General features: G+C 46.3%; 40 protein-coding genes, 1 tRNA gene and 1 other RNA gene. 20 read left to right on the top strand and 22 right to left on the bottom strand.

The features are described 5' to 3' along the window. A partial coding sequence (locus AC2VDX_RS00775) for an IS1 family transposase (RefSeq protein ID WP_486928077.1) occupies window positions 1-98 on the top strand: 98 nt, incomplete at its 5' end. Window positions 99-168: 70 nt separating this feature from the next. Here AC2VDX_RS00775 and AC2VDX_RS00780 read toward each other — a convergent pair. From AC2VDX_RS00780 to rnpB, 3 genes are all read right to left on the bottom strand, one after another. Next, window positions 169-1,287 carry a Gfo/Idh/MocA family protein gene (locus tag AC2VDX_RS00780; RefSeq protein ID WP_378173172.1) on the bottom strand — a complete coding sequence of 373 codons (1,119 nt, stop codon included), beginning with the start codon at window positions 1,285-1,287 and terminating at the stop codon, window positions 169-171. Window positions 1,288-1,352: 65 nt separating this feature from the next. Further along, the gene (gene rnc, locus AC2VDX_RS00785) at window positions 1,353-2,060 is read right to left on the bottom strand and encodes a ribonuclease III (RefSeq protein WP_378173175.1); all 708 of its coding nucleotides are present in this window, start codon (window positions 2,058-2,060) and stop codon (window positions 1,353-1,355) included. A 612-nt stretch (window positions 2,061-2,672) separates the two neighbouring features. After that, window positions 2,673-3,079, bottom strand: an RNA gene (rnpB, locus tag AC2VDX_RS00790) — RNase P RNA component class A. Window positions 3,080-3,258: 179 nt separating this feature from the next. On the opposite strand from rnpB, the gene AC2VDX_RS00795 reads away from it, so the two are divergent. From AC2VDX_RS00795 to AC2VDX_RS00805, 3 genes are all read left to right on the top strand, one after another. Next, window positions 3,259-4,137 (top strand): 6-carboxytetrahydropterin synthase, encoded by an 879-nt coding sequence (locus AC2VDX_RS00795; protein ID WP_378173178.1) that lies wholly within the window; start codon window positions 3,259-3,261, stop codon window positions 4,135-4,137. Window positions 4,138-4,401: 264 nt separating this feature from the next. Continuing rightward, the gene (locus tag AC2VDX_RS00800; RefSeq protein ID WP_378173181.1) at window positions 4,402-5,460 is read left to right on the top strand and encodes a tetratricopeptide repeat protein; all 1,059 of its coding nucleotides are present in this window, start codon (window positions 4,402-4,404) and stop codon (window positions 5,458-5,460) included. Window positions 5,461-5,849: 389 nt separating this feature from the next. Next, the gene (locus AC2VDX_RS00805; protein ID WP_378173183.1) at window positions 5,850-6,284 is read left to right on the top strand and encodes a CAAD domain-containing protein; all 435 of its coding nucleotides are present in this window, start codon (window positions 5,850-5,852) and stop codon (window positions 6,282-6,284) included. A 239-nt stretch (window positions 6,285-6,523) separates the two neighbouring features. Here AC2VDX_RS00805 and AC2VDX_RS00810 read toward each other — a convergent pair whose 3' ends face one another. The 3 genes from AC2VDX_RS00810 to AC2VDX_RS00820 form a co-directional block, all read right to left on the bottom strand. After that, window positions 6,524-7,120 carry a pentapeptide repeat-containing protein gene (locus tag AC2VDX_RS00810; protein WP_378173186.1) on the bottom strand — a complete coding sequence of 199 codons (597 nt, stop codon included), beginning with the start codon at window positions 7,118-7,120 and terminating at the stop codon, window positions 6,524-6,526. 127 nt (window positions 7,121-7,247) lie between these two features. Beyond that, entirely contained in the window at window positions 7,248-8,084 is an 837-nt protein-coding gene (locus AC2VDX_RS00815) for a pentapeptide repeat-containing protein (RefSeq protein WP_378173189.1), read from the bottom strand. Continuing rightward, window positions 8,066-8,266, bottom strand: a complete 201-nt coding sequence (locus AC2VDX_RS00820; RefSeq protein ID WP_378173192.1) for a hypothetical protein — start codon at window positions 8,264-8,266, stop codon at window positions 8,066-8,068. Before AC2VDX_RS00820 ends, AC2VDX_RS00815 begins: the two co-directional genes overlap by 19 nt. A 617-nt stretch (window positions 8,267-8,883) precedes the next feature. On the opposite strand from AC2VDX_RS00820, the gene ilvD reads away from it, so the two are divergent. From ilvD to AC2VDX_RS00840, 4 genes are all read left to right on the top strand, one after another. Next, on the top strand, window positions 8,884-10,569 hold the full coding sequence (gene ilvD, locus AC2VDX_RS00825; protein ID WP_378173195.1) for a dihydroxy-acid dehydratase: 1,686 nt from the start codon (window positions 8,884-8,886) through the stop codon (window positions 10,567-10,569). A gap of 106 nt (window positions 10,570-10,675) precedes the next feature. After that, window positions 10,676-12,007, top strand: a complete 1,332-nt coding sequence (locus AC2VDX_RS00830) for a cytochrome P450 (RefSeq protein ID WP_378173198.1) — start codon at window positions 10,676-10,678, stop codon at window positions 12,005-12,007. Between the two features lie 109 nt (window positions 12,008-12,116). Then, window positions 12,117-12,599, top strand: coding sequence for a hypothetical protein (locus AC2VDX_RS00835; RefSeq protein WP_378173201.1), 483 nt, complete (start codon window positions 12,117-12,119; stop codon window positions 12,597-12,599). An 86-nt stretch (window positions 12,600-12,685) separates the two neighbouring features. Continuing rightward, a complete protein-coding gene (locus AC2VDX_RS00840; protein ID WP_378173203.1) occupies window positions 12,686-13,291 on the top strand; it encodes a transposase in 606 nt (201 codons plus the stop codon). Window positions 13,292-13,865: 574 nt separating this feature from the next. Here the strand turns inward: AC2VDX_RS00840 and groL are convergent. Then, window positions 13,866-15,503: a chaperonin GroEL gene (gene groL / locus AC2VDX_RS00845; protein WP_378173206.1), complete on the bottom strand. Its 1,638-nt coding sequence runs from the start codon at window positions 15,501-15,503 to the stop codon at window positions 13,866-13,868. Window positions 15,504-15,623: 120 nt separating this feature from the next. Then, a complete protein-coding gene (groES, locus tag AC2VDX_RS00850) occupies window positions 15,624-15,935 on the bottom strand; it encodes a co-chaperone GroES (protein ID WP_378173209.1) in 312 nt (103 codons plus the stop codon). Between the two features lie 305 nt (window positions 15,936-16,240). Here groES and AC2VDX_RS00855 point away from each other — a divergent pair, with 305 nt between their 5' ends. Both AC2VDX_RS00855 and AC2VDX_RS00860 read left to right on the top strand, forming a co-directional pair. Further along, the gene (locus tag AC2VDX_RS00855; RefSeq protein ID WP_378173212.1) at window positions 16,241-16,693 is read left to right on the top strand and encodes a (2Fe-2S) ferredoxin domain-containing protein; all 453 of its coding nucleotides are present in this window, start codon (window positions 16,241-16,243) and stop codon (window positions 16,691-16,693) included. Window positions 16,694-16,893: 200 nt separating this feature from the next. After that, window positions 16,894-17,541: a response regulator transcription factor gene (locus AC2VDX_RS00860; RefSeq protein ID WP_378173214.1), complete on the top strand. Its 648-nt coding sequence runs from the start codon at window positions 16,894-16,896 to the stop codon at window positions 17,539-17,541. A 72-nt stretch (window positions 17,542-17,613) separates the two neighbouring features. Here the strand turns inward: AC2VDX_RS00860 and AC2VDX_RS00865 are convergent, their stop codons facing one another. The 4 genes from AC2VDX_RS00865 to AC2VDX_RS00880 form a co-directional block, all read right to left on the bottom strand. Then, window positions 17,614-17,943 (bottom strand): NIL domain-containing protein, encoded by a 330-nt coding sequence (locus AC2VDX_RS00865; RefSeq protein ID WP_378173217.1) that lies wholly within the window; start codon window positions 17,941-17,943, stop codon window positions 17,614-17,616. Between the two features lie 15 nt (window positions 17,944-17,958). Then, window positions 17,959-18,840 carry a sulfate ABC transporter permease subunit CysW gene (cysW, locus tag AC2VDX_RS00870; protein ID WP_378173219.1) on the bottom strand — a complete coding sequence of 294 codons (882 nt, stop codon included), beginning with the start codon at window positions 18,838-18,840 and terminating at the stop codon, window positions 17,959-17,961. Further along, window positions 18,830-19,687 (bottom strand): sulfate ABC transporter permease subunit CysT, encoded by an 858-nt coding sequence (cysT, locus tag AC2VDX_RS00875; RefSeq protein ID WP_378173222.1) that lies wholly within the window; start codon window positions 19,685-19,687, stop codon window positions 18,830-18,832. Before cysT ends, cysW begins: the two co-directional genes overlap by 11 nt. A gap of 128 nt (window positions 19,688-19,815) precedes the next feature. Continuing rightward, the gene (locus tag AC2VDX_RS00880; protein WP_378173225.1) at window positions 19,816-20,955 is read right to left on the bottom strand and encodes a sulfate ABC transporter substrate-binding protein; all 1,140 of its coding nucleotides are present in this window, start codon (window positions 20,953-20,955) and stop codon (window positions 19,816-19,818) included. 262 nt (window positions 20,956-21,217) lie between these two features. Between AC2VDX_RS00880 and AC2VDX_RS00885 the strand changes: the two genes are divergently transcribed. Both AC2VDX_RS00885 and AC2VDX_RS00890 read left to right on the top strand, forming a co-directional pair. Further along, window positions 21,218-21,289: transfer RNA gene (locus AC2VDX_RS00885), tRNA-Thr, on the top strand. A 373-nt stretch (window positions 21,290-21,662) separates the two neighbouring features. After that, window positions 21,663-22,568, top strand: coding sequence for a DUF4394 domain-containing protein (locus AC2VDX_RS00890; RefSeq protein WP_378173227.1), 906 nt, complete (start codon window positions 21,663-21,665; stop codon window positions 22,566-22,568). Window positions 22,569-22,723: 155 nt separating this feature from the next. Here AC2VDX_RS00890 and AC2VDX_RS00895 read toward each other — a convergent pair whose 3' ends face one another. The 3 genes from AC2VDX_RS00895 to AC2VDX_RS00905 all read right to left on the bottom strand — a co-directional run bounded on the left by AC2VDX_RS00895 (window position 22,724) and on the right by AC2VDX_RS00905 (window position 25,254). Then, window positions 22,724-23,371: a type I restriction endonuclease gene (locus AC2VDX_RS00895; protein WP_378173230.1), complete on the bottom strand. Its 648-nt coding sequence runs from the start codon at window positions 23,369-23,371 to the stop codon at window positions 22,724-22,726. 3 nt (window positions 23,372-23,374) lie between these two features. Further along, window positions 23,375-24,766 (bottom strand): asparagine--tRNA ligase, encoded by a 1,392-nt coding sequence (gene asnS / locus AC2VDX_RS00900; protein ID WP_378173233.1) that lies wholly within the window; start codon window positions 24,764-24,766, stop codon window positions 23,375-23,377. A 110-nt stretch (window positions 24,767-24,876) separates the two neighbouring features. Next, entirely contained in the window at window positions 24,877-25,254 is a 378-nt protein-coding gene (locus AC2VDX_RS00905; protein WP_378173235.1) for a sll0565 family protein, read from the bottom strand. Window positions 25,255-25,290: 36 nt separating this feature from the next. On the opposite strand from AC2VDX_RS00905, the gene AC2VDX_RS00910 reads away from it, so the two are divergent. Continuing rightward, window positions 25,291-25,572: a DUF6439 family protein gene (locus AC2VDX_RS00910; RefSeq protein WP_190536186.1), complete on the top strand. Its 282-nt coding sequence runs from the start codon at window positions 25,291-25,293 to the stop codon at window positions 25,570-25,572. On the opposite strand, the gene AC2VDX_RS00915 is transcribed toward AC2VDX_RS00910, so the two are convergent. After that, a complete protein-coding gene (locus AC2VDX_RS00915; RefSeq protein WP_378173238.1) occupies window positions 25,569-26,018 on the bottom strand; it encodes an ATP-binding protein in 450 nt (149 codons plus the stop codon). The genes AC2VDX_RS00910 and AC2VDX_RS00915 overlap by 4 nt on opposite strands. A gap of 443 nt (window positions 26,019-26,461) precedes the next feature. Continuing rightward, complete coding sequence (rlmD, locus tag AC2VDX_RS00920) at window positions 26,462-27,889, bottom strand: 23S rRNA (uracil(1939)-C(5))-methyltransferase RlmD (protein WP_378173241.1); 1,428 nt, start codon at window positions 27,887-27,889, stop codon at window positions 26,462-26,464. 75 nt (window positions 27,890-27,964) lie between these two features. Between rlmD and AC2VDX_RS00925 the strand changes: the two genes are divergently transcribed. The 3 genes from AC2VDX_RS00925 (at window position 27,965) to AC2VDX_RS00935 (ending at window position 29,557) form a co-directional block, all read left to right on the top strand. Beyond that, on the top strand, window positions 27,965-28,450 hold the full coding sequence (locus AC2VDX_RS00925) for an allophycocyanin (RefSeq protein WP_378173244.1): 486 nt from the start codon (window positions 27,965-27,967) through the stop codon (window positions 28,448-28,450). 291 nt (window positions 28,451-28,741) lie between these two features. After that, window positions 28,742-28,909 (top strand): hypothetical protein, encoded by a 168-nt coding sequence (locus AC2VDX_RS00930; RefSeq protein ID WP_378173246.1) that lies wholly within the window; start codon window positions 28,742-28,744, stop codon window positions 28,907-28,909. A gap of 168 nt (window positions 28,910-29,077) precedes the next feature. After that, window positions 29,078-29,557, top strand: a complete 480-nt coding sequence (locus tag AC2VDX_RS00935; RefSeq protein ID WP_378173249.1) for a hypothetical protein — start codon at window positions 29,078-29,080, stop codon at window positions 29,555-29,557. 438 nt (window positions 29,558-29,995) lie between these two features. On the opposite strand, the gene AC2VDX_RS00940 is transcribed toward AC2VDX_RS00935, so the two are convergent. Beyond that, complete coding sequence (locus AC2VDX_RS00940) at window positions 29,996-30,736, bottom strand: hypothetical protein (RefSeq protein ID WP_486928076.1); 741 nt, start codon at window positions 30,734-30,736, stop codon at window positions 29,996-29,998. 578 nt (window positions 30,737-31,314) lie between these two features. On the opposite strand from AC2VDX_RS00940, the gene AC2VDX_RS00945 reads away from it, so the two are divergent. Both AC2VDX_RS00945 and AC2VDX_RS00950 read left to right on the top strand, forming a co-directional pair. Further along, window positions 31,315-32,301, top strand: coding sequence for an FkbM family methyltransferase (locus AC2VDX_RS00945; RefSeq protein WP_378173255.1), 987 nt, complete (start codon window positions 31,315-31,317; stop codon window positions 32,299-32,301). A 47-nt stretch (window positions 32,302-32,348) separates the two neighbouring features. Further along, a complete protein-coding gene (locus tag AC2VDX_RS00950; protein WP_378173257.1) occupies window positions 32,349-34,682 on the top strand; it encodes a methyltransferase domain-containing protein in 2,334 nt (777 codons plus the stop codon). Between the two features lie 27 nt (window positions 34,683-34,709). Here AC2VDX_RS00950 and AC2VDX_RS00955 read toward each other — a convergent pair whose 3' ends face one another. The 3 genes from AC2VDX_RS00955 to AC2VDX_RS00965 form a co-directional block, all read right to left on the bottom strand. Continuing rightward, a complete protein-coding gene (locus AC2VDX_RS00955) occupies window positions 34,710-36,944 on the bottom strand; it encodes an O-linked N-acetylglucosamine transferase, SPINDLY family protein (RefSeq protein ID WP_378173260.1) in 2,235 nt (744 codons plus the stop codon). Window positions 36,945-37,102: 158 nt separating this feature from the next. Then, entirely contained in the window at window positions 37,103-37,687 is a 585-nt protein-coding gene (locus AC2VDX_RS00960; protein WP_378173262.1) for a type IV pilin-like G/H family protein, read from the bottom strand. Window positions 37,688-37,809: 122 nt separating this feature from the next. Beyond that, the gene (locus AC2VDX_RS00965) at window positions 37,810-39,132 is read right to left on the bottom strand and encodes a class I SAM-dependent methyltransferase (RefSeq protein ID WP_378173265.1); all 1,323 of its coding nucleotides are present in this window, start codon (window positions 39,130-39,132) and stop codon (window positions 37,810-37,812) included. Window positions 39,133-39,331: 199 nt separating this feature from the next. Here AC2VDX_RS00965 and trxB point away from each other — a divergent pair, with 199 nt between their 5' ends. Continuing rightward, window positions 39,332-40,714: a thioredoxin-disulfide reductase gene (gene trxB, locus AC2VDX_RS00970; RefSeq protein ID WP_378173268.1), complete on the top strand. Its 1,383-nt coding sequence runs from the start codon at window positions 39,332-39,334 to the stop codon at window positions 40,712-40,714. Between the two features lie 559 nt (window positions 40,715-41,273). Next, the gene (locus AC2VDX_RS00975; RefSeq protein WP_378173270.1) at window positions 41,274-42,170 is read left to right on the top strand and encodes an ABC transporter permease; all 897 of its coding nucleotides are present in this window, start codon (window positions 41,274-41,276) and stop codon (window positions 42,168-42,170) included. A 98-nt stretch (window positions 42,171-42,268) separates the two neighbouring features. On the opposite strand, the gene AC2VDX_RS00980 is transcribed toward AC2VDX_RS00975, so the two are convergent. Beyond that, window positions 42,269-42,366: IS1 family transposase (locus AC2VDX_RS00980; protein WP_486928077.1), on the bottom strand; the 98-nt coding region annotated here is incomplete at its 5' end.

Consider the following 42,366-nt stretch of genomic DNA (forward strand, 5'->3'; position numbering starts at 1 on the left):
TCACTCGCAAGACGATTTGTTTTTCCAAGTCCATTTGGCTACATGATGTGGTGATTGGACTGTTCATCAATCGCTATGAGTTTGGCTTGTTAATTTAACTATCGAGCCACACGTCTAGAACATTACCCCCACACTATGTGGTGATGTTGCCTAAGTCCTATTCATGTTTCAGGAGTTTTGGGAGTCAATCATCTGGGGAACTGTAACCGTAAGTCCTCCCTGTTGTAAAGATTCGCTCAGACATCTAAGAATCTGTACCAGCTGGGCACCCACCCATCCGGAAGAAATCTCTGAAGATTGGTTCTGGCGGATACAGCCCAAAAAGCGATCGCAAACTCGCCCTAAAGGTTCGCCCGGTTCTATGCTCAATACTTCCCGGCTTTGATTGACTGGCGTATAAGGGCCAGCACTGGTGTTTTCAAAGCGTCCATGCTGAATGGTTAGCGGTGCCTCTGCTTGTAACTCATCAAAAATCAAAGTTCCCTCACTCCCCACGACGCACAGGCGACGCTGTTTATCAGGATTCAACCAGCACAGGTGAATAAAGGCTTGAAAGCCACTGGGATAGGTGAGTGTCGCCCAAACAAGGTCTCTTAAAGGATGAAGAATCAGGGATGAGGGATGAGTGTGAGAATTTACTTCATCTTTCATCTTTCCGGCTTCTTCCGGCAAAAAGACGGTACCGCCCGCTTGCACCTGAGTTGGCGTTGCCTGAAGCCAATTGTTGAAAATATTAATGTCGTGGATGGCTAAGTCCCAGAGTGCATCTACATCCTGGCGCACAGGACCTAAATGGGTACGGGCGGCGTAGCCATAGCGCAAATCTCCGAGAATTCCTGATTGGATTGCGGTTTTGCCTCGTTCAACCGCTGGGTGAAACAAATAGGTGTGGTCTACGAAGAGTTGCCGGTGCTGTTGTTCTGCTAATCGGCACAGTTCCAAGGATTCAGACGGATCGAGGGTTAGTGGTTTTTCTGCTAAGACGTGATAGCCTTGCCGGAGGGCGTCGGCGATCAGGGTGTAGTGGGTAGTGGCTGGGGTAGCGATCGCAACTGCCTCGACTTCCGGCATCTGTCGCACCTGGGACCATTCGGTTGTTAGAAGCACGCACTCATCTAGCTTAAACCGCTCTCGAAGTGCCTCTAATCGCTCAAGGTTAGGGTCTAATACCGCGACTAGACGGGATTGAGGATGCTCTAGAAAATTCCGCACTAGGTGTACACCCCAGCGCCCAGCCCCCAACACAGCAATTCCAGTTTTCATCGTCGTTTGTTGTTCGTTGTTCATTGAAGACTGGCTAATTATTCTTTGTCATTCGCAATTAGCCAGCCTTCAATTAGCCATAAACTAGGCTAATTCCTAATCGCTAAAAAAGCTTCCCTAGCAGCAGCTTGTTCGGCAGCTTTTTTAGAATGTCCCTTGCCTTGACCCAATCGACGCCCTTGCAGCCAAACCTCGGCGGTGAAACGCTCTGGATCGCCGTGAAGTCGTCTGGTTTCCTTGACGCGATATTCTGGCAGTATTTGGTAATGACCTTGCGTCCATTCTTGGAGGGCGTCCTTGTAGTTTTGGTAGGCTGGGTCAGTCCGAATTTCGGACGCCAGTTGTTTAAAGTGAGAATCTAGCCAGGGGCGCACCAGTTCCAATGTATGCGTACTCAAGTATAAGGCACCCAACACCGCTTCAAAGGCGTCTGCCAACCGCGAGGTAAGACCTGCTTTGTCACCAGCGGCACTATCAGAAATTAACAGGTAGCGATCCAGTCCATAACTATCTGCAATCCGCGCCAGAGTGCGATCGCTCACCAGTACCTTCCGAATTGCCGAAAATTCACCCACGGAACAATCAGGATAAACTTCCCATAAAAATTCAGACGCCGCCATCCGCACTACCGCATCCCCCAAAAACTCCAATTGCTCATAGTTCGCCGTTGTCGAAATTGTGGAGTGGGTGAGCGCTAAGTCGAGGAGCGACCACTGCACTGGTACCTGCTGTGGAAGCCCTAACTTTTGGATCAGATTTTGCAGCTGATGCTGGCGAGGAGGATAGCTGAGATTCATTGAAATGTGCTGGGCTTAGGGGAACCCCAATCATTTTTGCCACATCACTGAACAGCGCCTCGACCTGGGGCATCAGGGGTTCCATCAAACCATTTTGGCGCACATCCTCAACATAAATCAATCTACTCTCACCGATTGCTTTGCCGATAACGTTCATCGTTGCGCTCGTGTGAATACCTCGCAATTCTTGGTATTGGTTCGCAATCGAGCGGAACAATGATCTGTCCACTAAGCCACCCTGATTAACAAGAGTTCAAAATCGTGTAAATATCGCTTCTGGCAGACAGATTATCGTTAAATGTTACGGGTGGCTATCCGAAATTTCTTGAAGTCTTGACTTTTGTGACTGCATCAAGAGAAAAACGAGTTCATTATTAGATGAACTCGCTGCACTGAATTTATAAATTAGATTGATTTATCCTTAGCAAATGATTACTTTTCCGGCTGCTCATCCTTGCAGAGAATGCTTTGCTCGTACTCTTTTGCCGGGGAGACTTGATAAGCGATCGCTCAATTTACACAATTTTTTCAGACGCCAGTTGAAGAGGGTTTCTCCACCTAGACTTACCCTCGCCTCTCTAGCTCCTGTTAACAACACTTAAGCAAATTAAGGGAGAGAGTCGGTCATAAGCCGGGTTCTGTTCTCCACAGCAGCAGTGCCGCTGGGAGGGCGGTTATCTATCTGGGACGCCTGTTACCAGACGCCTCAAGCGGTTTTAAAACGGAACCGGAAAAAGACCAACCATGATTCCCTACCTTGCTCCCAACCGGGGTTTACCGAGCCAGCGCCTCTCGACGCTGCTGGTGCGCTCTTACCGCACCTTTGCACCCTTACCGGGACAATTAAAAATTATTCATTTTGCATTTTTAATTTTTAATTGTCCCGGCGGTATCTTTCTGTGGCACTATCCTCACGGTCGCCCGCACTGGGCGTTACCCAGCAAGTTTGGTCTTTCGGGAGCCCGGACTTTCCTCAGACTCGCACGAACGGCAAATCTGCAACCACCTGCGCCTACTCTCTCCCGTTCTTTAGTGTGGCATATTCAAGAGCCGAAGAATAGCTAATTCTAGCTTTTGAATTCTCACTTTGCCGATGCGGTTTTTCAGGAAAAATTCGAGACCCAAGCTGAAAATTAGATTATCCTAAATATAAGGTAATGATTTACGTAACTTAATAATTCTGCTGGTTACTGGACTTATGAGATGCATCATCAACCGCCGCGCTCAGTTTTCGGCGAGCCACCGTTATTGGCTGCCAGAACTGAGTCAAGCGGAGAATATACAAGCGTTTGGTCGCTGCACTCAGTCGCCTGGACACGGACACAACTACGTTTTGTTTGTCTCCCTTGCCGGGGATTTGGATGAGTATGGCATGGTGCAAAACTTGTCTGAAGTCAAACGGGTGATTAAACAGGAAGTGACCAGCCAGCTAGACTTCGGTTATCTAAACGATGTTTGGTCAGAATTTCAACAAACCCTGCCTACCACAGAAAACATCGCGCGGGTGATTTGGCAGCGTCTAGCACCGCACTTACCGCTGGTAAATATTCAATTATTTGAACATCCCGAACTCTGGGCCGACTATCAAGGAAACGGAATGGAAGCGTATCTGACGATTAGTACCCACTTTAGCGCCGCTCACAGACTGGCTCATCCTAACCTCAGTTACGAAGAGAACTGCGAGATTTATGGTAAATGCGCTCGTCCCAACGGTCACGGGCACAACTACCACTTGGAAGTGACAGTTCAAGGCGAAATTGATCCGCGCACGGGCATGATTGTGGATTTAGGAGCTTTAAACAAGGTAGTGGAAGATTATGTGCTTGAGCCGTTTGACCATACTTTTCTGAACAAGGATATCGCCTATTTTGCCCAAGTTGTTCCCACGGCTGAGAATATTGCCATTCATATCCGGAATCTTCTGCAAGAGCCTATCCGGGAACTGGGAGCAAAGTTGCATAAGGTAAAACTGGTTGAAAGTCCGAATAATTCGTGTGAAGTATACTGTACCGAAACAGCTTTAAATGCAGTGGGAATTCAAGATAGCGATCGCGCTCTAACGCCTGTATCTACTTGAAGTTTTAGCCGGGAGGCGTGAATTTTCAGAAAATGTCGGGAACAAACCCGCTATCGATTTTCGTCTACCGAGTCCCAAGCAGCGTTAGTCAAGTGGCAAGCAGGGGTAGCATTCCAACGCTTGGATCGATAACTTGTAAAATTTTTTGAAAAATTTGTTCAAAGCATAGAAGGTTAACAAGCCGATCCGGGAACACTAAAAAGAGACGACCTAGCCTCATACTGCAAGTCGGTGCTAAGCGAATCAAGGTGTTGAGAAAAATATATGGATCGCCGCGTTAACCATCACAACAGCCAGCAAAAGGGCGACCTACCTGAGGAGGAACGCATCACTGTTGTTCCTCCCACAGAGATTAGCGCTCATAGCCAACATCTGCCGACAACCGATAATTACACGAAGAGAGAAGCTGACCGACTGCTGGAGCAAGGTGCCCAGCAGCACCAAAACGGTCAATTTGAGGCGTCACGAATATCTTTTCAACAAGCACTCACGGTCTACTACGAACTTCAAGACCAGCGAGGAGCAGGAAGAACTCTTGGCAATTTGGGGCTAGTTTACTATGCCTTGGGAAATTTTGCCAAAGCGGTAGAGTATTCTGGGCAAAGTTTAGCGATCGCCCAAAGTATCAAAGACCAGCGATTGCAAAGTCAGGCGCTGGGAAATATCGGCAATGCCTACCGTCACTTAGGCAACCATGCCAAAGCCATTGAGTTTCAGCAACAAAGTCTGCTAGTCGTGCGGGAACTGAAAGACTTGAGTGCAGAAGTGGCGGCGCTGAACAATCTCGGACTGGCTTACAAGGCACTGGGAGACTACTCAGCAGCGATTGAGTACCAGCATCAGAGTTTGATAGTAGCGCGGGATCTCCAAGACCGTGAGGCAGAAGGTCAGATCCTGAGAAATTTGGGAAATGCTTGCTACGCTCTGGGAGATTACTCAGCAGCGATTGACTACTATAAGCAGCGTTTAGCACTCGTGCAGCAGACTGGAGACCACCGCATTGAGGTACAGATTCTCAGAAATCTGGGGAATGCTTGCTACGCAGTCGGGGACTACTCTGCGGCGATTGACTACGGAGAGCAACGCCTAGCGATCGCTTCGGCAACTGATGACCTCCGCTCCCAAGAGCAGGCACTTTCGCATTTAGGAGTGGCTTCCGAGGCATTGGGCAACTATGCTAAAGCAATTGAGTATTACGAGCAACGCTTGAGGATAGCGCGAATCCTCCAAGACAGTCGAGTAGAAGGGCAGGCTTTGGGAAGTCTCCGAGTGGCTTGCTATGCTTTGGGCGATTACGCCAAAGTGATGGAGTACGACCAGTAGCGTTTAATTAAAAATAAAAATAAAAAATTCATTAAGGCAATCTATGGATTGCCGAAAGCTTATTGAGCTTAATTACTCCCGAAAGGCTTGCTAATTATGTTTTTCAGCTTTTGTTTCTAATCTATATCCGTATAGCGTAGATTCAGCTAAAAACTTTTTTAATTTTTAATTTTTAATTTTCTCTAGCTACGTCCCGCTTTTGGGAGATGCATAGAGACCGTTCGCCCGATTATCACTAAGTCTTAACAGAAAAATGCTGGACTCAATCAAGTCGTCTTGGGGTGTCTGATAATATGGGCAAGAGGAATTCACCCCGCAATTGTACCCAGCTATCTTGCCTAAACGATACACAATTGTACTAAAACAACGATATGGAGGATATGGACACCATGCAAACTGACTATTCCGCCCCAGACACCGAAAAAACCCAGGTAGAGGTGAGAGTTGACGCGCCAGGGGAATTGGCAGCGCTACCCCCAGCCACGGAATCAACGGAAAAGTGGCAGCAAATTGGAGAACAAATTTCCGCATTTTTCGCAGAACTGCCAGATTACTTGGGTGAGTTCTTCTCGGAGTACCAGCGCCCGCTGACCACTGTGGGTCTAATATTAGCTGGCATCATCACCGTGAAGGTGACGCTGGCGGTTCTGGATGCGCTCAATGATATTCCCCTGCTAGCGCCTACCTTTGAACTGGTGGGAATTGGTTACTCAGCCTGGTTTGTTTACCGTTACTTACTCCGAGCCTCTAATCGTCAGGAGTTGTCCGAGGAGTTTAAAACTCTCAAAGGGCAAGTTGTTGGTGGGGATTCGATCAACCCGTAAGTTTCTCATTCTCCTGTTTTCGTGACATTCTGACTTAGGGGTAGCACTTCGTGCCTGCCCCTATTGGTTTTCATTTGTTTACCTTGTGAATGCTGGGTAGACAGTGCGTGCGCCCCTAACTTGATATTTTCAAGCGAGTCGAATCCAAAATGATATTTTGGATTTTAGATTATGGAAGACTTGCGGTGATTGCGTCTCTACCACTTGGTTTGGTAGTTAAATATACCAGCAATGAGGGATCATTCAAGCTCGCTGGGTGTAAAGTGTTCCACCGACAAGATTGCCCCGCTCAAGTCGGCTCCACTTAAATCGGCTCCGCTCAAGTCGGTTTCACTTAAGTCAGCTTGAGTCAAATTCGCCTTAATCAAGTCGGTTCTATTCAGATTTACGCCAATGAGTAGGGCGCTACTTAGGTTAGCTTCACACAAGATTGCATCGCTGAGGTTGGCATAGCTCAGATTTGCCCTTCTCATATCTGCGCCAGTCAGATTTGCCCCAGTTAAGTTAGCTCCAGTCAGCTCAGCTCCAATCGGTTCAGTCTTAACTAGCCTTGTACCAATCAGTCTGGCTTTATCAAAATTCGTCCCGATCAAGTCAGCACCCGTTAGGTCAGCACCCGTCAGGTCAGCACGACTCAAGTTTGCCCCACTCAGGTCAGCACCTGATAGGTTTACCCCCCGCAGGTTGGCTCCTGCCAGGTTAACTCCTTCCAGAATCGTCTCGCTGAAATCGACCTGACCCAGGTTGGCTCCTTCCAGGTTTGCCGCCTTCAAATCTAACTTCCGGAAATCGCGTTCTCCAGCGGCATATCGTTTTAAAACCTCATCCCCATCCATTTCTATTGCCTCTAAATTGCTTCCGGTTAGCGTGGACTTAGGAATTTTGGATTTTAGATTTATTTTCGATGAATTGCCAATCTAAAATCTTGCTAGCGATCGCGAAGCGCTCCAAAAAGTCAGTTCGCTACTCGTGCGTGGCTGCATTTGGCATAATGGCACCAGTCATATCGGCGTCACGGAAATTGACTCGATTTAGGTTAGCGTCAATTAGAACTGCTTCAATGAGAATCGCCCCAGTCAGGTTTGACCAGCAGAGTTTTGACCTGTACAAGTTAGCTCCTGTGAGATTAGCTCCTCGCAGAGTCGCCCAACTCACATTTGCTCCCCTCAGATTGGCCTTAATCAAGATGACATTTGTCAGATTGGTTCCGCTCATCTTGGCTCGACTCAAATCTGCTTGAGTGAGATTCGCTCCAATTGCACTGGCTCCATTTAAAATAGCGTTTGCTAAGTTGGCTTTCTCCAGGTTGGCTCCAATTAGGATGGCATTCGTTAAGTTAGCACCTTCCAGCACAGCTCCAATCAAGGTAGCATTCGTCAAGTTGCTTCGACTCAGGGGTGCATCAATCAGTTTGGCTCCCGTCAGATTGGCATCGCGGAGAATTGCCTCGCTCAAAAGAGCGTGACTCAGGTTAGCTCCGGCGAGGTTGGCTCCGCTGAGATTGGCAGCGCGCAAACTCGCTTCAGTCAGAATCGCTTCGCTCAGGTTGGCGTCAATCAGGCTAGCGCCGATCAGATTTGCCTCACTGAGGTTAGCGCGGAGAATCGCTCCATTTAGATTTGCCTCGCGTAGGTTCACTCCCATTAGGTATGCCCCAATTAGATTTGCTTCGCGCAGGTCTGCTCCCCGCAGGTTCGCTTCGCTGAGGTCAATTCCCATCAGGTCTGCTTTCCGCAGATTTACCTCTCGAAAATCTCGTTCACCTGCTGCGTAGAGCCGTTTCAGTTCATCAGCATCCATCTCAGACCTCCCTTCAGGGTACTGCCGCTACAGTCGTTAGGGATGGGGTTCAAACCCTCTTTTAGAGAGGCAAGAAAATAGCGATCGCAGTCTATGCCAAGAGCTGCCCAATGGTGGGATGACAGACGCTCAAAGCCAAAAATAAAGGTTGTAATCGACGATTTGGCTCGACACAGAACCATGACACGTTGAGGCAGGAGGTTACACTCCCTAACCCTTGAGTGTGTAAAACCTCCTGGGTACACAGGTAGAGCGAACATTTGTTTAGATCCTTCACTTCGAGCGGGACTCAAAAACGGTGGAACTCGCGTTTGGAGCCTGGTTCAGCTAAATGGTTGGACATTCGGTGTAGATGCTTGAGCGAGTTTGCCTGTTAAATACTAGAACCAGTAGCCGTGAGGTTGAGAAAGCTTACACTATAACCGTAAGGTTAAGTGTGGGATAAAGTCACTAGGCTTCATCGCGCCTGGAATTTCCTCGGAGGCGTTGCGATCGCGAAGCGCTCCAAAAAATCAGTTCGCGCGTTTTCTATCAAAGATTTACAAGGCTGGAAACTCCTAGATCATCATTAGAGCTAGCGGTTAAAATCTAGCTACTGAATCTTATTCCTAACTTGAGGGATCAACTCCGCCCAATTAAATCTAATTGTTACAAAATAGCTGCCAGCTGGTAGCTGTCAGCAGGTAGCTCTTTGACAGGAAGATTCCTGTAATCTAGTTATATGGAGAGACCTTGTCTCAAACGCCAAACCTGCAAAGAGAATAGCCGATCCAAGGAAAAGCAATCTTAAGGACAGAGAATGCCGGAGAATTTGAGAAGCCAAGTCGTAACCCAAGGCGTACAGCGATCGCCCAACCGGGCTATGTTACGTGCTGTTGGTTTTGGAGATGAAGATTTTACGAAACCCATTGTGGGAATTGCCAATGGGTACAGCACCATTACCCCCTGCAATATGGGGTTAAATGAGTTGGCGAAACGGGCTGAAGCTGGGGCTAAGGTGGCTGGGGCGATGCCTCAGATGTTCGGCACGATTACCATCAGCGACGGCATTTCAATGGGCACCGAAGGAATGAAGTATTCCCTGGTGTCGCGGGAGGTGATTGCCGACTCGATTGAGACTGTCTGCAACGGGCAGAGTATGGATGGAGTGCTGGCCGTTGGAGGCTGCGATAAGAATATGCCGGGAGCGATGATTGCGATCGCTCGGATGAATATTCCGGCTATTTTCGTGTATGGCGGTACGATTAAACCCGGAAATCACAACGGGCGCGATTTGACGGTTGTGAGTGCCTTTGAAGCGGTGGGGCAACACAGCGCCGGGAAAATTGACACGAATGAGTTGCTGCAAGTAGAACGCAAGGCTTGTCCGGGTGCCGGTTCTTGCGGCGGGATGTATACCGCTAATACGATGTCTTCTGCTTTTGAAGCGATGGGAATGAGCTTGCCTTATTCTTCCACAATGGCAGCAGAAGATGCTGAAAAAGCAGAAAGTGCTGAGAAATCTGCTTTTGTGCTGGTAGAGGCAATTCAAAAACAACTTTTGCCGCGACAGATTGTTACCCGAAAAGCGTTTGAGAATGCGATTTCGGTGATTATGGCAGTGGGTGGTTCTACGAATGCTGTGCTGCACTTACTAGCGATCGCTCATTCCATTGGCGTCGAATTATGCTTGGATGATTTTGAAACAATTAGAGCCAGAGTGCCCGTTTTATGCGACCTGAAGCCTAGCGGTAAGTATGTCGCCACTGACCTACACAAAGCCGGTGGAATTCCCCAGGTGATGAAGATGCTCCTGGTACGCGATTTGCTACATGGGGACGCCCTGACCATCACCGGACAAACCATTGCTGAAGTCTTGGCAGATGTCCCAGAACAGCCCCGCGCTGACCAAGATGTTATCCGTCCCTGGAATAACCCGATGTATGCCCAAGGACACCTAGCCATCCTGAGAGGCAATCTGGCAACAGAAGGGGCTGTCGCCAAAATTACCGGCGTGAAAACCCCTTCAATCACAGGTCCAGCGCGGGTGTTTGAATCTGAAGAAGCTTCTTTAGCAGCAATTTTGGCTGGCAAGATCAACCGTGGAGATGTCTTGGTGATTCGCTACGAAGGTCCCAAGGGGGGTCCGGGAATGCGAGAAATGCTGGCTCCTACTTCTGCCCTGATTGGTGCAGGATTAGGGGATGCTGTCGGCTTGATTACCGATGGACGCTTCTCTGGCGGGACTTATGGGATGGTTGTCGGTCACGTAGCACCAGAGGCGGCTGTAGGAGGCGCGATCGCTCTCGTTGAAGAAGGCGATACGATTACAATTGATGCACGCGATCGTCTGTTACACCTTCATGTACCTGATGAAGAATTAGAACGTCGTCGCGCCGCTTGGCAACCGCCTAAACCCCGTTATACAACTGGCGTACTGGCAAAATATGCCAAGTTAGTCTCTTCTAGTAGTGTCGGAGCCGTGACGGATTTAGACTTGGGTTGACAACAGTCTTTAGCGGTTAGACAAACAAAAAAATGAAGTATAAAAGAAAGATAAAATTTCTATTTATACTTCATTTTTTATAACTTTTAACAAAGATTAACAATTAATGAACAGCGATAAACTTCCTCCTGGCAGGATGGGGTTGCCGATGCTGGGCGAAACACTCGCGTTTGTGTTCGACCCCAAATTTATCGAAAAGCGCTATCAGCAGTATGGCTCTATCTTTAAGAGTCATGTTATTGGCAAACCTACAGTTTTTATGGTGGGGCCAGAGGCAGCTGAATTTGTCCTCTCCAGCCACATGGATTGTTTCTCGTGGCGCGAGGGGTGGCCCAACAATTTTAAAATGCTGCTGGGCGAATCCCTGTTTGTGCAAGATGGCGAGGAGCATCGCAGAAATCGCCGCCTGATGATGCCAGCTTTGCATGGCGCAGCGCTAGGAAACTACGTCGCCACAATGGAGTCGATTACGCAAAGCTATCTCCAAAAATGGCAGCAGAAACAGGAATTTACCTGGTTTGATGAGTTCAAACAGCTAACATTTGATATTGCTAGTCAATTATTGCTGGGTACAAATCCGGGGCCAGAAGCGGTTCGTTTGAGCCTATTGTTTACAAGGCTAACAAATGGGCTGTTTGCCATCAACCCGCTGCCTTTACCGTTTACGCAGTTTGGGAAAGCGATCGCTGCTCGTAACGAAATTTTAGAACATTTGAGCAAAGTGGTGCGCGATCGCCAGCAACATCCGACTAAAGACGTTCTCAGCCTTTTATTACAAGCCAAGGATGAAGACGGTAACGGCATGAGCGAGAAAGAAATTCGCGCCCAAGCGATGCTGTTACTATTCGCTGGGCATGAAACGACCACTTCAATGCTGACTTGGTTGTGCCTGGAGTTAGCCCGTCACCCAGAGGTGCTGCAACGCGCCAGGGAAGAACAGCAGCAGCTTGCCGCTACAGGAGGGGTGAATTTAGAACAATTGGGGCAAATGCCCTATCTAGACCAAATTCTCTCTGAGATTGAAAGACTACATCAGCCTGTCGGCGGCGGATTTCGCGGCGTCGTCAAACCATTTGAATTTAATGGCTTTCATGTTCCAACTGGATGGCAGGTGGTGTATTCGATTATCGGGACTCACCGACTACCAACGGTTTACCCCGAACCAGAGCGTTTCGATCCAGACCGCTTCAGCCCCCAACGGCAAGAACACAAGCAACGTCCCTTTAGTTTAATTGGTTTCGGCGGTGGGCCGCGAATTTGTATTGGGATAGCATTTGCGAAAATGGAGATGAAAATTGTAGCCGCCCACTTACTACGCAGTTATCAGTGGGAACTCTTGCCGAATCAACGCCTTGATTCAGTAGAAATTCCCACCAGCCACCCAAGAGATAGGCTGCGCGTGCGGTTTCAAGCCTTGCAAGTGCTGTGTGAAAAATAGGTATGAGAGAGCGATCGCGCTGGTTCGGGAAAGCGATAATATCACGATTGAGGAACCAAAGACTATATAAGAACAAACGTAGCAAAAAGCGTTTTCCTCTAGTAGTGCTATGTCTAATCCCATTCAAACAGCGATCGCTTCTTCTATCAATGAGTGGCTGCAAGCTCACCCCTCCGTCTTGCGGCTACTTCAGATATTCATCTGGGCGACGAATCACCCAATTGTCAGCTTAGTTATTTTATTGTTTGCAGTAGCGATCGCTGGGAGCTTAATCAAAGCTGTCGGTCGCTTAATTGAAACAACTAGCTTATCAATATTAAAAGCTCCTTTTAAGTTAATTCAGCTCTTGTTTGGAGTTAGTTTTCAATCAATGGGCAAATTTGGGGGCTTAGCATTTAAACATCTGACAAGTGCTAAAAATGCCGAACTTCCAGCTTTACCAGATTCAATTTCTCAACCTACTCAGAAGGATAAACAGCAAAGGCTGGCAGAGATTTCTTCTAGGCTAGAAACAATTCAAAAAGAGCAGAACGAGCTTTTACAAGAAGTGGCAGCAATCCTCACTTCAGACAAAATTGATATAGAAGTTTGAAAAGTGAAGGGATATCAAGTAATTTATGAGCGCAACTCTAATCGAGACAAAATTAATCTCCTCTATAAAAATATGTTTTTGACTACATGACTCTCTTTAAAAATAAGTATCGGATTGAATCTACTCGTTTGAAAGGTTGGGATTATGCTAATGATGGATGGTATTTTGTCACCATCTGTATTCGCGATCGCAAATGTTTTTTCGGTGATCTAGCGGCTGGGGAAATGCAACTATCAGCAGAAGGTAAAGTTGCAAAAAATAATTGGTGTGAAATTACTAATTATTTCCCAAATTTCCAATTAGACGAATTTATTATAATGCCAAATCACATTCATGGCATTCTGGTTGTTCATCAAAATAGAGACGCGATTAATCGTAGAGACGCGATTAATCGCGTCTCTACAGATGACAATATGGGCGGAAGAGGTGGAGTTACCAAACAACATAATCCAATGTTGTCGAAAGATTCACTTTCCAGAGTTATCCGGTGGTACAAAGGACGATGCAAATACGAAATTGGAAAAATTAACCCAGCCTTTTCTTGGCAACCGCGATTTGATGACCGCATTATCCGTGATGAAAATTCTTTGAGTCAGGTGAGACATTATATCGTCAACAACCCTCTGAGATGGCAAGATGACTCTGAAAACCCAGCAAATTTACCGCCCAAAGAATCTAAAAACAGATTTTAAACCATGTCATAAATCTCTGTAGAGACGCGATTAATCGCGTCTCTACAGAGATTTGGCGATCGCGCATATTCTTTGAAGGAATATTTAAAACTATGCCATGTAAAGTAAGAGCGCGTTTTTCCTATCTAGTGCATGTCCAAGATAATTCAAGAATTACTTAAAAAAATTTATAAAATTATCTTTACCTGAATCTGGAAGCTCAAATGTATCTACAAGAGACCCGATATCTTTTCAACTTTCCGAGTACGTGAGGCGATATCTCAGGACTTACGCAAAGCTTATACATATAGCGTTTTTGTAGGGGCAATCCCCTGTGGTTGCCCTCAGATGTCGCGCAAGTTGCGTAAGTCCTGATCTGATGAATCCAGCAGTCTATAGACATACTTCACTTTCCTATCTACTAGACTGTCAAGACAATTTTGATGGTTTGTTCTAGACGCGATCAATCGTAGAGACGCGATTAATCGCGTCTCTACCCTCTTATCTAAAGCCAGAATAGTAAAGCTGTGCTACTCCTAAAAAAATGGGAGCAGTTTGCAAGCTGCTCCCAAAGTTTACTCAATAACTATGGCGATTAGTAGTCGAAATCGCCGCCCATGCCAGCGCCAGCGCCAGCAGGAGCGCCATCCTTCGGCTCAGGCTTGTCAACCACAATGCACTCAGTTGTCAGCACCATGCCAGCGATAGAAGCGGCATTTTGCAGAGCGGAACGAGTCACCTTAGCGGGGTCAACGATACCAGCTTCAAACATATCGACGAACTCATTCGTCGCCGCGTTGAAACCAACGTTGAAGGGCTTCTCTTTGACACGCTCGGCGATGACAGCGCCATTCTGACCAGCATTTTCAGCAATCCGCTTCAGAGGAGCAGCCAAAGCACGAGCGACAATCATCGCACCCGTCAACTCTTCATTCTTCAGGTTGGCGCTAGCCCACTCTTCCAACTGAGGAGTTAGGTGAGCCAGAGTTGTACCGCCGCCAGGAACGATACCTTCTTCCACAGCAGCTTTGGTAGCGTTGATGGCATCTTCCAGACGCAGCTTCTTGTCCTTCATTTCGGTTTCGGTAGCAGCGCCCACTTTGACGACGGCGACGCCACCAGCCAGCTTAGCTAGACGCTCTTGCAGCTTCTCGCGGTCGTAGGAAGAATCGGTTTCGTCCATTTGACGGCGGATTTGTTCGCAACGAGACTTCACAGCGGCTTCGTTGCCTTCGGCGACAATTGTGGTGTTGTCCTTGGTGATGTTGACGCGGCGAGCTTTGCCCAGCATCTCTAAGCGGGTGCTTTCCAGCTTCAGACCAGCGTCTTCGGTGATCAGCTGACCGCCAGTGAGAACGGCAATGTCTTCCAGCATTGCTTTACGGCGATCGCCAAAACCAGGAGCCTTGACAGCAGCCACATTCAGCACGCCCCGCAGGCGGTTAACCACCAGGGTTGCCAGAGCTTCTTTCTCGATGTCCTCAGCGATAATGATCAGAGGACGACCGGCACGAGCGACTTGCTCTAGAACGGGCACTAAGTCTTGGACAAGCGTGATTTTCTTGTCGGTCAGCAGGATGAAAGGCTCTTCTAGAACTGCTTCCATCCGCTCCATGTCGGTAGCGAAGTAGGGAGAGATGTAGCCTTTGTCAAAGCGCATCCCTTCGGTGATTTCCAGTTCGGTGGTCATGGACTTCCCTTCTTCCAGGGAAATGACGCCTTCTTTACCCACCTTATCCATCGCTTCGGCGATCATCCGACCAACTTCTTCGTCGTTACCAGCAGAGATAGTACCAACTTGAGCGATCGCTTTGGAATCTTCTACTTGTTTGGCGTGTTCGGCAATCTTTTCCACCAGGAAGCCGGTGGCTTTGTCAATCCCGCGCTTCAGAGAAATTGCATTCGCACCTGCAGCAACGTTTCTCAAGCCCTCTTTCACGATTGCGTGAGCGAGAACGGTTGCAGTCGTGGTGCCATCACCAGCAGCATCATTGGTCTTAGAGGCGGCTTGACGAATTAAGGCGACACCCGTGTTTTCAACGTGATCTTCTAATTCAATTTCTTTGGCAATGGTGACACCATCATTCACGATTTGTGGTGCGCCAAACTTCTTCTCTAGTACCACGTTGCGGCCTTTAGGACCGAGAGTAACAGCCACAGCTTCAGCTAGGATGTCCATCCCTTTTTCCAGGGCGCGACGAGCGTTTTCGTTGTAAATAATGCGCTTAGCCATAGTTCCTCAGTTGTTTTGAGTTTTGAGTTTTGAGTTTTGAATGAGTGTTGAGCGTTGAGTTTTGAGTGTTGAGTTAAGCAGATGTTTTAACTCGGAACTCTCAACTCAGAACTCAGAACTTTATGAAACGACTGCTAAAATGTCCTTCTCTGAGAGCAGAACGTACTCTTCTGTGCCGAGTTTGATGTCTGTGCCAGCGTACTTGGAGTAGAGAACCTTGTCGCCAACAGCGACTTCTAACTCAACACGAGTGCCTTTGTCATCGCGCTTGCCAGGTCCCACAGCGACGACTTCGCCTACTTGAGGCTTTTCTTTAGCATTATCAGGAAGAAGAATTCCACCAGCGGTTTTCTCTTCAGCAGCGCTCACTTTCACAAATACGCGCTCGCCCAGCGGCTTAACAGTGGATACGCTTAGAGATACAGCTGCCATACAAACTTCGCTCCTATTACAGGTTTGACTCAAGAGACACAATTAGTTCGTTGAGAATTAGCACTCTCAACCTCTGAGTGCTAATTTAGCCCAACCAGTGTGCGATCGCAACCAAATTCTTTGTACGGGTTCCCGAACTTGTCCGGTTGCAGCAGTACTTTAGTAGAAATACTCAAGACAAAGGATGGCTAAAGCCATTGGGATGGCATAGCGCGATCGCACTCTATCTGCTAAAAAAAAATTGGAACCGCTAAAATCTCGTAAAAACGGGATATCTCGCCTCTTCCCAGGAAATAAAATAAATAATGACTGAAAACCCAGTGGCTGAGTCTAGCCCTGAAATTCCGGAAACTTGTCAAGCACCAGACCAAGATGCTCTCTTTGCTTGCGTGCAGACCTTAGGACTCAATCAAATTCAGCGCCACATCTTCATCTGTGCCGATCCAACCCTACCCCAGTGCTGCTCCAAGGAAACCAGTTTAGAATCTTGGAACTACTTGAAAAAGCGACTTAAAGAGTTAAAACTAGACAAGCCTTCCGACAAAAGCCCCTTTTGCATTTTCCGCACCAAAGCTAACTGTCTGCGAGTTTGCTCCTCTGGCCCAATTCTAGTAGTTTACCCAGATGGCGTTTGGTATCGTGGAGCGACTCCTGAAGTCATTGAGCGGATTATCCAAGAACATCTGATTGGCAACAGAATTGTTCAAGAATACGCTTTCTTAGTTCATCCACTACCAAAACCCTATACAGTAACATAGTAGCTACGTTATATTCTTCCGTGTACCTACTAGATTTTCGTCGTTGTGACCCATGTCAGTGACTATAATTTCTAAAAACAGATTATAGTAATTGCCTAGACTTAGTAGGAATCGGTGCAGCAGGGTGCTGAAAAAAACGTAAACTATACGTAGAAAACGGTTTAAATTTTCACAATTCCAGGTTTGGCGAGTGGCACAGCATGAAAGACACCAGTATCAGAGATAACAAACGACTGTTGCTGATTGATGACGACCCCAACCTGATTTTGCTGGTCAAGGACTACCTGGAATTTCGGGGGTACGAAGTCATCACCGCTGAAAATGGTCGGGAAGCACTGGAAGTTCTAGAGCATGATATTCCAGACATGATTATCTGTGATGTCATGATGCCAGAGATGGACGGCATTGCCCTCGTCCAACACGTGAGAGAAGATCCCCGCATCAGCTGGATTCCAGTTCTGTTCCTCTCAGCGAAAGGTCAAAGCCAAGACCGGGTGAAGGGTCTCAATACTGGGGCAGATGTCTACATGGTCAAGCCCTTTGAGCCAGAAGAACTGGTGGCGCAAGTGGAATCCTCCCTCAAGCAGGCCACTCGCCTAATTCATCATCCAGCCAGAGGAACCGAAGGAGGATCGAAACTCCAGGTACCCGACTCTGTAGAATTAACCCCGACCGAGCTGAAAGTGGTTCAGTTTGTGGCAAGAGGTATGGCAAATCGAGAAATTGCCGAGCAGATGAATGTCTCTCAGCGCACAATTGAAAGCCACGTTTCCAATATGTTAGGTAAAACGAATCTCCATAACCGCACGGAGTTAGCTCGTTGGGCGATTGAGAGTAATATGGCTTAACAATTAAAAATGCAAAATTAAAAATTAAAAATGAATAATTTCTATTTTTAATTTTGCATTTTTAACTCTTCGTTACCACCCATCTTGTTCGCTGTCTGATTTGCTCCAGAGTTCTAGATCCAGTTCATTCAAATAAGTTAAGGCGCTTTGAAGTTGGCGAGTCGATCCTGAGAGTTCCAGGTCAAACCAGCCATCGTCTCTGGCGTTGGCTCCCAGTAGGGCAGCGGCGATATTGACTGTGACACCGTGGTGAGAGACCAGTCGCGAGATGATTGGCTCTTCCTGGTACTCTTTGGGAATGCGGATTCTGACACGCATTTTAGTGGTTCTATTATCTTCTTGCCCAGTCGTAGATTGGGCTAGTTGAGCTGAATTCACAGGCAAGTTATTTGTACTGTACATAGCCCTCAATTCCTCCTATTCAACATCTTTAATACGGGTTTTACGCTCTAGAATTTCTTTCAAAACGAGGGTGACTAACGCGAGTGCCCCAAGCAAAACGGCGGCTGAGAAAGATGCTTGAGTCTGGTATTGCTTATAAGCTTCCTCCACAAACAACGGCAGGGTTTGAGTTTTGCCCGCAATATTGCCAGATACAACCGAGACGGCACCAAACTCGCCCATGACTCTGGCGTTGGTCAAAATGACGCCGTAGAGGAGACCCCAACGAATATTCGGCAGGGTGACGCGCCAGAAGATTTGCCAGTCATTAGCACCCAAAGTTTTAGCCGCTTCTTCTTGATCTGAACCGGCTTCTTCCAAAACGGGAATCACTTCACGGGCGACAAAGGGCATCGTAATAAATGCACTCGCCAATATCATTGCAGGGGTGGCGAAAATAATTTTTATGTTTGCTGCCGCTAGCAGTGGACCAAACCAGCCATTGCGTCCATAGAGCAGCACGATCATCAGTCCAGCGACGACCGGGGATACGGCAAAGGGGATGTCTAAAAGGCTGATGAGAAAGGTTCGACCCCGAAATCGATGCCGTGCGACCACCCAGGCTGCACATAGCCCAAACACGACATTCAGCGGTACGACAATTAGGGCGATCAAGATAGTCAGCTTTACGGCATGGAGAAAATTGGGTTCCGTCAGATTTTGTATAAAAGGACCAACCCCTCCCTTAAATGCTTGCACAAAGACGTTGATGGCTGGAATGAACAGAATCACAGCCAAGTAAGCGATCGCTACCCCAATTAAAGCAACTTTTACCCAGCTTTTTTCCTTCTCGATTGAGGAGACTTGAGGAGTTTTTGACTCTGGATTAAAAGACTTCCCTGCTAAATTAGAGTTCATACCGTCGTCCCCACGCTTGCAAGAGATTAATTACTATTAGAACTAACAGCGAAATTGCTAATAAAACGGTGCCAATCACCGTTGCTCCTGAATAGTCATACTGTTCCAATCGCTGAATAATCAACACTGATGCGATTAAGTCTTTAAAGGGTACGTTGGCAGCCACAATTACGATCGAGCCATATTCTCCAACAGCACGCGCAAACCCCAACGCTACACCCGTTAAAATTGCTGGCATTAAAGGTGGCAAAACAACTCGCCAAAACGTCTGAAATTTAGAGGCTCCCAAAGACCAAGCAGCTTCTTCGATTTCATGCTCCATTTCTTGCAATACAGGCTGCAAGGTTCGCACGACAAAGGGCAAGGAGATAAACACCATCGCTACCCCCACCCCCAAGCGCGTGAATGCCACTTTAATTCCCAAAGGTGCTAGCAGGGAACCAATCCAGCCGTTATCGCTGTAGACCGTTGCCAGTGTCAAACCCGCGACTGAGGTAGGCAGTGCAAAAGGCAAATCAATGGCGGCATCAATCAACCGTTTGAATGGGAACTCATAGCGAACCAAAACCCAAGCAATTAAAACGCCAAACACCCCATTGAGCAGTGCCGCAATAAAGGCTGTGATAAAGGTGACATCATAGGTGGCAAGAGCGATGGGACTGGTGGCAATTCTCCAGAAATCAATCGGTTTCTCTGTACTTGCTTTCAACAGAAGCGCAGACACGGGCAGGAGGAGCATGATGGTCATATACCCCAAAGTAATCCGCCAAGGCCACGACATACTGCTTATCTTGAGAAAGGGGTTTTTCCAAACAGAAGTTCGTTGAGGAGGAGCCGATACAGCCATAGGAAAGTATCCAGTATTAAAGGATGAAGAATTTCGGGAATCGTTCTTGGTTTTTACTGGTGGCTAATTGCTAATGAGTCTTGGTCTTTTGTTGGTTGATAATGACGCAATTAGCAATTAGTAAGTCTTTATGTGCTGCCAGCCTGAATTTTGTCAAAAATTGCTCCGTCATCAAAAAACTTCTTCTGGATCTCGTCCCAACCCCCCAAATCTTGAGCGGTGAAGAGAGTTTTTACTGGGGTATACTGCTTCGCTACTTCTTCCCCCACTGTAGGATCAACGGGTCGGAATCCCACCTTGGCAAATTCTCGTTGGGCTTCTGGGGTATACAGAAACTTGACAAACGCTTCGGCAATTTCTCTAGTGCCGTGTTTGTCAACGTTTTTGTCTACAACGGCGACAGGGCTGTCGATGGAGATGTTCGCATCGGGCACGACATAAGGAAGTTTCTGACCGTTTTGCCCAGCCAATACTACTTCGTTTTCATAGTTGATTAAGACATCTCCCTGCCCTTGCTTGAAAAAGACATCACTGGCTTCGCGGGCGTCTTTAGGTAGCACGGGGACATTCTTGTAAACTTTGGTGACTAATTCTTGGGCTTTGGCATCGTCACCGCCCGTTCTGGTCACCGATCCCCATAAACCTAAGAAATTCCAGCGAGCGCCACCAGAAGTTTTGGGGTTAGCTGTAATGACTTTCACGTCATCTTTCGCTAAGTCTGCCCAGGTTTTAATTCCTTTGGGATTGCCGTCGCGAGTAACCAGTGCTGCAACAGATTTGCTGACAATTGCACCATTAGGAGCTTCTTTCTCCCAACCGGCTTCAATCAACCCCGCTTTCTCAATCTTCTCGGTATCAAGAGCGAGAGCCAGGTTTACAACGTCCGCATCTAGACCATCGATTACGGCACGGGTTTGGGAGCCAGAGCCACCATAGCTTTGGTTGAAGGTAACGTTTTGGTTGTGTTCCTGTTTCCACTTAGCGGTGAACTGGGGAATAATTTTTTCGTAGGCGGCGCGAGTCACCGCGTAGGAGACGAGGGTTACTTGTGCATCGCCGGTTTTCGCCGCTGGACTGGAACCACCTGAGGCAGTCGTTGTCGGGGAATTAGAGTTATTGGGGGCGCAAGATGCGATCGCTACACTTAAACTCATCCCCAATAGGAACAGAGACACAAAACCCTTCCGGGAAGTGACCTTCAGCCATCTGGCTGTCTGTTGTTTCCACGGATGAAATGCCTTAAGCCGAGTAATTTGCCACAAACGCATGAACGCTCTCCTTTAATCCCCGGTACATCGATCGGGATACCGTAATTTTGAGTACGAACATAAATTTTACAGCAACTAAGAACGTTTGTGTCTGGTTCCGCGAAATTTCAGCCAGAGGTTTGGTGGAGAGGAAGGCGAGGGCGATCTCTACTCCAACCCAAATTAGCTTGATGATTTGGCTCAGTTTCCTGGGAAAAAATTAAGTATTAATACTGGAAGGACTGGATATTTAATTCAAAAATTGCTATTCTATACGTTGGTTGCTGGTGTAGCTCAGGGGTAGAGCAGCTGATTTGTAATCAGCCGGTCGCAAGTTCAAATCTTGTCACCAGCTTTTTTGGTGAGGTTGTGTCTTTTAGAAAAACGCGGATCTAACGAAGGCGTTATGAGTGTTGGGTTTAAAAGACTTTTTAACTAACCTAACCCCACGGCGTGAAACACAAACGAAAGATTTCTACTTTTCGTAGTTTTACTATCCGTCGTTTAGACTAACACTTCATAAAAGCTTCACATTTTTAGCGAAAACCGGCTGCTAATTAAAGAATTGGTAAAGATAGACTGTGACGGAAAACTGTAGTGATAGTTCCTCCGTACAACACACAGTCATAGTCAATTACCAGTTAAAACTAAGCATATTTGCGTAGTTTTACATAGTTGTTGAATTTGGCTGATAAAACTAGAAAAAATTAGCAGTCGGAGAACTACCCATGAAACTAAATAAGCTCGGTACAGCGATCGCTGCATTAGCCGTAATTACGACGTTCGATCTGTTCGGCGTTGCCAAATCTGTAGATGCAGCTACCATCAAGCTGATTGGTCTGAATGACGATAACAGTCTGGTTTTCTTTAACCGCAAACTTTCCAAGATTTCTAGCACAGTGAAGATCGCAGGGGTTGATGGTACTTTGCTAGGTATTGACTTTCGACCAGCCAATGGTCTGCTCTACGGTGTCACAGACAAGAACGGCATTTATACCATTGACACCACCACAGGTGCTGCGACTTTGGTAAGTAACCTCAGCGTTCCTTTCACTGGAGGAGTCATGTCAGGATTTGACTTCAACCCGGTACCTGACCGCCTGCGGCTTGTCGGTAGCAACGACCAAAACCTTCGTACCAACGTGAATAGTGGTGCGGTGATTACTGATGGAACCTTAGCCTATGCGGCTGGCGATCCCAACTTCGGAACTAACCCCAATATTACCGCTGCGGCCTACACTAATTCGTTTGCTGGGGCGATCGCAACTACACTATACGGCATCGACTCCGCTCTCGACATATTAGTTACGCAGGCTCCGCCTAATGCTGGCACCCTGAACACCGTAGGTTCCCTCGGCATCGATTTCGGCGAGACAGGAGGGTTTGACATCTTCACGACTAAACAGGGAGGTAGCATCGTCAATACTGCCTTCGCAGCTTCCGACTCGAAACTCTACAGCATCAACTTAGGCACGGGTGCTGCTACGACACTGAGCAGTTTCAGTAGCGGGAGCGGTAATATTATCGGTCTTGCTGCCACTTCCGTCCCTGAGCCTGGTACTGTAGGTTCTTTGATCGGTTTCGGTGCGCTTGCCCTACTAAGTCGCCGCCGTCGCGTCAAGTCGGCTAATTAATTATAGTTTTGAGAGTTCATACTGTGCCCTTGTGCTTTTTGGGCTTTCAGTAGGGTGGGCATTGCCACTCTACTAGCTAACTCGCCCCTAAATTGCCAGAGATTTTTTGTTTGAAGGGGAAAATTTCAGACTGTGTGAAGCAGATTGCCCCTCCACTAACCAGATCGGGAATGGGCGATCGCTTCCCCAATTTGCTTTAGCACCCGCAGTACATCGTACAATTCATTGCGACGACGGTAGAGTGAAAAATCGTCAGATAAAGCATATTCAGGAAAGTTACCTTTGACCAGCTTAATGAACATGAAGTAACTGCCATTGGTCACCATACCAAAGGTAGGTTTATCTGGGTTAGGATTAGCCATCATATAAGTCAAAGCTTGTGGAATGGCAATATCTACGTTGAAGTTTGTACGCTTTGACTCAACTACCAAAATCCAAAATTGGTCTTGCAATACCAGAACATCAATGCGTCCCCGATAGATTTCATCTCTGTCTTCAACGGCAATTTGTACGGTTGGTTCAGCACTAATTTTAAAGGGAAAATCGTAGAAACCTGCTAGTTCCAATAGTGGAGATAATACCACCAAATTAACCGCACCTTCCGCCAAAAGACCATCTTCCCTATGATAGTGGTATCTTCTTTTAATCCGATCCAAAGTTTCTTTTTCCCGATCGGTAATTTCAGGCAAACCCTCGAACCATTCATTGAAGAAGTGGTCGTCTGCGGCAAGTATGAGATTGAATTTATCCCGCACTTGACGCAGTGTGCTGATGTTCTCGGCAATAGGAATTATCTTTACCATCGCTTAAAAATCCACGGTCAACGGCGCACGAGGGAAAGGAATAACATCTCGAATATTACCCATTCCAGTCATAAATTGCACTAAGCGCTCAAACCCCAAGCCAAAGCCAGCGTGAGGAACGGTGCCATAGCGCCGTAAATCTAGATACCACCAATAATCCGCTGGATTTAGCCCTTGAGCTTGAATGCGTCTTTCTAGCACATCCAGACGTTCTTCCCGCTGCGATCCCCCAATAATTTCGCCAATTTTAGGAGCGAGGATATCCATTGCGCGGACGGTTTTTTCATCGTCGCTTAAGCGCATATAGAAGGCTTTAATTTCTGTTGGGTAGTCGGTGAGGATGACGGGTTTTTTGAAGACTTCTTCAGCCAGATAGCGTTCGTGTTCTGACTGCAAATCCAAGCCCCATTTGACGGGATACTCGAATTGTTTATCGGCTTTTTCCAAAAGCGCGATCGCATCCGTATAAGTCAAGCGTTCAAACTGGTTGTTAATGATATTGTCTGCTGTAGCGAGAACGGAGTTATCAATTCGCTGGTTAAAAAACTCCATATCTTCAGGACAAGTATCTAGCACATACTTGAAGATATGCTTCAGGAAGGCTTCGGCTAAGTCCATATTGCCTTCTAAATCGCAGAAAGCCATTTCTGGTTCTACCATCCAAAATTCTGCCAAGTGGCGAGAAGTATTGGAATTTTCGGCTCGGAAGGTGGGACCAAAAGTATAAACGTTACTGAATGCCATCGCCATGACTTCAGCTTCCAGTTGTCCGCTGACGGTGAGGTAGGCAGGGCGTCCAAAAAAGTCTTTGCTGTAATCAATCTCCTGGGCGTTTGTGCGGGGGATGTCCTTCAGGTTGAGGCTGGTGACGGTAAACATCTCTCCCGCTCCTTCACAGTCACTAGCGCTGATAATGGGGGTATGAACCCAGAGGAATCCCCGCTCTTGAAAGAACTGGTGGATCGCATAGGAACAGGCATTGCGGACGCGGAAAACGGCACCAAAGGAATTGGTGCGCGATCGCAAATGCCCAATTGTTCGCAAAAACTCAAATGAGTGACGTTTCTTTTGCAGCGGATAGGTTTCGGGATCGGCTTCCCCGTAGACTTTCACCGTTTCCGCCTTCAGCTCAATTCGTTGTCCTTTTGCCGGAGACTCTACCAGCACACCCGCAACTTCTACAGAAGCACCTGTGTTCAGCTGTTTGATGATGTTCCCATAATCTGACAAATCTGGATTGAGTACAACTTGGAGGTTAGCCATTGATGAGCCATCGTTGACTTCAACAAAGGCACATTCTTTCAATTCTCGCTTCGTTCGTACCCAGCCTTTGATCGTCAGCTGCTCATCTGGCTGACTATTTCGCAATATGTCTGCAATCCGTCGAGTCACCATGTTGTTATCTGTTGTTATCTGCTAAGTGAAGGTTTTCGATAGTTAAAGGGTTGAAAGTTGAAGGTTGAAGGTTTATCTTTCAACTTGCCACCTTTTCAACCTGCTAACCCCTACCCAGCGCAGGACTTCAAGATCCAGCCTACAACAATGCCAAGTCCTGCAAAGCGGACAGCTTGCCAAAAAGGTTCTTTTAAACTGTCCCAAGAAAATAGACGGCTTTCTAAGTTAAGTTCTATAGTATCCAGCTGTTCTTTGATGCGCCGCAGCTCTACTTGCAGTTGTCGCTGCTGGGAAAGCCTTTGTTCCTTTTTTATCTCGTCTAATCGCTGCTGGAGTTCGGCTTGCCGCTGCTTGTCTTGCTGCACTTGGGCATAGCGTTCTTTGATCTCGGCAAGCGAAGTCTCAACTTCCAAGAGCGAAGTCTCAAATTGCTCTTGATCCCCAAGTGGGGAAGGCGATGGATCTGACCCTTTGGGACGGCGCGGCATACAGTAGAGTAGGATAAATGCGAGTCTATCTTCAGTATGTCTCAACCGACCCAGCTTTCTAAAACCTCTGACTTGAACGAACTGAGTACCCTGGAACTCGCTCAAGCTCTGGCAGAACGCTTGAGTATTCACCCGAATGATTGGCATCGGCTCAAGTCTAACCGCAAAGTTCGCGCTGGCGAACAAGCCATCGCCGCACTGGTATTTCTCCTGAAAGATCAACCGGAAGAAGCGTTGGTGCGCTTTCAGCAGGCTTCCGGCTGGCTGGACAAATCTATCTCAGCACCGCCTTGCCCAACTCATGGACACAGCCGTTAGAAAAGCAGGGGTTGCCGGAAACGACTTTTGACTTGCTTGCAGAGTCTGAGTTCCGTTCCCTGGTGGTTCCAGTGGACTTGATCGAAGATTTGGTGGAGGATACACATCCCTCTGCCGCTTTCTGCTTCGTCGTCAGGAAGATGTTGTTCGGGGTCAGAATGGCAATCACAGGGAGGAGAAAAGCCCGTTCCTTCGTCTGAAATCACCCACCAGTATTGTCCTTCTACCATCGAAAAGCGGACGGACACGGTCTTACCGGGATCTAGCTTATTGCCGTGTTTTGCCGCATTGACTAGCGCTTCTTGCAGTCCTAGTCGAATTTCCGCTTGCCACCGGACTGGAATCTGAGCTAACAGAAGATCCAGAACGGGACAAAGGTAGAGGGTAGAAGCGAAGCTAATCGTGCCCCAGGTTCGCCTCACCGGACGCTGTGAGATAGCAATCACTCAAAAAACCTCTAGACTTTCATTCAATAGAATTAACAGTCAGATGCCGAAGGGTATGCGCGTAGCGCTATACAGCTTTGATACGAGTAGTTTTGGACTCATCTTTTGCGTACATTTATGCGTACAATCGGGGGAATCACAGGTAGATTCGAGATGATGTCCAGGCTTAATACACCTATCCACAAGCGTTAATCATTGCGAATTGCGCGCGGTACTCTCTTTTTTAATAGAGGATACCAACTGCATTTTTCCGTTAGATTACTTGGCAAATTGCTAGCTTTCTGACGGATACGAATAATTTGCTAACTTCTGACCTCTAGAGGAGTGCTTTCTATCCCAAAATTTGTAGGATAAACCACTTTCTCTATTGTAACAAAATCTTCTAAAAAAGCCACCCCAAAGCTCAGCCAAGTACGCTACAAAGGGCTGTTATTGGCGGGCTGTTATTGGCGCACAAGAACGGCGGCACATTCAACGTGAGGCGTTTGGGGAAAGAAGTCAGCGGGTTGTACGCGGGTTAACTCATAGCTGCCCGATTGACACAAGAATTTCAGATCGCGGGCTAGGGTAGCGGGTTTACAACTAACGTAGACAATCCGACTCGGCTGAATTTCTAAGAGGGTTTCTAAGACAGCGCGACCGTCCTTCGGATGCCCTGCGCTAACGCATCCCTGACGCGGGGGATCGAGCAATACAATATCCGGCTTCACCTCCAGAGTGGGCAGCAACGTCTCCACCGTTCCCTCATAAAACTTTACATTTGTGATGTTATTCAATTGGGCATTGAGATTCGCTTGCTCTACTGCTTCTGGCTGCATCTCCAAACCAATCGCCTGCTTTACCTTCTGCGCCAACGGCAAGGTTAACGTGCCAATGCCGCAGTAGGCATCTACTAGCACCTCGTTGCCTTGCAGATTTAGTTCATCAGCGATCGCCTGTAACAACGCTTCAGCTTGCTCTGTATAGACTTGAAAAAAGGTGTCGGGACGCACTTGGAACTGTAAACCCGCGAATTCCTCGCGCAAGTAAGGTTGTCCGGCGATACAGCGGGTTTCCGTGCCAAAAATTGCATTAGTGCGATCGGGATTGCAGTTAAGCGAGACGCCCACTAGCTGGGGGTAGCGAGTTAACCACTCTTGAGCTTGAGCATCGATCCCGACGAGATTCCAATCTTTGACGACCAAGGTCAGCAATATTTCGCCCGTGCGTCGCCCAATCCGCAGCCCTAGGTGACGGACTTTCCCTCGGTAAAGTTTTTCGTCGTAAATTCCCCAACCCCGCTTCTGGATGTCTTGCTTGACTTCTGCCAGCAAGGGATTCAAACGCGAGTCTTGAACCGGGCATTGATTCAAGTTAATCAGGTGGTGGCTGCCTTTTTGGTAGTAACCTGCTTGTACTTGACCTGTTGATGACCGTTTTACTGGATAGGTCGCTTTGTTGCGATAGCCCAAAGGATCGGCAGCTGCCAGGACGGGATCGACGGTTGGCTGAGCGATCCCGCCAATGCGTTCTAAGGCTTGGATCACCTGGTTTCTCTTAGCTTCTAGCTGGTACTGGTAGTCAATATGCTGCCACTGACAGCCGCCGCACTTATCTGCCACGATGCAGGATGGACGGATGCGATTGCTAGATGCTTCTAATATCTCTTGCAATTTGCCGTGGGCATATTGAGGTTTGACTCGCACTAAGCGCACGAGAACGCGATCGCCCGGAACCGTATCTGGGACAAAAACCACCCGACCCCCCAAACGACCGACTCCGTCACCGCTGTCACTGAGATCGCTGATGAGCGCTTCCACCAGTTGACCTTGTTGCCAAAAGTCTTCACCCGCCTCGCTAGAACCTGTATTCAGTAATTTTGTTAGTGACATATTATCTCTGTCCCTTTATTTGTGTCCCACCGACTCGTTAAACTACGAATGATATTCTGAATCATCCCGATAATCATGAGTGTAGTTAGCCAAGTTATTCTCAAAGCAGACGACGAACTTCGTTACCCCAGTAGTGGCGAACTCAAGAGCATCAAAGATTATTTGCAAACTGGCGAACAGCGGGTGCGTATCGCCAACACGCTGGCTGAAAATGAGAAAAAAATTGTTCAAGAAGCCAGTAAGCAGCTCTGGCAGAAACGCCCTGACTTCATCGCGCCAGGGGGCAATGCCTACGGGGAGCGGCAACGGGCGCTGTGCCTGCGGGATTACGGCTGGTACTTGCGTCTAATTACCTACGGAGTTCTTTCCGGTGACAAGGAACCGATTGAAAAAATTGGTTTGATTGGCGTGCGGGAAATGTACAACTCTCTCGGCGTTCCTGTCCCAGGTATGGCTGAATCCATCCGTTGCTTGAAAAAAGCCTCCCTCGACTTACTCAGCGAGGACGATGCAATAGCAGCGGCTCCTTATTTCGACTACATCATTCAATCCATGTCCTGATTCTATCGCTATCAGTCAGAACACGCGATCGCAGGTGAAGAAGAGTCATTCTTCTTCACTTGCTGCCTTGATGCTTGCACCAAGCAACAAAAAACCGACAGTCTCTCTACAGAATCTGTCGGCTGGTCGTGTGTTCCCTATTGATGACTCGGCTAGAGTTCAGTCGTCTCTTAGTATGACCACTCAGCCACGGAGGGAGAGCGATATCGATCGTCATCTTCTGTGATTCCGATCACAGTGAAGAGCGCTTACGAATGAGTAGGACAAAGTTGCAGGCGAAGCAGTAGTATCTTGAGCGATAGTATCCTGAGCGATAGTATCCTGAGCGATAGTATCCTGAGCGATAGTATCCTGAGCGATCGCTTACAAGACTATAAACTGACATCTTGCACCAGTCGCATTACCCGCCTGGGGTTTAAACCCCAGGCTAACAGAATCAAGTCTTCTGAAGAAGACTGAGTAAGAATTTCAGTCCATTTCAATGGACTTGAGCTATGAGCCAAGAAAATTGAGTTCAAGGCGGACTTGGGGCAAACTTGAGAATGGTGCAAGATGTCAGTATAAAGCTCCCCAGCCTAGAAAAACCCGAAAAAAGATGCCGACAGTTTGCTAGCTCAGTGTAGACTCGTGGTACAAGATTTATACGCCAAAGGGAGCGCAATTAATGGAATGTCTTTCCTGAAAAGATTGCCTAGAGCCACCCTGGCGCTGCTTCTGGGTACTTATTGCGTATACGGCTGGTTGTTTTCCTCTAAATATACCTGGGAGATTTTGCTGTTAGAGATAGGAGTAGCCTTTTTGATAGCTTTGGTTTTAACGGCTCCGATCAGGCTTCTGAGAATCTTTTTTGCCCGTTGGATGAATTCCGATACCAGAGCGTTTATTTCAGTCATAAGCGCAGCTTTGGCTGGAGTCTTCATCCTGACCTGGATTAATATTTTTGCCAATATTTTTGTTTTACTCTCAGCAGGTGCCCTAGCTAGACTAGACCTTCAAACTGCTAAATTCAATGCAGTGCAAGCTTTTTGGATTCTCGTTGTCGTCTCGCTGAGTGGGATTGGTGTAGGTTTGACACTACATCATTTGATGCTGAATCAGCATTTTTAGCCAACGGCATGGTTAGCCTATCTTTTGAGTTTGATGAGCGCAACGGCGTACAATTGCAGCCTATTGCGTCTTTATTTTGTCTTAAGGGACACTGTAAATACCGTCACATAGAGCGAGTCGATGGGTGCTAGATTTCTGGAAACTAGAGTAAGCGTTTAACTGTCCTCTTGCTCTACAGCAGTTTTGCTGTGGGGCAATTTTGTTTTTAGCAGCAGAGGTACAAACAGAGCGATCGCTCCCTGCTATAAAATCTTAGATATTGCATCTGGAGACAACAACCGCCCGGAACTCAAGTTCCGGGCTAATAGCTTAAGTCCACTAAAGTGGACTCAATACTAATCTTTAGTCCACTTTAGTGGACTTGGGCTATTAGCCAGCTGGCTGGCTGGCGGATTATGAGGCTGGTGCAAGATGTGAGAAATCTACCCAATTATCCCCTTAATCTTTCTCCGGCAGCTTAACCTTCACCTCTCCTTCCGGCGTAACAACAACTTTGCCACCCAACGCTTCAATCCGACTGACGGCAATCTTGCGCGTGCGATCGTCAACTGCATTCTGTAAAACCATCGTCCAAGCACCCACCTGAGCAAACTTACTATTAGGGTTGCGGGCTAGAAATTGTGCAGTTTGACGAGAAATAGCTGCTACATTTTGGCTTTCTGGATCGGAATAAATACTTGCCCATTCTGCCGCCTTCTCAAAGGATTGCCTTGCCGCTTGAGCATCTCCTAGAAACAACAATTCATCAGTTCCTTTATAGCGCCAGACATAATAAGACTTTGGAAGCGGATTCTTGGCAATCGACTTTAGCCCTTTCTCCATAAGCGCAACAGACTTTTCTGGCATTCCTGCGTACATAGAAATACTGTTAGAAAGAAACAGATATGAATTTAAAAAATGCGGATCTCTGTCCACAATTATCTCGAAATATTCTGGACTGAGGCTATAACCAGTTTCTCCGCGTGCTGAATCATCACCGTAATACGTCAGAAATCCGAGAAATACCCAGTCTGCTAAAAGATTAGCAAAACCCAAAGAGGGAGTTTTTTGAAGTAGATTAAGGCGTAGTCTTTCTGACTCTTCTTCTCTTTCAAGATTTTGCATCGACGTGCTTTTAGCTCCGGTACGCAGTCGGTTTAAATGGGGTACCTGTAAAACTCCAATTACTAAAACACACATCAGAGCTACACAAAAGGTAACTATCGAACGACTTAAGTTTTTATGAAATTGGGAAAGCATTTGTATTCGCTGCCTCTCAAGCAAGATAAAGCCTATGAACGGTCAGCCTCTCAAACACCAGTTGTTTTTTTTGCTCCTGGCTGAGTTATAGTTGATGCTGTTGAAGTCGGTGATTGAGCGCTTGATGGGTTTTAGCCTCACTCATGCCTTCTAGACTGAAGGTTATACCCTTGAGAATCCTCATAGTTTGTTAAGTCTTGTTAAATTTTCTTAAAAACATCTGGTTGCCAAGTGAGAAAGTTTGAGCAGAGGCGATCGTTACCATAAAATGATTTAGTAACTACTACATAGCTCCTCTTCTACTTTTAGTCAGTACCCTTCAAGAAGAAGCTAAGAAAGACCTCTTTAACTAGGGTTTAGAGAACACTACTTCTTAACGAATCTTAAATTAATCTTGACTTTAGCTTAATTTAAAATAATTTGTCCCTCTCTAAGCATCCAGTGTAGACTAATCGAGAACATTACAATTATAATTATTAATTTGTAAGGTTAATACCTCAAAGAGTAAAAATTTTATTATGTCATTTTTTCTTTCCAGCTTAAAAAGCAGCGGTCATTTAGAGCAAGTTCATATGACTGTTGGGATTGTTGGCTCTCGCAAAATAGTAAGGGAGGATGATTATGCAAGTCAAGGTTGGCATATATTTGCGCCTCACCTTACTATTTATGGATTTGATGCTGATGCAGAAAGTTGTGATGCAATGAACTCGGAGCTTGAAGTTCGACAAGTAAATTGGACTGAAAAACATATTCCACAAGTGCTTTGGAATTCAGTTGGAGAGGCTACTCTTTACGTCACTAATTTTACTGGTAGTAGCTCATTATATCCTCCGAACGAATCTTACCTAAAGCGGTTTGCTGGCTATCTAGAGTGGCACCAATTAGTTACTACAGTGGAAGTTGACACAACCACTTTAGATGCTTTTTGCGAATCCGAACAAATTGAGGAAATTGATTTTTTGCAGGTTGATGTTCAGGGAGCCGATCTTCAGGTTTTAGAAGGAGCCAGTAGAATTATAGAAAGCAGCATATTGGGTATTTTAACTGAGGTTGAATTTATTCCTTTGTATAGGAATCAGCCTCTTTTTAGTGATATAGATATTTATTTAAAAAATAAAGATTTTACACTTTTCGATTTGGTTATTAGCACTGGACGTGGAGTTCGGACGGATTCACCAATTGTATCAGAAACTCATCCCGGTTCTTTGATTTGGGCAGATGCTTTTTACTTCCGTGACTTAATTCGAGAAGACTTGAATACACACTTAAAGACACCTGAGCGAATTTTAAAACTAGCTTGTATTGCTGATATTATGAATTTTGGTGATTATGCTTTAGAACTATTGGAGTATCTGACACTGAATTACGGCGAGGACGAAAAATATAACTTTGCTGACAATATCATAGAGAGTCTGGCTCAAGTTCCAGAGCTGGTAGCACAAGGACTAGATTCCCTGCCTCTTGTTGCTAGAATTAGAAAATATGCTAGTGGTAAACATCTTTAAAATAAAGAAATCTCGTTGTTTTAAAGAAAAATCAGTTTCATGATTTTATGAAATGCAAAATCTGTGAATCAGACTCAATAAATATCGCCAATACTAAAATCATGCAAAAGTATGACATTGATTATTTTCAATGTTCAAATTGCAGTTTTATTCAAACGGAGGAACCTTATTGGCTTGAGGAAGCATATTCTGAAGCTATAGCTAGTAGTGATGTTGGGCTGTTATTCAGAAACATCAACTTGTCCCAAGTATCAAGTAATATAATTATTAACCATTTTAACCATGAGAATAAATTTCTAGATTACGGAGGCGGATATGGTGTATTTGTTCGGTTAATGAGAGACTTAGGCATTGATTTTTATTGGTATGATAAATTTTGCCAGAATATATTTGCTCAAGGCTTTGAAGCTGAAGATAAAGAAAACACTCGCTATGAATTAGTCACAGCATTTGAAGTATTTGAGCATTTGGTAGAGCCTATTGCTGAAATAGAGCATATATTGAAATTCTCTAGAAATATTTTATTTAGCACTGAATTGTTGCCAGCAAGTAATCCTAAGCCTAACGAATGGTGGTACTATTCGCTTGACGAAGGTCAGCATATTTCTCTATACACGAGTAAAGCACTGTCTATAATTGCTGATAATTTCGGTTTGAATTTATATTCCGATGGCTCATCCTTGCATCTGCTAACTGAAAAAAGCTTGAGCCATAATTGGCTTAATAGCTTGGGCGGTGATGGGCAAGAAAATCTTCAAAAAACCTCCCTACTTCAGAGAGATTATTTAAAATCTATTGGTAAATTGGATGATGATAATAATGAGGTTAAAACTACTGAGGAAGACAATAATAATGCTGATTTTGCAGCAGGTACAAAAAAAGTAAAAGTTGCTATTGACGGGGTATTTTTCCAGTTGTATCAAACGGGGATTGCTCGCGTCTGGAAATCTTTGCTTGAAGAATGGGCAAAAAACGGTTTTGCAGAATATATTGTAGTTATTGACAGAGCTGGAACTGCTCCTAAAATTCCTGGTGTTCTATATCGCTCTGTACCAGCTTATAACTACAGTACAACGGATGCTGACCGGGCAATGTTGCAGCAAGTATGTGATGAGGAGGGTGCCGACTTATTTATTTCAACCTACTACACAACCCCATTGTCAACGCCCTCTGTCTTTATGGCGTATGACATGATTCCGGAAGTTATGGAATGGGATTTCAACAATCCCATGTGGCAAGAAAAGCATTATGCCATTCAACAGGCTTCTGCCTATATAGCTATTTCAGAAAATACAGCGCGTGACTTGGTAAAGTTTTTCCCGCATATTGCTAGAGAATCGATAACGGTAGCTCATTGTGGAGTTAATAAGACTTTTTTACCAGCAAGCATTGCAGAAGTTAATATTTTTAGAACAAAGTACGGCATCTCCAAGCCATACTTTATTCTGGTCGGTATAGGCGGTTATAAGAATACAATTTTGTTCTTAAAGGCTTTTGCTCTACTTTATAGTAAACAAGGCTTTGATATTGTTTGTACGGGTAGTGGAGCTTTACTGGACGATCAGTTTAGAGCCTATACTTCAGGCAGCGTTGTTCATATGCTGCAACTTAGTGATGAAGAGTTGATGGCGGCTTATTCCGGAGCTATTGCATTGGTTTATCCGTCGAAGTATGAAGGGTTCGGGCTACCTGTTGTGGAAGCAATGGCTTGTGGTTGTCCAGTTATTACTTGTGCCAATGCCTCTATTCCTGAAGTGGCTGGGAAAGCGGCATTATACGTAAATGATGAGGATATTAATGGGCTGGCGAATGCCCTTTGTGAGGTTCAAAAACCGGAAGTGCGCCGCTCATTAATGTCAGCGGGAATGGAACAAGCGAAAAAGTTTTCTTGGGAAACAATGGGGAGAACAGTTAGTTCTGCCTTAATTGAGGCTACGCTCTTGCTTTTAAAGCTGAAAGAGATCAATTTAATTGTTTTTCCAGATTGGTCTCAACCAGAAGAATCTCTAAGCATAGACTTAGAAAGAGTTATAAAGGCGATCGCAACCCACCCGCAAAAAAGTCAGATGGCGTTACTTGTAGAAACTGCGAATATTTCTGAGGAGGATGCCAATCTGGTTTTATCCAGTGTGGCGATGAATCTTATTATGCAAGAAGATTTAGATGTGACTGAGGGACCGGAAATTTCTCTAACTAGAAAATTAGAGGAAATACACTGGAAAGCTCTGTTGCCTCGCATTTATGCTCGAATTGTTATGCAAAACGAAAATCAACAGGCGATCGCAGTAGTGAAAGCAGAAAACATTCCCACCTGCAATCTCGATAGCTTCAGCGAGAAGCGAGTGGTTCAGCTCGAAATGGGCGAATGGAGCCTCCAGTAGAAAGCTTTGTGCTTTGTTGTCTTCAGACTATCGACCAGCTTCAACATATATTTGCCACATCTGCTCATATGCCTTCTCCATTTCGCGGGTAAACTGTTTGGCATTCCACAGGGGGGATGTCTGCCTTGATTGCCGCAGTTTCCAGGCGATTTGTTGCCGCAAAGCGGGGTCTTTACCCAAGCGAACACCCCACTCGACATACTCTTCATCAGTCCAAGCAATCCCTTCTGTCACACCCACATTCATCATCATGGTATAGCTGTTACGAGCCGCGAATTGCTGCCCAACTCGCGTTACCAAAGGAATACCCATCCACAGAGTTTCTAGAGTCGTGGTGGCTCCATTGTATGGATAAGTATCTAGAACCACATCAGCAATCCCCAGATTAGCTCGGTGAACAGATTCTAATGCCACTTCTGGTAAAAATCGCAGGCGATCGCTATCCACCCCCTCTTCTTCTGCAATCTGGTTAAAGAAGTTTTTAATTGACTCTTGGTCAGCCAAGCCTTTAATCAAGAAGTAGCTGTTTGGCACCTCTTTGATAATCTTCATTTGCAGTCGGGCTGTATCACGATGACGCTTATATCCACCTTGGGCCGTGAGATACACCACCGCATCGCTGGGAATATCTAGCTCTTCGCGGCGCAGAGTCGGCACACCCACCTCAAAACCATCTACTGCTATATATGTCTGTGGCAGCCGCCAGATTTTTTCAGTGTAGTAATCCTGAGCCGAGTCTGGTAAAACGTAGGGATCAGCAATAAAGTAATCAATAGCTGGTAAACCTGAAGCATCCCAGCCCAGCCAAGTGACTTGAACTGGTGCAGGCTTTAGTGCCATGACTTCACAGCTGATATCTAAGGTAATGCTATCAAGATCCACTAGGATATCTATTTCATCTTGATAAATTTGCTCAGCAATCTCTAGACCATCCATCCCTAATTTGTGAGCATGGGAAACCTGTTCGACGTACCATTCTTGTAAAAAGTCGTTTATCTGTCTATAGTTAACAAAATAAGCATTAATTTCAAAGCGATCGCGGTCGTGATGCTCAAAGAGCCATCGTGCCAGCCAACCAACTGAGTGCCTTCCTAAGCAATGAGATAAGTAGCCAATCTTAAGAGGTTTGTTAGTCGTACACCCCCCCCAGTTACGTAAGCGTTGTTGACCAAATTGCTCGGCTTGCTCTTTTGCATAATGTTGAACGTTAGACTGAAAAATCTGAGAAACTTGATTTTGAATCCAGCGATTATTTTTTAGAGCATCTCTGTAATAGGGCAGAAAAAAAGTGGGTGTAGACAGACGAAGGGTGGTGATTTGATCGAGCTGAATGGGTTGTTCTTTTATCAGTTCCAAAAGCAAGGATTCCTGCTGCTGGAATACAGAAATGGCTTCTTTCCAATATCCGCCTGCACCCATCAACCCTTGCAAAATCAGCTGGATGGCAAAAATTTTATCGGGCAACGTTTGCATTAAAGAGTAACAAAGTTTAGCAGTTTTTATACACTCATCATATTTACCAGCCTTATTATAAAAAGCGGTCAGATGCCTTAAAACCTCTTGATTTTCTCCATCTAAACGTAAACATAATTCTGCAAAGCGTGCTGCCAGTGCAGGTTGCTTTGTAGAGTAAGCAATTTTGATAGATGCAGGCAGTATTATATTGATAAAAGCATGAGACTCATGAATATAAAGAAGACTTGCTTCCGCAAATTCCAGTAATGATGGTTCCAGCGGCGCGTAATCTAAGGAATTTTGCAATACTTGTAGCAATAAATCCGGGTTAACTTCTACTTCTTGACCTGACTTGAGTACATCAATGACTCTTAGGGAAGTTAAGTCTTCTCCAGTAAACCTCTCAATTTCAATAGAAAGTTGAATAATCTGCAACAGATTATTTACATCACCGGGACTTATTTCTTGTATATGCTGCCGGATTGCCCAAGCAGCAGGGTAGTCTGCAAAAGCTTCCCGTCGCTCAGCTTCTGATTGCAGAACTTGTATTAGTTCCCCTGTCCACAGCTCGACTTGTTCCGGCTCACCTTCTGCCATTGCTAGCAGCCAGGTCATTTGAGCTTCTGCTTCCTGCCCCTGCAACAGCAACAGCATACCTAAATACCAGTAATGCGACTTGATATCAGGTTCTATTTCAATTGCATCTTCGTATAAGCTTGCAGCTTTAGTATATTTTCCTTGAATTAAATACTGACAGGCTTGCTGCTGCCAGTTAGCCTGATTAAGAAAAGAGCCTTCAGTAGTCATAGGAAATGATTTTTGGTGTTATTTTAGGGCTAAAACCCATTCTTTCAGGCGTAGGTAGCTTAAAAAACAAAGTGGGTAGAATGCTCTACCCACTTTAGCCAAATGTTTAACTTGGCTCTATTAAAACCGCTACGACAAGAATTTCTTTTCTATTTAACCTAGAATTTACCTAAGTTGTCATAACCAGCACCGGGGCAGATTGGTTGAACGCCAGCAGCTACAGCAGCGACTACATCAGCAGGAGCAGCAGTAGGACCACCTTGGATAGCAGCCTTTTTGCCTTCGCACAATATTGCAAGCGTGGTTGCCTCACCTGTACCTTGCGTGGTTCCTACAACTACGCCACCTACATACGCTTTGATCGGAGCACCAGCTCCCACTACCTGGGCTGCTTGGTTCGTAACAGCTTTAGTTCCAACACCACCACCTTTAATTCGGTATATATAATTTGTCGTCTGAGTGGCGATGCCAAGACCTAAGTTAGCAAATTCTGTTGCCTGTTCACCAACAAAAGCATTTTTCTCCAGGTAGTAGGCTTGCTGAGACCGATTCATCGAACCAATATACTGCTTGGCTTCCGACTGCTTAGCTTTGTTAGCTTGGTTTAGGAAGGAAGGTAGGGCGATCGCAGCCAGAATACCAATGATGATGATAACAACGAGTAGTTCAATCAGGGTGAAACCTTCGTCCTGTCTTTTTTGGTTCAGGTGTTGCAGGAACTTAGCTTTTAGTTCAGTCTTCATGAGGGGTTTCTCCTTAAGGTGCGGGATGCTTAACTTCTATCTGTTGGATTTAACTTACCCACTTCCGCTTATTTTCATATCACCCTCCGCAAAAAAAATTTTAGGGATACATCCCAGCACTTTTAGGCACAGCACTCCAGCAGCACGTACCCAAGGCTCTCCAGCCGAGTCAGTAGCTGTTGGACTATCTCAAAAGCCTCTCCCTCATCTGTAGGCTCTAAGGTTACAGGATGAACAGGTCTGACTTGCTTCCAGCGCTCCACCAGAGACATCATCGACTGAGACTCGTCCAACAAAGGTAGCAGGCACACTGCACTTGAGCTATCTATATTGACAAACCCCTCATGAATGGGGAGATGCCGACTGATTTCAAACATTCTTAGCTCTGAAATACAGGCTACAAGGTCTTCTCTAAATTTCGGGGTTCTCAGTTGAGGATGCAGATACACCCGCGCTTCTTGCCAGTCAGCAGTTCTCCACTCAGAAATTGGTACAAAAGGCTTGGCTTGGTTTAAATGACCGCACCAGAGGTCAAGCAGACGATGGACAGGATGTAAAAGTTCAAACAGATGCAGTTGCTCTTCCACAGAAGTTTCCGGGAGAGCTAGTGCCAAAAATGCAGGCAAATCGTCTGGATTTTTAAACAAACTCATTAAGTCCCACTGTCGCCACTGCACCATACTGATGAACTCTAAATCCGTAGCTTTCAAAGCCGAGAACATTTCAGGAATAGTAGAGCCTTTATCACCCAGAAGTAAGTGATTTGCTAGAATCAGTTCGTCTTCTGTTTCATACTTAGGATGCCAGGTCTGCGACTTGAGAAGAACTTGATCTTTCAAAGCCCCCATAGTTTCTCGAACAAACCCGATCTCCATATCTTGGGGGTTTTCATCCATAAAACCCATCATTTGAAAGACTTCTTGAGACCGGAAAAAAATGCTCCGCTGTAGTGAACTATGGAGATTGGTACGGATGATTCCATCTGGTTTCAAAACTGCCTTCATTGCCTGCAATCCTGCAACTGGATCGGGTAGGAGATAAAGGACTTCATCATTGTTAATGTAGTCAAACTCTATACCTAAAGTTGGTAAATCCTCAATCAAGAGAGTATAGAATTCTGCATTCTCAAATCCGTGGTGTTGCAAGCGTTGACGGGATAGTTTTACAGACTCTTCTGATAAATCAATCCCTACAATTTTTGCGCCAGGATTGGCTTCTGCCAAAATTAAAGATTTGTAGCCACTGCCACATCCGGCATCTAAAATTATTTTTCCTTTAGTCTCTATAAATCTTTGGTTTCTCTTGTAGTAAGATGTTGCCAAGTTGTGAATATGAAGTACACTGGCGTTATCTTTTGGAGATTCATCTAGTGGGTTTCTAGGATAAGGAGAAGTATCAAATTGCTGGCGAATTTTTTCAAGTAATTCAGATGATTGGTCGTTCATAGGGAATACTTCCTGATACTGGAGTTTTGCACATCTGGGAAGTGGGGCAAAATTTAGTTAATGCCAGCACTCCCCTTCAAGGGTTCCCATTTTTAGGGCAAAACTATACTAGCGAGCAAAAGTTTCTGGCGCTCATCGCCTCCCTCACCAGCAGCTATACTATACTAAACGTAGTCGTTATGAGTTTGTATATAAAGCCATGACCAACCCAATCGTAGAAAACTTGGTGATTATCGGTTCTGGCCCTGCTGGATATACCGCTGCTATCTATGCGGCACGGGCGAACCTGAAACCATTTGTGTTTGAAGGCTTTGAAGCTGGAGGGCTACCTGGTGGGCAGCTGATGACCACGACAGAAGTGGAGAACTTTCCGGGGTTTCCAGAGGGGATTACGGGGCCGGAATTGATGGACAGGATGAAGGCGCAGGCTGAGAGATGGGGGGCTGAGTTAGTTACCGAGGATGTAATATCGGTGGATTTGAGTCAGCGTCCTTTTTCTGTGCATTCTGAGGAACGGGAAGTTAGAACTCATAGTATTGTAATTGCTACTGGGGCGACGGCGAAAAGGTTAGGACTGCCTAGCGAGCATGAATTTTGGAGTCGAGGGATCTCGGCTTGTGCTATCTGTGATGGTGCCACGCCTATCTTTCACGGTGCGGAACTGGCTGTGGTTGGGGGTGGTGATTCTGCTGCTGAGGAATCAGTTTACCTGACTAAGTATGGCGATCGCGTTCATATGTTGGTTCGTGGCGACAAGATGCGCGCAAGTAAAGCGATGCAGGATCGGGTGCTGAATAACCCCAGAATTACCGTTCACTGGAACTCTCAGCCAGTGGATGTTGTCGGTGAAGAGGGTCGGATGACAGGGATTAAGCTGAAACATACTCAGACTGGGGAAGAGAGTGTTCTCCCTGTTAAAGGATTGTTCTACGCGGTTGGACATAAGCCCAACACATCCCTATTTAAGGGGCAGATGGAATTGGATGAGGTTGGTTACGTTGTGACGAAGCCTGGTTCCGTGGAGACGAGTGTAGAGGGCGTCTTTGCTGCGGGTGATGTCCAGGATCGTGAATATCGTCAGGCGATTACTGCGGCGGGTACTGGCTGTATGGCGGCAATGTTGGCTGAACGATGGCTATCTGTTAATGGTTTACTCCACGAGTATCGTCAGCAGATACATACGTCTGAAGAGCCAGATACGCCAGCAGATGAGCCTGGTGATAAAGTAGCTGAACTGAATCCAGAGGAGGCGTTTAACCCTCAGGCGACGAGACATGAGGGTAGCTATGCGCTGCGGAAGCTATTCCATAATAGCGATCGCCTGCTGATGGTCAAATATGTCTCGCCCAATTGCGGTCCTTGCCATACGCTGAAGCCGATCTTAAATAAGGTGGTGGATGAGTTCGATGGCAAAATTCACTTTGTAGAAATTGACATCGCGGAAGATAGAGACATTGCCGAGAATGCTGGTGTTACCGGAACGCCTACGGTGCAGTTCTTCAAAAATAAGGAATTAGTGGGTGAGATGAAGGGCGTGAAGCAAAAGAGCCAGTTCCGCCAAATGATTGAGCAATATCTGTAATGCCCGCAGGCTCTCATCCTGGGGCTACACAAACAAAGATCGCCTTCGCGGACTAATAACGTCAGGACTCGCCGCACATCACCACATCTGAGGGCAACCACAGAGGGATTGCCCCTACAAAACGCTATATGTATAAGCTTTGCGTAAGTCCTGAACGTTTTTCGAGTGTCAGACAACAAATTCCTACCTTAGGGGATGTGCAACTTTAAATTTCCGGTTCCCCCTTTTTAAGGGGGTTAGGGGGATCTAACGAACAGAGCAATTCACGATTTGATCCCTGCTGGTATCTCTGCTTTTGCTGGTATCTCTACTGGATCTAACGAACAGAGCAATATCACAATTTGATCCCCCCAACCCCCCTTTTTAAGGGGGGCTTTCTAAAAGGTGCAGCGTTGCGTAACCTTCTGTTTTTATGCTCTGTTGGGGGAGTAAATAGTTAGGATTGTAGGGCAAATTGGTATAACTTCTTGTTTGGGAGCCTGTGCGTTGGCAGGCTTCGTCTGTGTAGCCCCAGGATGAGAGCCTGCGGGCGTTGATATGCCAAGTTGAACAAGAAACCATGACCCTTACCAAACTTCCTTTTTTGCGTTTATCTGGGCGTCCCAGTCTCTCCATGCAGATGATGCGGGTGGGAATTGTTATCACCTTGATGTTCGTGCTGATAGCCTTCCTCACTCCCGCATTTCAGGCTTGGGGATGGCTGCAAAATCCTTTGGAATCCCTGGCTAACCCCATTCACGAGCCGCCCTCGTGGCGTCATTGGTTTGGTACCAGTCGCCAAGGGTACGATGTTTTCTCGCGCACGCTGTTTGGGAGTCAAGCGGCGCTGCAAGTGGTTATCTTGGCAACCGTCTTGAGCCTTGTCATCGGGGTGCCGTTGGGTTTAGTCAGCGGTTATTTGGGCGGCAGGTTGGATCGGGTGCTGCTATTTTTGATGGATACAATTTATACGTTGCCGGGGCTGCTGCTGTCGGTGACGCTGGCGTTTGTGGTGGGACGAGGGGTGTTAAATGCCGCGATCGCGCTCAGCATATCTTACATTCCCCAATATTATCGAGTCGTTCGCAACCATACAGTTAGTGTTAAAACAGAACTGTTTATTGAAGCCGCTCAAGCAATGGGGGCGGATACTTGGAGGGTTCTCTCTCGCTACCTGTTTCTCAACGTGATTCAGAGCGTGCCTGTATTATTCACCCTGAATGCTGCCGATGCGATTTTGATTTTGGGCAGTTTGGGATTTCTAGGATTAGGGCTTGCCGATCAGGTTCCAGAATGGGGCTACGATCTCCGTCAGGCGCTGGATGCTCTGCCTACTGGAATTTGGTGGACAGCGCTTTTCCCTGGCTTAGCGATGACGCTGATGGTGGTAGGGTTGTCTTTAGTGGGAGAAGGATTAAGCGAGTTTGTCAATCCCCGGTTGCGGAGAGAAAATTGGAACCAAAAATCCCCTGAGTAGAGTCAAATACTCATGAGTAATCGGTAATCGGAACCCTGTTACGCAACGACTAATTAGCAACTTTGGTGAGGTAATGTTCTAGACGTGTGGCTCGATAGTTAAATTAACAAGCCAAACTCATAGCGATTGATGAACAGTCCAATCACCACATCATGTAGCCAAATGGACTTGGAAAAACAAATCGTCTTGCGAGTGA

This window comes from Coleofasciculus sp. H7-1, assembly GCF_057473865.1.

Excerpts from the sequence above, each read along its gene's own strand:
- AC2VDX_RS00780 (WP_378173172.1), bottom strand. The coding sequence starts at position 1,287 with ATGAACAACGAACAACAAACGACGATGAAAACTGGAATTGCTGTGTTG.
- rnc (WP_378173175.1), bottom strand. The coding sequence starts at position 2,060 with ATGAATCTCAGCTATCCTCCTCGCCAGCATCAGCTGCAAAATCTGATC.
- AC2VDX_RS00795 (WP_378173178.1), top strand. The coding sequence starts at position 3,259 with ATGAGATGCATCATCAACCGCCGCGCTCAGTTTTCGGCGAGCCACCGT.
- AC2VDX_RS00800 (WP_378173181.1), top strand. The coding sequence starts at position 4,402 with ATGGATCGCCGCGTTAACCATCACAACAGCCAGCAAAAGGGCGACCTA.
- AC2VDX_RS00805 (WP_378173183.1), top strand. The coding sequence starts at position 5,850 with ATGCAAACTGACTATTCCGCCCCAGACACCGAAAAAACCCAGGTAGAG.
- AC2VDX_RS00810 (WP_378173186.1), bottom strand. The coding sequence starts at position 7,120 with ATGGATGGGGATGAGGTTTTAAAACGATATGCCGCTGGAGAACGCGAT.
- AC2VDX_RS00815 (WP_378173189.1), bottom strand. The coding sequence starts at position 8,084 with ATGGATGCTGATGAACTGAAACGGCTCTACGCAGCAGGTGAACGAGAT.
- AC2VDX_RS00820 (WP_378173192.1), bottom strand. The coding sequence starts at position 8,266 with ATGGTTCTGTGTCGAGCCAAATCGTCGATTACAACCTTTATTTTTGGC.
- ilvD (WP_378173195.1), top strand. The coding sequence starts at position 8,884 with ATGCCGGAGAATTTGAGAAGCCAAGTCGTAACCCAAGGCGTACAGCGA.
- AC2VDX_RS00830 (WP_378173198.1), top strand. The coding sequence starts at position 10,676 with ATGAACAGCGATAAACTTCCTCCTGGCAGGATGGGGTTGCCGATGCTG.
- AC2VDX_RS00835 (WP_378173201.1), top strand. The coding sequence starts at position 12,117 with ATGTCTAATCCCATTCAAACAGCGATCGCTTCTTCTATCAATGAGTGG.
- AC2VDX_RS00840 (WP_378173203.1), top strand. The coding sequence starts at position 12,686 with ATGACTCTCTTTAAAAATAAGTATCGGATTGAATCTACTCGTTTGAAA.
- groL (WP_378173206.1), bottom strand. The coding sequence starts at position 15,503 with ATGGCTAAGCGCATTATTTACAACGAAAACGCTCGTCGCGCCCTGGAA.
- groES (WP_378173209.1), bottom strand. The coding sequence starts at position 15,935 with ATGGCAGCTGTATCTCTAAGCGTATCCACTGTTAAGCCGCTGGGCGAG.
- AC2VDX_RS00855 (WP_378173212.1), top strand. The coding sequence starts at position 16,241 with ATGACTGAAAACCCAGTGGCTGAGTCTAGCCCTGAAATTCCGGAAACT.
- AC2VDX_RS00860 (WP_378173214.1), top strand. The coding sequence starts at position 16,894 with ATGAAAGACACCAGTATCAGAGATAACAAACGACTGTTGCTGATTGAT.
- AC2VDX_RS00865 (WP_378173217.1), bottom strand. The coding sequence starts at position 17,943 with ATGTACAGTACAAATAACTTGCCTGTGAATTCAGCTCAACTAGCCCAA.
- cysW (WP_378173219.1), bottom strand. The coding sequence starts at position 18,840 with ATGAACTCTAATTTAGCAGGGAAGTCTTTTAATCCAGAGTCAAAAACT.
- cysT (WP_378173222.1), bottom strand. The coding sequence starts at position 19,687 with ATGGCTGTATCGGCTCCTCCTCAACGAACTTCTGTTTGGAAAAACCCC.
- AC2VDX_RS00880 (WP_378173225.1), bottom strand. The coding sequence starts at position 20,955 with ATGCGTTTGTGGCAAATTACTCGGCTTAAGGCATTTCATCCGTGGAAA.
- AC2VDX_RS00890 (WP_378173227.1), top strand. The coding sequence starts at position 21,663 with ATGAAACTAAATAAGCTCGGTACAGCGATCGCTGCATTAGCCGTAATT.
- AC2VDX_RS00895 (WP_378173230.1), bottom strand. The coding sequence starts at position 23,371 with ATGGTAAAGATAATTCCTATTGCCGAGAACATCAGCACACTGCGTCAA.
- asnS (WP_378173233.1), bottom strand. The coding sequence starts at position 24,766 with ATGGTGACTCGACGGATTGCAGACATATTGCGAAATAGTCAGCCAGAT.
- AC2VDX_RS00905 (WP_378173235.1), bottom strand. The coding sequence starts at position 25,254 with ATGCCGCGCCGTCCCAAAGGGTCAGATCCATCGCCTTCCCCACTTGGG.
- AC2VDX_RS00910 (WP_190536186.1), top strand. The coding sequence starts at position 25,291 with ATGTCTCAACCGACCCAGCTTTCTAAAACCTCTGACTTGAACGAACTG.
- rlmD (WP_378173241.1), bottom strand. The coding sequence starts at position 27,889 with ATGTCACTAACAAAATTACTGAATACAGGTTCTAGCGAGGCGGGTGAA.
- AC2VDX_RS00925 (WP_378173244.1), top strand. The coding sequence starts at position 27,965 with ATGAGTGTAGTTAGCCAAGTTATTCTCAAAGCAGACGACGAACTTCGT.
- AC2VDX_RS00940 (WP_486928076.1), bottom strand. The coding sequence starts at position 30,736 with ATGTGTGTTTTAGTAATTGGAGTTTTACAGGTACCCCATTTAAACCGA.
- AC2VDX_RS00945 (WP_378173255.1), top strand. The coding sequence starts at position 31,315 with ATGTCATTTTTTCTTTCCAGCTTAAAAAGCAGCGGTCATTTAGAGCAA.
- AC2VDX_RS00950 (WP_378173257.1), top strand. The coding sequence starts at position 32,349 with ATGAAATGCAAAATCTGTGAATCAGACTCAATAAATATCGCCAATACT.
- AC2VDX_RS00955 (WP_378173260.1), bottom strand. The coding sequence starts at position 36,944 with ATGACTACTGAAGGCTCTTTTCTTAATCAGGCTAACTGGCAGCAGCAA.
- AC2VDX_RS00960 (WP_378173262.1), bottom strand. The coding sequence starts at position 37,687 with ATGAAGACTGAACTAAAAGCTAAGTTCCTGCAACACCTGAACCAAAAA.
- AC2VDX_RS00965 (WP_378173265.1), bottom strand. The coding sequence starts at position 39,132 with ATGAACGACCAATCATCTGAATTACTTGAAAAAATTCGCCAGCAATTT.
- trxB (WP_378173268.1), top strand. The coding sequence starts at position 39,332 with ATGACCAACCCAATCGTAGAAAACTTGGTGATTATCGGTTCTGGCCCT.
- AC2VDX_RS00975 (WP_378173270.1), top strand. The coding sequence starts at position 41,274 with ATGACCCTTACCAAACTTCCTTTTTTGCGTTTATCTGGGCGTCCCAGT.